Genomic DNA, 53,973 nt, shown 5'->3' on the forward strand with positions numbered 1-53,973 from the left:
CTTTTCTTTCCCTTATCTGGTATACTATTATATGCTCTTTGTAAGAAACGAAAACATTTAAAATCATTATCTTTGCTCGTAAAAAACAAATTGATATTGTATGAAATCATTCGGTTCTCTTTTTTTCCTTCTTATAAGCATATTGTTTCCTATGAAATCTTATAGTCAAGAAATTCCTTTATCTCTCGAAGACCTTATTCCGGGAGGTAAAACGTACAGCAAGTATCGTGCCGAAATGCCTCGTCGGGTAAGTTGGGCTGGTGATAAACTTACCTACGTTAAGGGGGATTCTATCATGATAGCACCTAATACGGAAAAGGAAACAGCTCAGGTTTTACTTACAGTTAAGGATATTAATGCCAATAGTGGTTTGGGCGAAGGAGAGAGCGTTAAGAGTTTAACTTACGTTCAGTTTGTTTCTGCAACGTCAAACAATTTGATGATCGTTTCTCCCGAAAAGATCTATTTGTACGATTTTGTAAATAAGAAGTTGGCAGGAACTTTTTCTTCTACAGAAAAAATGGAGAATCACGACCTGTCAGATAAAAGTAACAATTTGGCATACACGATAGAGAATAATCTTTTTGTACAAACTCCTGACGGGAAAAAGTATGATGTCACAACCGATACTGACAAGGGTATTGTAAACGGACAATCTGTCCATAGAAATGAGTTCGGAATAAATAAAGGCACTTTTTGGTCTCCTAAAGGGAATCTTCTGGCTTTTTACCGTATGGACGAAACAATGGTGACAGATTATCCTTTGGTTGATGTTTCGACTCGTATTGCTCAACTGAAAAATATAAAATATCCGATGGCAGGAATGAAAAGCCATCATGTCACAGTCGGCGTTTTTAACCCTGCAACTAAGGAAACAGTATTCCTTAAAACAGGTACACCGAAAGAAAAATATCTTACAAATATATCTTGGAGTCCCGATGAAAAGAGTGTTTATATAGCAGAAGTAAACAGAGGCCAGGATACATGTGTGCTAAGAAGCTACGACGCTTTGACCGGAAAACTGCAGACGACATTATTTACAGAGACTCATCCGAAATATGTAGAACCAGAAAATCCTGTTCTGTTTTTGAAAAATGATCCGAATAAATTTATTTGGCAAAGTGAACGTGATGGGCACAATCATTTGTATCTGTACGATACTAGCGGTAAGTTGCTAAAACAAATCACTACGGGAAATTGGGATGTCACTTCTGTTCTCGGGTTTGACGAAAAAGGAGAAACTATATTCTACGTATCCACCGAAGAAAGCCCGATAGAAAGGCATATTTATAAGCTTACTCTGAAAACAGGGAAGAGAGAAAAACTGTCGAAAGAAGAAGGTGTGCACAATGCCATGCTGAGTGCTTCGGGAAAATACGTATGTGATATTTATACTTCACAAAACAATCCTGGTAAAGCAGGCGTTACGGAGACTAAAACAAATAAAACCTATATCTTTCATACAGCTAAGAATCCTTACAAGAATCTGGAGTTGCCTGAAATTACGTTAGGTTCGTTGAAGGCCAATGATAATAGTACTGATTTGTATTATCGCATTGTTAAGCCTCTGAACTTTGATCCGAACAAAAAATACCCTGTAATAGTTTATGTCTATGGAGGTCCGCATTCGCAATTGGTAGATAACTCATGGCTGGGTCAGGCGAGGGGTTGGGATATATATATGGCCGAAAAGGGATATATTGTTTTTACAATCGATAACAGAGGTACAAGCTATAGAGGGATAGATTTTGAGAATATCACACATCGCAGACTTGGTGTTATAGAGACTCAGGATCAGATGACAGGTGTTGAATACTTGAAATCTTTGCCTTATGTAGATACTGACAGGATAGGCGTTCATGGATGGAGTTTCGGTGGTTTTATGACTCTCAATCTGATGCTTCGTCATCCCGAGACTTTCAAGGTAGGTGTAGCCGGAGGCCCTGTTACCGACTGGAAATATTACGAAGTGATGTACGGCGAACGATATATGGATAGTCCACAGGTAAATCCTGAAGGATATAAAGAAACAAGTATGGTAGCACGTGCGGGAGATCTGAAAGGACGCTTGATGCTTATACATGGAGATGAAGACCCGACAGTAGTGATGCAGCAAAGCCTGCAATTCCTAAATTCTGCAATAAAGAAAGGAACACATCCCGACTTCTTCATCTATCCGGGGCATGGTCACAATATGATAGGGCGTGATAGAGTGCATCTGCATGAGCATATAACTCGCTATTTTGATGATTTCTTGAAATAACTGATAAGTAAATGACAATAACCAGAACTGATTCGTCCAATAAAGATTTTATCGAGCTTATACCATATCTCGATGCGGAACTAGACGTAATGGATAGGGAGGCTCATACGATATGCAGTCAGTATAACGGTGTGGAAGCTATAAAAAATGTCGTTCTTGCTTATTCGGAAGGAATAGTTGTCGGGTGCGGAGCAATCAAAAAGTACTCGGAAGATACGATGGAAGTAAAACGAATGTTTGTAAGACCCGAGTGTCGCGGCAAAAGGATTGCTTCAAATGTCTTGAAAGAATTAGAAGCTTGGGCTTTAGAGTTGGGGTATTCTACATGCATTCTCGAAACCAGTTGTAAGCTCTCCGATGCGATAAGACTTTATGAGAAAAGCGGCTATATGCAAATACCTAATTATGATCAATATGAAAATGTTGATACTAGTCGATGTTTTTGCAAAAAGCTGAAATAAATACCTCGAATAGAAATTGACTCGAACAGATACATTTCATTCTAATAATTATCTATTAATAGAAGTGTGGATATGAGGGGAGTCTCTTGAAAGGTTATTTGTAATTTTGATAAAAAAGGTAACAAATGAAATCAACGAAAAAGGTGTTACTTTTGTCACTTTTTAGTATTTAATAAATTTAGAATAAGGTACATGTACAAAATAAGTAAACAGTTCTCTTTTTCGGCCTCACATATTCTTAAGGGACTCCCTCAGGAGCATCCTTGTTCCCGATTACACGGGCATAACTATGTTATTACCGTGCATTTGAAGTCAAAGGAATTGAATCAAGTAGGCTTTATAAAAGATTATAGAGAACTAGACAGTGTAAAGAAATATATTGACGAGAAACTCGACCATAGACACTTAAATGATGTTTTGTCCTTTAATCCTACGGCAGAAAATATTGCCCGATATCTGTATGATATATTTGTGGCGGATATTCCTGAGTTGTATGCTGTAGAAGTTTCTGAAACACCAAAAACGACCGCAATATATGAAGCTGATAGTAAATGAGATATTCTACTCCTTGCAGGGAGAAGGGGGGCGTAGCGGAGAGGCTTCTATATTTATAAGGCTTACAAAGTGTAATCTCGCTTGCAGCTTTTGTGATACAGACTTTGCCGACGGCGATGTGATGACTATAGATGAAATACTGGAAGAGATAAAACAGTATCCTTGTAAGTGGATTATATGGACAGGAGGAGAACCGACGATCCAACTTAAGGATGAATATCTTGCTGTTTTCAGGAAGCACGGCTATAAACAAGCAATAGAGACAAATGGTACGCGCCTTGTGCCATCGTTGATTGATTATATTACATGTAGTCCCAAGCAAGACTATGAAACGATAAAAAGCAGGATTCCTGTAGTAAACGAAATAAGAATTCCTGTTAAAGTAGGTGATACAATTCCCGATGCTTCCATTTTTCCAAAGGCGGACAATTATTTTTTAAGTCCGATTTTTGATGGAGACAAAATCAACTTGGAGAATGTAGACTATTGCGTAGAACAAATAAAGTTGAACTCACAGTGGAAGCTGAGCTTACAAGTTCATAAGCTTATACATATCGAATAATGGAGAAGTTTGAACTCGATATACTAGGCTGTGGCTCGGCTACTCCAACTACTCTGCATAATCCTTCATCGCAAGTGTTGAATATAAGGGATAAGCTCTTTATGATAGACTGCGGGGAGGGTACACAGTTGCAGTTTAGGAGAAGCAAACTGCGTTTTGGAAGACTGAATAGTATTTTTATATCCCATCTGCATGGCGACCATTGTTTTGGCCTTATCGGGCTGATCTCTACACTGGGGCTGCTTGGGCGTACGGGTGACATTACGATATATTCCGTAGCGGGACTGGAAGAAATATTGCGCCCCGAAATTGACTTCTTCTGTAAGGATAATCCTTTCCAGGTGAAGATAGAAACTTTCGACCCTAAAAAGAGTGAGCTAATATATGATGATCGTTCTGTTTCGGTGACTACAATTCCCCTGAAGCATCGTGTTCCATGTGCCGGATTCCTTTTTCGGGAGAAGCAAAAGGAGGCGCACTTGATTCCCGAGATGATAAAATTCCATAATATCCCCATTCGGGAATTAGCTAATATAAAGAAGGGTGCTGATTTTATAACAGAAGAGGGTAAGGTTATTCCTAACTCGCATCTGACAATTCCTTCCGAGCCTGCACGTTCTTATGCTTATTGTTCAGATACAGCTTACAATGAAAAGATAGTGCCTATTATAGAGGGTGTAGACTTGCTTTATCATGAGGCTACCTTTGTAGACGAAGATGCTGCAAGAGCCAAGACAACAGGTCACTCTACTGCTTCTCAGGCTGCACAGATAGCAAAGTTAGCAAATGTAAAAAAAATGATGATTGGTCATTTCTCGGCACGATATCCTGATAATCAGATTTTGCTGGATGAAGCAAGGAAAGTTTTTCCGAATACAATTCTTGCTAACGAAGGGTTACGTGAAAAATTGTAAAAACAAGGTTTTTTTTATTCTATTTTATTCTTTTATAAGCTTTAATATCTATATTTGTGTTTATTAGGAGTATGATTAATGGCAGGAATTAGAAAAATATTATTCATTGCGTTGTTTGCAGGGCTCTCTTTATCAGCCAATTCGGCTAGGGTAGGGTTTCCTTCAGACCCATTTCGTACTGCCGGTGAACAGCAAGATAATACGATGACTTTGGAGGTTGTGATCAATGGTATCTCTAAAGTTACAATGGAAAATATTCCAACGACCGGCTATCTTGAAGTTTATAGTATATTGGGTGTAAAGGTAAGAAGCATAAACCTTAGGACATATCTGGGTGTGTGCAATATCGAACTTCCTAAAGGTATATATATATTAAAAGCCGGAAAGGTCGCCCAAAAAGTAATAGTGAAATAAGTTTTGGCTTATTATATTTATTTAGTGAAGGCAGTAAGATTTCTTACTGTTTTTTTTATTTTAATAAAATGACAAATAGGGTGTTAGCCTTTTTATGTCAGCTTCTGTAAACTCTTCGAGTAAAGACAATCGGTCCAAAGATTCTATTTTGCCTTTTCGTTCTCGTATATCTATAATGATTTTGGCTCGTTTGTATTTGATATATGGGTGTTTATTCAATTCTTCAAAAGAGGCTGTGTTGACTTTTATCTTTTTAGTATTGGGCGTGATTTTCAGATATGGTATGATTTTGTTAAATAGATCATCATCCATCCCCCATACTTCCTTCAACTGATTCAAGTTGTTGTATCCACCCAGTAGATTGCGGTATTTTACTATCCTGTTGGAAAAAGCACTCCCTATGCCGGGTATCTTCTTTAGATCAGTAGTGTCGGAACTATTTATCTCTATTGTTTCACCGGTTTTTAACTTCTCCTGATGAGCGTATTCAGTGTAATGTGTGCTGTCTTTCTGTATATGATTTTCTTGTGGATAGGAGTTTGTTGAATCCCTGTCTTTTAGTTTTTCTATAAATGCTTCAAATTCTCTTTCTGATTCGGGACAGATGGTTTTATCATTCTCTTTCTGAATGGAAACGAGAATGTATATTCCACCAGAGATAACGATAAGGATTAGTAATAATATGATTGCTATCCTATCTCCTTTATGGATGTATAAATAATCCTTCCAACTCATGTATTATCTACCGCTGAGGCTTTCTATCAGGGTATTTATGTTTGAGGTAAACAGGCTTACTGATATTGCCATTACGATGACTCCAAAGAATTTACGCAGCACATATACTCCTCCTAATCCCAGCAGCTTTTCTACTACTTTCAGATACCTAAGTACAAGAAATACAATTATCATGTTAAGAAATAAGGCAATAATTATATTCGATACATCATAATCTGCACGCATGGATAGCAGTACAGTAAACGTTCCCGGACCGGCTATTAAAGGAAACACAATCGGAACAAGAGTCTTTGATCCTCCCGGTGCATCATTCTTGAATATTTCGACCCCAAATATCATTTCTATCGAGATGATAAATATGACCAATGCTCCTGCAACGGCAAAGGATGAAACTTCTACATTGAACATGTTGAGCACCCATTTGCCCACAAATAAGAAAGCTGTCATTATTATAAAAGAATAGATTGCAGCTTGCAGCGGGTTTATGTCTCTGCCTTCTCCTTTGAACCCAAGAAATATAGGAATTGATCCGGATACATCGATTAGTACGAAAAGCACAACGAATGCGCTCAGTATTTGTGTTATGTCAATATTAAAGTCCATAGTATTTGCTTTTTTAGGATTACACAAAGGTAAATAATTTTTGATGCATCAAAAAAGTTAAAGAGAAAATAGTATGCAGGCTAAATATGTTTTATAATAAGTGATTAATAAAAAACTTTTGTAAGTTTGTAAAAATATAATATTTGTATGAATAACCACGGATTTGTAAGGGTGGCAGCAGCTTCTCCGGCTTTGAAGGTTGCAGACTGCGATTACAACACTGACGAAATCATAAAACTCATAAATAAGGCTGAAGAAGATAACATTTCGGCAATAGTTTTTCCTGAACTATCCATTACGGCATATACTTGCGGAGACCTCTTTCTACAAAGTTTGTTGCTTGAAGAAGCCTTGAAATCGCTCAATCGTATCTGTGATGCTACGGGTAATCTGTCTATTGTGGCGTTGGTCGGTTTGCCTATTGCTGTATCCAATCGACTTTATAATATGGCGGTAGTAGTTAGTGGCGGACGAGTTATGGGTGCTGTTCCTAAAACGTTTTTGCCCAACTACAATGAGTTTTACGAAAAACGATGGTTTTCATCATCCGAAGAATTAAAAGAAAAAACAATTACCTTATGTAACCGTTCTGTTCCTGTGGGAGTTGATCTTGTTTTTAAAACGGAATTGTTTAATTTCTCAATTGATGTTTGTGAAGATTTATGGACTCCGATACCGCCATCAAGTATTTCTTGTCTCAATGGCGCAGAGGTGGTTTTTAATCTTTCGGCGAGTAACGAAACTACAGGTAAACATCTTTATAGAAAATCTCTCGTTAGCCAACAATCGGCACGTTGCATTTCCGGATATGTATATGCTGCCTCGGGTAACGGGGAGTCTACTACCGATATAATTTTTGCCGGGAGTAGTATGATTGCAGAGAATGGTTCGATTTTGACTGAAGGAGAACGTTTCTCTTTTGATAGTAAAGTTACTGTTGCAGATATAGATATTGATCGGTTACGCATTGATCGGTTGAAGAACAAATCATTTTCCTTGTCCGAATATACAGCTATAAAAGGTATTGAGTTTAGAGACGTTTTTGTGTCTAAAAACCTTATATCAAAATCTATTTCAGATAAATTGGGTAAGGATAAAAAAGCGGACATAAAAAAATACGCACTCAGGCGATTTGTATCTCCTACACCTTTTGTCCCAACAAATGATGGGACGTTGAATGAACGTTGCGACGAAATATTCTCAATACAAGTTAGCGGCCTAGCCAAAAGGATGCTGCATACCTCTATTCAAAAGGCAGTAATTGGTGTTTCGGGCGGTCTTGATTCTACATTGGCATTGCTTGTTTTAGCTAAGACATTTGACAAACTGAATATATCCCGAGAGAATATAATCGGTATCACAATGCCGGGCTTTGGTACTACCGATCGTACTTATACGAATGCAATTAAGTTGATGCAGTCGTTAGGAACAACTATTAAAGAAATATCTATAAAAGATGCCGTAATTCAGCATTTCAAGGATATTGAACATGATGTAAATACCCATGACATAACTTACGAAAACTCTCAGGCTCGCGAGCGAACCCAAATCCTGATGGATTATGCGAATAAAGTAAATGGGCTTGTGATAGGAACGGGAGACCTCTCGGAATTGGCATTAGGTTGGTGCACCTATAACGGAGATCATATGTCGATGTATGCAGTGAATACCGGCATTCCGAAGACACTTGTTCGCACCCTAGTAGGATGGATTGCTGATACACATATGGATGAGTCGTCTAAAGCTATACTTCTTGATGTAATGGATACACCTGTTAGTCCCGAACTGCTTCCTATGGATGAAAACGGAGAGATCTTGCAAAAGACAGAAGATGTGGTAGGGCCATATATCTTGCATGACTTCTTTTTATATTACGTGTTGAGATTTGGGTTTCCTCCTTCAAAAATATATTTTCTAGCTAAGCATGCCTTTGCAGAGCAATATACTAATCAGGAGATATTGAAATGGCTTAGAACCTTCTTTTGGCGGTTTTTCTCTCAGCAGTTTAAGCGTTCGTGTCTGCCTGATGGGCCGAAGGTAGGGTCAGTAAACTTGTCTCCACGGGGTGACTGGCGGATGCCAAGTGATGCCTCTGTAGCTTTGTGGATAAAGGAATTAGAAACGTTACAACCATAGTTTATTATATTTAAAGACAACTTTTACTTTACAAAAAGATATTTATATTATTTGAATTATTGAAAAGGTTAATATGAACTTTTTCATATAATGGAAGATTCATAATCATACAACAAGTACACATTTGGTAAAGCTGAGAATGTAGATATAAAATTACAGTATATTTAATCCTTAGTACCTAAACACCTCTCGATCTTTGTGAACGAAACTTTATAATCAGAAAAACTATATGACTACAACAAGACTTTTTTCAACGATCTTTCTATTGCTTTATTTTACTTCTTTGTTTGCTCAGGATGAACCCCCTTTCCGATTTGGAATAAGAGGTGGAGGTAATTTATATAGTGGAGTACTAAGTGTCGCTCCGGAAATCAGCAAAAAATTACATGCCGGTTATCAGATTGCATTGACCGCTGAATATGAGTTTAGAGACAACGTTTATCTGCAAACAGAAGTCGGCCTTACAACAAAGGGCGTAGTATACAAAGGTTCCGAAGTTTTGGAAGGGGGAGTAAGGCAGTGGACGCAAAACTTCACACTCAGATATGTAGAGGTGCCTTTTTTAATTGCTTATAAACCTGAAATAGAGGAAAATATTAGTCTGTATTTTCATGGCGGACCTTATTTCGCCTACGGCATAGGAGGTAAAACAAGGCTAAAGATAACTCATAAGCAAGCCGAAGGTGAAGATGTTGATACTAGCCAAGATTCATTTGGAGAAAATGGATTTAAAAAATTAGATATTGGCATAAGGTTTGGTTCAGGACTTGAATTTGAGAAATATACTATAGGATTTGATTTTGAATATGGTCTCACAAATATTAGTCGTAAAGACACTAAATTGAGCTCTCTTCTCAATGATAGAGGATTTAAAAATAAGGGAGTATGTTTATCGTTAGGGTATAAATTCTAAAAAAGAAGTGTAAAGAATATAAATTTGAAAGAAGAAAAAACGATAAATTGAAATTATATTAATTCTTACAAAAAGTCTCTTATTCTTTCTTTTGCCATTGTTTTTTTAACATAGTTCTATTACCTTTGGAGAGAGTAATCCGGATTTTGTTTATCGTTGATAAACAAATGGATAAAGATATTCTAATGAAAAGATAAGAATATAAAGAAATAAATATACTTAGGAAAATGAACGGCTTTGGCGTTTATATGTTATAAACATGGAAATTAAAAATTAAATCAAATGAAGAGTACTCTAGTTAATACCAATTTCCATTTTAATGGGCAAACAAATGTCTATCATGGAAAAGTAAGGGATGTATATTCTGTAGGTAACGACCTATTAGTGATGATTGCAACAGACCGTATTTCGGCTTTTGATGTTGTGTTACCAAAAGGTATCCCATACAAAGGACAAGTGCTGAATCAAATTGCTGCCAAATTTCTGGATGCTACAGCCGATATTGTTCCTAACTGGAAATTGGCAACACCTGACCCTATGGTAACAACAGGGTTGCGTTGCGAGCCGTACAAAGTAGAAATGGTAATTCGTGGTTATCTCACCGGTAGCGCTTGGCGTGAATATAAAGCAGGAGCAAGAACTCTTTGTGGAGTGTCACTTCCTGAGGGGATGAAAGAGAATCAAAAATTTCCTACCCCGATCATTACTCCTACAACAAAGGCAGATGAAGGCCATGATGAAAATATATCTAAAGAAGAGATAATTGCACAAGGATTAGTAAGTAGAGAAGAATACGAGCAACTTGAAAAATATACTTACGCACTCTTCCAACGCGGTACAGAAATGGCTGCGCAAAAAAAACTGATTCTTGTAGATACAAAATATGAATTCGGTAAAAAAGATGGAAAGATTTACTTGATAGATGAAATTCATACACCAGACTCTTCTCGCTATTTTTACGCTGATACTTATCAAGATCTGTTTGAAAAGGGAGAAGAACAACGACAACTATCTAAAGAATTTGTTCGCAAATGGTTAATGGATAACGGATTCCAAGGTAAAGAAGGACAGACTGTTCCGGAGATGACAGAGGAATATTGCAATAGTGTATCGGAACGTTATATCGAACTATACGAGAAGATAGTTGGAGAACCGTTTATAAAAGCCGATGTAAGCAATGTTTCGGAACGTATCGAAGAAAACATTAGCAGATATCTAAAAAAGAGAGGATAGAAACGGATGCCAAATCTCTATATTATAGCTGGCTGTAATGGTGCGGGAAAAACAACCGCATCATACGCCATGTTTCCTGAAATGCTCGATTGTAAAGAGTTTATCAACGCCGATGAAATAGCCAAAGGATTGTCTCCATTTCAGCCGGAGAAAGTCGCTATTGAAGCCGGTCGTATCATGCTTATGCGCATGAACGAAATGATGCGTCTTCAGGAAGACTTTGCTATAGAGACAACATTGGCGACCAAGTCGTACGTCAACTTTATCAGACGCGCGCAAGCCGAGGGTTATTTTGTAACACTTATATATTTTTGGCTCGAATCGCCAGAATTAGCGATAAAAAGAGTAGAGCAGCGCGTGCGTTTTGGAGGGCATCATGTTCCTGATGATGTTGTGGTAAGACGTTACTTTGCAGGAATGCGAAACTTATTTTCGCTATTTATTCCTATCTCTGATTATTGGCTTTTGGTTGATAACTCAACCGATCCATTCAGAATTATTGCAGAGGGGAACAGAACTAAAATACAGGAAATTCAAGATGAAGATACTTTCTTCTATCTCAAGAATGCTTGATCTTCAACTGAAGTCTACTTCAATTATATTCCATAAAAGATAATGAGCTATAAAGCCGAAAAAGTAGTGCCTTATTCCTCTACTGAGAATAAGGGAGCACAGGTAGAACGGATGTTCGACTCCATCGCGGAAAACTATGATACCCTAAACCATACAATGTCGATGGGCATAGATATAGGCTGGCGTAAGAAGGGCTTGTCTATGCTTAAAAAGAATAACCCTCAACATATACTGGATATTGCTACCGGTACAGGAGACCTTGCCATACAGGCTTATGATATATTATCACCTCAGCATATTCTCGGAATCGACATATCTGAAGGCATGATGAATGTTGGGCGTCAAAAAGTAGCGAAAGCGGGGTTATCTGATAAAATAAGTTTCGAGAAGCAAGACTGTATGGCTTTGAGTATTGAAGATAATTCGTTTGATGCGGCAATTGTAGCTTTTGGTGTTCGTAACTTCGAAGATTTAGACAAAGGGTTGAAAGAGATTCTACGAGTTCTTAAGCCAGGAGGTCAGTTGATGATTCTAGAACTTAGTACTCCCCAACATTTTCCCATGAAGCAAGCATATTGGTTGTATTCTAGATTATTTATACCTACAGTTGGGCGATTGATCTCAAAAGATAAAACAGCCTACTCTTATTTGCCAAAATCTATTGAAGCTTTTATTCAGGGAAAAGATATGACAGAGACCCTATTGAAAAATGGTTTCCGAAAAGTAATATACAAGACTTATACGCTTGGTGTTTGCTCTATGTATCTGGCTGAAAAATAATTTCTCTTTTATAAAAAGGCAAGACTCCATTCATCAAATATTTTAACGGAGTTTGTACCATGCTTTTCTAGGCCTTTTCTTATTTTGTCTATTGACTTTTCTACTCCCAGATTTGTCTTTGAATAAAAACAATCGGCAAAACAAATAATTTTCTCCTCAATGCTCATTGGTTGCATATTGCGGTGGGGTAAAGGCAGGTTCTCTGCTTTTATTTCTTCGAGAGAAATGCCCACGCCTGTATGTCTTTCACAAACCAATGCATGACGGTGATATCCTTGGGCATCTAATAACTCACGTCCCAAGTATCCATGACACACATACGGAGCTATTCCATTACACTCGATAGAAGGAGCGTTGGTAAGGAAAATTCCTATATCATGAAGCATGGCGGCTTCTTTTATAAATTGAAGATCAGCATTTAATTCTGGGTGCTTCTTTGCGATCTCCAGGGCTTTGTTCATTACCTCTTTGCTGTGTCTGATCAGTATCTTATATAAATCAGAATCTTTCTTATAATATTTTTCTATAATAGCGATCACGTCCATGACATATAAATATTTATTGAGTACGAATTGTGTAAATTTGTAACATGTCTTATATTCAATATTAGAAACAGTCAATATCAAAAAAAGTTTTGTAATTTAGTAACAATAAAAATAGCCTCATGTTAATTGAGGATATATATAAAATGAGATTAGTAAACAAACCTCGAATAGGATTGTTTACATGCTGAGAATAAACAATAAAACAACATAGTTATGTCAGATAGTGGCAATAATGAATGTCCTCTTTGTGGTAAAGATACACAAGATGGTGAAATATTCTGTCGTGACTGTCAGGAAATTGCACAAAATTCTTACCCCTCAGGTTTGCTGTCGGCAGATGAAGAGGCAGTAATATCCGCTGAGCTTGATGAAGAAGCCAATCAAGGCGAAGTAAATAATTTAGACAATGCTTTAGATAAAGATGAAACTTCACCTTCGACAGAGGCGGAGGATAAGAATACATTTTTCCGTAAAAATAAGAAGCTGTTAATATTCTTCTTTGCGGGGCTCATTATCTTCATGATAGTTGGGGTGATAGGTGGCTACTTGCGTCAACAGAATTTGAATACGTTGGCAACTGAAACTGCATATTGGAACAAGTGTATTGAAGAAAATACGCCTTTGGGATATTCTAAATACTTGGTGAAATACCCCGAAGGGAAATACAGTGAGGAGGCTTATCAAAAGATTGTAGAACTACGTGACAATGAACGAAAAACTTGGGAAAAGCTCAGAAGATCAAATGATATAGATGCCTTGTTTGCTTTCCTCAAAGATCATCCTGAAACGCCTTATCTAAAAGATATTCGGCATGCTATCGATTCGTTAAGTTGGATTGCAGCTCAAGCTCAAAATTCAGCAGATGTCTATTTGGCTTATCTAGAGAATTCAAAACTGGGACGGATTGATGGAGAGTACATTGCCTTAGCTCAGGAACGTTATGACTATCTTAGCCAGCTGAAAATGCTCGAAGGCAAAGAGCTGGATGAAGTGAAGAAAACCTTGACGGATTTCTTTAGTGCCATGTCTACTGTTAGTAGTAAAGGAATGCAAAAATTATCAGTAGATACCTTAAGCCAATTCTATAGCTCTAAAAACTTATTGAGCAAGCATATCGCAGATTCATTGACAGTAGGGCGTAAAGCTGATAAAATACGCAGTGTGCTTTACACTCCTGTTACAGACTCTATAGAAGCTATTCTTGACAACAAAGGCGTTTGTTTTATTACATTGCCTGTGAAGAAGGAAGTAACTTATTCAGATAGGAAAAAGAAGAAAGATCTTAGTCAGTCTACTCTCAGCATAGAGCTTAATAATAAGAAATTGCAGGCTATCTATAAAAAGTCTAAAGCTACAAAATAAAGATAGCATTCCATTTTTTCTTAATTATCAATTGAAATACTGCTGATATTCTGCTGGGAGTTCTTTTATCTTTTTGATCTCAATGTCTTTATAGAATACTTCTCCGGCTTCGCTCTGTAATTGTATTTTGCCTTCTACTAATGGCTTTGTTTCTCCATTGTTCAGGTAGCGAAGATTGGATAATGCCATTACTACATTGCCGTTTACAATATGTAAGCTTTTGCTTTCGTAGCATATAAGCTCTATGTCGTTCCAATCATCTTTAGGTCTCTCTATTGTGCCTTTTGCTGCGCAGTAGTAGCCGTTAGGAGAGTTAACCCCGATCGGGATCAAAGAGGCTGTATTGTCGAATACGACTCTCGATGAATCTTTTCGGGCACGGACATCCATTTGAGTTTGACCTATGCACCAGTAGTCTCCACTACTGCCCTCAGTTCCGGTTTCTATTAGTTGAAATTCATGACTTGTCATCCATGTTCTCCAATAGTCGGCACCACACTCTCCGATGGAATGGTATAATATTCCCGAGTCTAAAGACTTATTGAGTCTTGGCTCCCACTTCTGATTTCCCCATTTCATCTTTAGTCGGAGATGATAATTTCTATAACTTTCCTTTGTGAAAACACATCCGTAAACTTCTCCGCTTACCTTTAGTATTGGTTTGTCACCGTCCTGTATTACCGTGAATACATTTTTATAATTGTTGTTATATCCTATCGGTTTGATTGTGTCTCCGTTTGGATCTAATGGAACACTGCCGTTGTAGTTGTCTTTCATCTCATAACTCAGATACATATCCCATTTCGACAAATCTTTATCAAGCAAAGATGTCCATCCGGTCTCTTTTTGTTCTTTAGATCCGCATGAGATAAATAGAGCGACTAACAATAAATAGCTTAATTTTGATAATATGTTTTTCATAAATAAAAATGATAATGTATTGAATGATTGACTGTTCAAATATATGCAATTAATTTGTTAGTTTTTTGAAAGTCCTATATATTCTGCTCAACAGATTCTAACAAGAAAGCAAAAGGTGACAAAAGTGACACTTTTTAGACCCTTATCTATTGCCACTTTCTGAATTTGTTCTGCTCTCTTTATCCTTGCTTGTCATATATAGGAACGAAGCACTTCTTCTATTATAAGATAATTTATTTACATAAAAGTACGTTGTAATCTTATATTCAACAAAAAGAGTGAGCTTTAGTCTTTTTATTATACTTCCATTTTCAATATTTTCCTAAATTTGCAATACGTAACAAATTGAATGAAAAGAATGAATAATAGAATTACATCTTTATTTGGTATAAAATATCCGATTATATCAGGAGGTATGGTTTGGTGTAGTGGTTGGCGTTTGGCTTCGGCAGTCAGTAATGCCGGAGGACTTGGGCTTATAGGAGCCGGGTCTATGCATCCCGAAACATTGCGCGAGCATATACAAAAATGTAAGGCAGCTACAGATAAACCTTTTGGTGTGAATGTGCCATTAATGTATCCTGAGATAGAAGCGATTATGGATATTATTATATCCGAAGGGGTGAAGATTGTATTTACATCGGCAGGTAATCCTAAGCTTTGGACTAAAAAGCTTCAAGATAATGGAATAAAAGTGGCACATGTTATTTCCAGTTCTAAATTCGCATTAAAATGTGAAGAGGCAGGAGTGGATGTTGTAGTAGCCGAAGGGTTCGAAGCCGGAGGGCATAACGGACGTGAAGAGACTACTACAATGGTGCTGATTCCGCAAGTAAGGAAAAGCATATCGATCCCTCTTATTGCAGCCGGAGGGATAGGTACGGGGAGTGCTATGTTAGCTGCTTTCGCATTAGGGGCGGAAGGGATTCAGATGGGTACTCGGTTTGCTCTTACACAGGAGAGTTCGGCTTCTAAGGAGTTTAAAGAATTGTGTATAAATCTTAAAGAAGGGGATACTATTCTCTCATTGAAAAAACTTAGTCCTACCCGACTAATAAAGAATGATTTTTACAATACAGTTCAGGAAGCAGAAGACAGGGGGGCAACAGTAGAAGAAATGCGTGGAATCTTAGGACGTGGACGTGCTAAGAAAGGAATTTTTGAAGGAGACCTTTCGGAAGGCGAACTCGAGATAGGACAAGTCAGCTCACTGATTGAAGACCTTCCTACAGCCGGAGATGTAGTAAATAGTATAATTGAAGAATATAATGCGAAAGTTGAAAGTATGATTTCGCAAGACATGAAATTTTGATAATAAAAAATAGGAATTGATACGGAGGTTTTCATAAAATTGGAAGCCTTCGTTTCGGTTCGTTTAGTACTTCTTAAACAGGAGAGCTACAGAATATAAACAGATACGAAGATAGCCTGATCTTATTTTTATAATAAGATTAATTATATATAATACCTAAATCTCAACTGATAAAAACATGAGAAAATTCTGTTGTATATATGTACTGATAGTTCTTTGTCTCTTTTCGGCCTGTAAAAAGAAAGAACAGAAGACTCCCTATGATTTTGAGCAGATCAAACAAAAGAAGGAACTAACCATTATTACGCTCAACACCTCTACATCTTACTTTATATACAAAGAAGAGCCTATGGGGTATGACTATGACCTCGCTCAGGATTTTTGCGACCACTATGGGCTGACATTGAAAGTAAAGGTAGCGGAGAATACCAACAAGCTTGTGGAGATGCTGAATAATGGTGAAGGCGACCTCATCGCCTATGCTGTACCTATACAGACGGGACTTAAAGATTCTATCCTATATTGCGGACTGCAACAAATAACTCATCAGGTATTAATTCAACAGGCAAATAAGGGAGATACTATAATAAAAGATGTAACAGGCTTGATTGGCAAAGAGGTCTATGTGGAAGACAACACAAAATATTATCAACGCTTGCTGAATCTGAATTCCGAACTGGGAGGAGGTATCAACATTCATCCTGTAAATGAGGATACGATTACCAGTGAAGACCTCATCGAAATGGTATCTCAAGGAAAGATAAAATATACAATCTGTGATGAATATATTGCCAAGTTGAACAAAACATATTATCGGAATATAGATATATCGCTTCAGATCAGTTTCGACCAACGCTCATCATGGGCTGTGCGGAAAGATTCTCCCCAGTTGGCAAAAGCATTAAATGAATGGTTCCAGGAGAATGGGAATACTCCTGTTTATAAAGGAATTACTAAAAAGTATTTCGAGCTGAGTAAGCAGACTTTCGAGGGTGAGTATGAAATCCCGAAGAATTTACCTAAGGGCGCAATTTCCATTTACGACGAACTGTTTAAAAAGCATGCTAAAGGAACAAAGTACGATTGGCGTTTTTTGGCAGCGATATGCTATCATGAGTCTCGTTTTCAAAATAATCTTACTTCATGGGCGGGAGCTGCCGGAATAATGGGATTGATGCCACGCACAGCAGCGTCTCTTGGTCTGAAAAGTGAAGACCGGATGAATCCCGATTTAAGTATAGGTGCTGCCGTAGAGCTACTCGACAGGCTAGACAAGATATTTGGTAAAGTAAGTAGCATAGAGGAGCGGGAAAAGTTCTTGCTTGCGGCTTATAATGGAGGAAATGGGCATATAAATGATGCGCAGGCTCTGGCTCAAAAATATGGCGCTAACCCTTATATATGGGAAGGGAATGTGAAAAAATATTTGGAGTTGAAAGGAAATCCCGAATATTATAACGACCCTGTATGTAAAAGTGGATACTTCAGAGCCGGACAAACGACACGTTATGTGAATGATGTATTGAGAACAATGGAACGTTTCAAAAGGATAAGTCCAAAATAATAAAATCAGAAAAGGGTATTTGCTATAAGCTGTACCCTTTTAGTTTTTCAGTGATTTTTACTGCTTCTACAGCTTCTTTTACATCGTGCACACGTAAGATGTCAGCCCCGTTCTGTAGGGCGAAAGTGTTTAGTATGGATGTGCCATTAAGGCTTTCTTCGGCTGTTGAGTCTATTAAATTGTAGATCATTTTCTTTCTTGAAATACCAACAAGTAAAGGAAGCTCAAAAATAGAGAAGCCTTTCAATGAAGCCATCAACTCATAATTCTGGTCGATGGTTTTACTGAATCCAAAACCCGGATCTATTATAATATCGTTTACGCCTTTGAGGTGTAGCTCGGCTATTTTTTTAGAGAAGTAGTAAAAAATATCTTGAATCAGATTGTCGTAATCTGTCAATTGGCTCATTGTTTGAGGTGTGTCTCGCATGTGCATAAGTATATAAGGGACATTGAGCGAAGCAACGGTGTCGAACATATTTTTGTCCATTTCACCTCCCGATATATCATTTATAATATCAACGCCATGTTCTTCTACACAAAAACGAGCGACGTCGCTATAGAATGTGTCAACCGAGAGAATAGCGTCGGGGAATTCCTTATTTATAATATTCAGTGCCGGTTTTAGGCGTTCTATCTCCTCTTTTGATGACAATAATGTAGACGAAGGGCGTGTAGACTGTGCTCCTATATCCACAATTTTGCCTCCTTGTGTTAATATTTCTGCTACACGGGCAACAATTTCTTGTTCACCCTGCTTGCGGCTCTCTGCAAAAAATGAATCAGGAGTAATATTCAATATCCCCATCACAAAAGGTTGCGACAGTTCTAGCAATTCTCCTTTTATATTAATTGTTTTCATGCAATTCTCCCTTTTACTAAGAAGTAACAAAAGTAAGAGATTTTCTGCGATTATTGCTATCTTACTTTTTCGATATTTGAAGCCGAGTCTTCAATAAAATAAAGAGGTTATATTTCTTGTGATGTTCAACGTGAGCGAGATGTCTCTTAAAACTCTCTCAATCCCGACACTTTATAGCGGCTCAGTGTTTCTAATTTTACGTTCTTGCCTACTACCACTCCATTGTCATAGAGGGCTTGTTCCACGGCTTTAAAAGCTATTTCGGGGTGATTATTATCTTGGCTGAGGTGGCAAAGCCAGATATTTTGAAGATTTTCGCTGTATATACTTGCAATAAACTGGGCAGATAAACGGTTGCTAAGATGCCCCATTCCATTGCCTATACGTTGTTTCAGATAGTAAGGATATTTACCCGCCTGAAGCATATATTCGTCGTAGTTGGCCTCAATTACCAGGTGATTTGCCTTCGCGGCATATTCTTTTATTGTATCGGTAATTCGTCCGATATCTGTTACTAATACAAACGTCTGCTCGTCGAACTCAATGTGATAACCTACGTTTTCTATACTGTCATGAGGAACGTCAAAGGCGGTTATTTGAAATTCCCTGATAGAAAATGCTTGTTCTTTTTCTATAATCTTTCTTGAGTGCACCAAGCTTGCTCGTACAGCTCTGTTTCTTAATATACCGTTATGTACGGTTTCCGTTGCATAAACAGGGATGTTGTATTTGTCACCCAGGCATCCCACTGTTTTGATGTGATCGGCATGATCGTGGGTTACCAATACGGCTATGATTTTATCGAATGAGACACCGTATTCGCGAAGGGCTTTTTGTATCGAACGTATCCCTATGCCGGCATCGATGAGTACACCATATTCACTCGTTCCCAGATAGTAGCAATTACCACTGCTACCACTACCCAGGCTGAAAAATTTATATTTATATTGAGGGAATAGGCTGTACTGCATAATGAATGCAAAGTTATATAGTCCTCCCTATAAAAAAGACTTATATTAGGTTAAAAAATAGATGTAAAGAAAAAAATATCTTTTATTTATTTTAATACCCGAAGGTCTAGCAGGGTCTTATTTCTTCAGGAAGCATGTTTTAAGTACAATGCTCGATCCGTCTATCTTACAATCTACTTCAGTGGGTTCTTCTGTAAGGCGGATACTTTTTACCTTCGTACCTCTTTTTATTACCATCGATGACCCTTTTACTTTCAGATCTTTGATTACTGTAACCGCATCTCCGTCTTGTAGCTCTGCGCCGTTGCTGTCTCGTGGTGTCATATCGTCTGATTCTGCTTTTGCTTCGCCTGTCCATTCATGAAAACAGTCGGGACAAATGAACATAGTACCATCAAAATATGTATTTTCCATGCTGCATGCAGGGCAATTTGGAGTATCTCCCATTTCGTGCTAATTTTTATAGTGTTAAAAAAATGAATTATACTCTTTTTCGGTAAGAAATATAGAATATAATATATTTACTAATTATTTGAAATAAGGTGCAAAGATAAGGTAAATAGCAAGTGCATCCAAATAAGGAGTAGAAACGGGGGATGATTGGCAAGGATAAGGGATTTATTGATATTGCTTAATGAATGTTTAGTGATAATAAAATATATTATCCGAACAATACAGTTAACAAAATAATAGGTTAAATTTGTTACTTAAAGAAAAATCAACGACCTGTTTTGTGTAGATCAGAATATAATTTAGATAATATATATTGAGCCGGTAAAACGGCAGAAAAATTAAAATATACAATGGAGAACCAATTAAAAGAGATCGTTTATTCTCGTGATACAATTGAATTTGTAACAGTCGCAGTACAATATTGTGGCTATTTTGAAAGCTTTGAAGATGTAAACGAAGCGGAGTTGATAGATAAGCTTACAAAGCTTCTTCCACTGCTTTACTTAAAAGCTTCTCTTGTACCCGAGACAGATATCATAAATGAAGACGAGGAACCTGAGATAACAGTAACGGAGGGAGATTATAGCTATATTTCTTCAAAGCTATATGATGTATTTCAGAATAATGATGCGTATCTTGAAGTTTTTCTTCAGGATATGAAATATAGCGACACTCCTATTACTGCCAGTATAAGCGAAGATCTCTCGGATATCTATCAGGATTTGAAGAACTTCATTACGGTTTTTGAAAGAGGTGTTACAGACAATATGAATGATGCGCTATATTTCTGTATAGAGAATTTTAAGTCATATTGGGGGCAGAAGCTGGTAAATGTTTTGAGAGCTTTGCACTCACTCAAATATACGATAGTAAATGATAACCTTGATGAAGATCTCGAATCTGCTGATACAAATGAATTATGGTAAACACTATATCCAAAGCTGAATTGTCTACTTATGCACAGGAAGTTTTTCCGGGTAGAATAATCGTAATACAAGAAGAAACCGAGGCGAAGAAAGCATGTGACTATCTTAGCAAATGTGAGGCTATCGGATTTGACACAGAGACCCGCCCTGCTTTTCGTAAGGGAGTGACGCATCAGATAGCACTTATGCAGTTGTCTACAATCGATACCTGTTTCTTATTCCGGCTCAATCTCATCGGGTTTCCTGCTTGTCTGGCAGAACTTCTTGTCAATCCTGTCGTTAAGAAGATCGGGCTGTCGCTGAAAGATGATTTTTCGGCGATACACAAGCGGATGAGTTTGGCTCCGGCTAACTTCGTCGAATTACAGTCTTTTGTTAAAGATTACGGGATAGAAGACAATGGCTTACAGCGTATTTATGGCATACTTTTTGAAAAGAGAATATCAAAAGGGCAACGCCTGTCAAACTGGGAAGTAGATGTCCTTTCTGACTCACAGAAAATGTATGCTGCACTTGATGCATGGGCTTGTCTGAGGATATATAACGAACTTAAAAACAAAGAAAAAATAAATTCGGTCAGGAGTTGATATTCTGATGCTTCTGACTCATAATTCAAAAATATATGGCATTTATAGATTATTACAGCATTTTAGGTGTATCTAAAACTGCCAGTGGCGATGATATAAAAAAGGCTTACCGAAAGTTAGCCCGTAAATATCACCCTGACATAAATCCTAATGATGAGGAAGCAAAGAAGAAGTTTCAGCAGATAAACGAGGCGAATGAAGTTCTGTCCGACCCCGAAAAACGTAAAAAGTATGACGAGTACGGAGAGAACTGGAAGCATGCCGAAGAATTTGAAAAAGCACGTCAGCAACAAGCTCAGAATGGAGGTTTTGCTGATTATAGCAGCTTTGGTGGCGACTTTGGCGGAAGAACATATAGCTTTAGCGGTGAAGACGAAGGAGGGTTTTCTGACTTTTTTGAGTCTCTGTTCGGTGGTAGGGGCGCATCCAGAGGTTCTCGGACAAGCGCATTTAGGGGGCAAGATTATACTACGGAACTTCATTTAAGTTTGCGTGATGCCTCTGAAACCCATAAACAGACTTTGACTCTTAATGGAAAAAATTTACGGATAACAATTCCGGCAGGGGTAGCAGACGGACAAGTAATAAAGCTGGCAGGACAAGGAGCTCCCGGTAGAAATGGAGGTCCTAACGGCGATCTGTATATTACGTTCGTGATACAAGAAGATCCGAAATTCAAAAGAGTGGGGAATGACTTGTATACGAATGCAGATCTAAGCTTGTACACAGCTGTGCTTGGAGGAGAGGAAACGGTAGACACTTTTACAGGAAAAGTAAAATTGAAAGTTGCCGCCGGAACTCAGAATGGAACAAAAGTTCGTCTAAAAGGGAAAGGTTTTCCTGTATATAAAAAGGATGGACATTTTGGAGATCTGATTATTACCTATACGGTGAAAATCCCGACCAATCTGAATGCAGAACAGAGGGAACTGTTCGAAAAGTTAGCAAAGTCTTAATTTAAAGCGCCACAGTTATGAATTCAGAACTGATTATTATACACGAATATTGTATTCAAAACCAAGTAGAGCCCGATTTTATTGTGCAGCTTGAAAATGAAGGACTGATACAGATAAGTATTGTTGATAACGAGCGGTATATACATATTTCGCAGTTGAGACACTTAGATCAGTATGTACGTTGGTACTACGACCTGTCAATTAATGTGGCGGGGATTGATGTTATTCAAAACCTTTTGGATAAGATAGATACGATGCAGGACGAAATTTTACGACTAAAAGAACAATTGCGTTTGATAGATTAATATTTATGAAGAAACTTTTATTTCTTTTTTCAGCCATAGTGGTTACTTTTCCTATGTTTTCACAAAATGAGGTTTTGAGAAACAAGATTCAAAAAATAATTCAGGGTAAAGATGCTACAGTTGGTGTTGCTATTATTGTAGATGGAAAAGACACGTTGACTATCAATAATAATTTTCGTTATCCAACCCAAAGTGTATACAAGTTTCATTTAGCATTGGCTGTATTAGATTATTTAAATAAGAATAATCTCACTCTGGATCATCAGTTGTATGTAAAGAAGGGAGACTTACTCCCCAATACTCACAGCCCGTTAAGGGACGATTATCCGCAGGGAGAGATGTATCTCTCTGTTGCTGATATTATCAGATATACAGTATCTAAGAGCGATAATAATGGATGCGATATCCTGTTTCGCTTGGTAGGAGGTACAGCTGTAGTGGATAGATATATAAGAGGTCTTGGCCTTTCTGAGTTTGCCATTGCTGCCACAGAAGAAGAAATGCACGGACCTTGGGAAGTACAGTATACTAACTGGTCTACCCCCTATACTGCTGCACAAGCTTTAGAAATATTTAGAACACACGATATTTTACCCCAGCCTTTCCACGATTTCTTATGGGATGCGCTGGCTGGGACTACTACAGGTGGAAATAAAATAAAAGCATTGCTTCCCGAAGGGACATTCGTCGCACACAAAACAGGGAGCTCGTTTCGTAATGCCGAAGGGTTGAAGGCCGCGGAAAACGATATTGCAATCATACAATTGCCTGATGGTCGATATTATTCTTTGGTTGTATTTGTTGCTGACTCTATGGAAAGCAATGATGTGAACTGCGGTATAATTGCTCAAATCTCAAAAGCAGTGTATGATTCTCTTCTAGAACAGAAATAGCCGGATTTTACCAAATCGATTTTGATGAATATACCTCCAGATTTTTGACCTCGATATTGTTCCCCCAGAAGTGGAACCTTTCTGTATTATTGCTATCGGGTTTGCGTTCCATCGAATATGAGAATATTCCTCCCTCGATAAATACTTCTACAGATGTGCGATCGATATAAATATCAGCTGAAAGTTCCATACTCGTCATGTCTTGTGGCGAATAGAACATTCCGTTCAGCATGTTTCCATTTATATCATAATTTATCAAGCGCTGACCAAATAGGTTGAGCCCTGCATCTGTGGCGTGTGATAGCTTAATTGTTGTTTTGATGCGCAGGCAATCTGAGTTGTAGAACTCTTTCATCTTGTTGTTGGCGTCATCCGATTTCAGATTGCTCCATTTTTGAATAGGGGTAAATAATTGTTCTGTCTCTTTTATCGGATTGTTTATCAACCTTACGCCGTCTTTCGTGGTTTTTAGAGTTAGCTCGGTAGGGAGTAGCATCATTCCATTGAATGGCATATCGGGTTGATTTATACGCCCCCATCCTATTTGTATGCGTCTGCCATCACTGTCGGGGATGTTTGTAAATGTTTGTGCAGCATAAATTGATCCCGAAGTATAATAATATTTGCCAGCTTCAGGCGTGAATCTCTTTCCGTCAAAAGAGCCTAGCATATATGTTCCTGAAGCTCCATACATTACCCATTTGGTATTGTTTTTGTTCCCGTCTATCGATAACTCAAATAGTTCGGGGCATTCCCAAAATCCTGTAACGTGGCTCTCATAATTCCAATCTTTCAGATTTTTAGACGTGTATATTGAGTGCCCGTCTCTTTCATTCAGTACCATTACCCAATGTTTTGACGGAGCATACCAAAAAACTTTCGGGTCGCGTGTATCTTTGCTATTCCATTTGTCTTTTGAGTCTATAAGCGGGTTTTTGTCATATTTTGTCCATGTACGCCCTTTGTCGAGACTGTAAGCCATGCATTGTACTTGCTTTTCAGAGCTATCTGCTGTATAAAAGGCTATCATCGCAGGATTGTCTTTCTTGTTATATCCCGCTGTATTATCATAATCAATGATTGTTGAGCCGGAGAACATTGTGCCCAAATGATCGGGATATAGTGCTTCGGGTAATTCTTGCCAATGTATCAGGTCTTTGCTTACGGCATGTCCCCAATGCATGTTTTCCCATTCACGTTCGTAAGGATTATGTTGATAGAAAAGATGGTATTCACCATCGTAGTATATCAATCCATTGGGATCGTTTATCCACCCTCGTTGAGTAGTGAAGTGAAATTGCGGACGGTTCTTTTCTTTATATAGGTTTTCATGCCCTTCTATTCTGTCATCCTGATAGATTTTGCTTAATCCTGATGGATCACCTTCATAGCTGATGTTTATAGTCTTACCCTTATAAGCACTCACATCGCAAAATACCCAATAATCTGGATTGGCAGATAGGCGTATTACGAATGATCTGTCCTCTTTTCCATCTACATTAAAACTCATTCTTTTTCTTTCTGCTTTCTGCGAAACAGGTAGGTTCAAGTATTGCTTCGTTATCTTTATCGGAATGTTTCCGGCAGATAAAGAAAAACAAAATAGAAGTGAAACGTGTAGGAATAATAAATTTTTAATGGGCATTTTCATGGTATATCCGATCGTTTATGTTTTCTTCTTTTTTACCAAAATAGTTTCAGTGAGAAGTTCTTGCAGCCTTTCGGGTGATATATTCGTTTGTATTTTCCCTTCGCTTACAAAGGATATTTTACCCCTTTCTTCTGATATGACAATCGCTTTGGCGTCCGTTTCTTGCGATATGCCGAGGGCTGCCCGGTGTCTTAATCCGAGAGATTTGGGTATCTCCTGATTCTGGGAAATAGGAAGGATACATCCGGCTGCTTTAATTTTGTTTCCTGAGATAATTAAAGCCCCGTCGTGTAAAGGCGTGTTTTTAAAGAATATATTTTCTATCAAACGGGTACTGATCTCGGCATCTAAGACTTCGCCTGTTTCTTCATATTGTCCTAACTTAATCTCCTGTTCGATAACAATAAGTGCCCCTGTATATGTTTTGGCCATATTCATACATGCTAAAACAAGAGAGGTAATAACAGGCTCTGAGAGGCCTCCACGTTCTTTTGAACTGAAGAACCGAGCAAAGAAACGGAATGTGCGATTGGAGCCGAGCGTCATCAAAAAACGTCGGATTTCATCTTGGAAGATAATGATGAGTACGATGAGTCCAATATCGACAAATTTGTCGAGGATAGCACCCATAAGGCGCATTTCCAGAACTTTAGATACAAGTATCCATAAGATCATGAAAGCCAATACACCATTGAATATGGCTCCTGTGCCCGATTTGGAGACAATCCTATATAATTGGTACATTACTGTAGCTACCAATAGTATATCAATTATATCTTTTATTCCAAAGTTTTCGAGCATATATGCGATACTATATTACTAAAATTCAAAGATAAGTTATTTCTTCGATAGATAATTCAGAAAAGACATCAGTCTTCTTAAAAAATCTTTTATTCCAACATCAGATTCATAACAGGCTGATGGTCTTCAAAGAATCGTTGCTGCTTTTCGTCAAGCTCATGAACCTTGTATCCAAACAAGAGCCTGCACAGCAATCGTACGTCTGTTTCTATATCAAAAGAGTCTTCCGATTCTAATATCAACTCTACATTTCCGCAGTCTATTGAATATATTTGAGGAGTATCTTCCTGCGAATAATCCGTTACTTTTATTCTGAATTTCTTAGATAGATTGTCTTTTGCATATAGGTCTAAAAGAGTCCACGCCTCTATCACACGTGCCATGCCGGGTAGATTCTTCTTTTCGGGGTATCCGTCCAGTTTGTACTCCTTGGCTATAGCTTCAAAGTCATTTCTGTTTTTTTGCACACAAAAGTCTCTGAATCTGAATAATTGATCGAACGTTTGATAAGCCATATCGATATTATCGGAATATGTATCTAGTATTTCTTTGATAGGAATAATATTTTCTCCCTTATCAAATACTTGTTCATATTCGTATTTCTTATAAAAGTCATACAGCCATTCTTCCGCAGGAATCAGTATTGCAAGAGGGATATTTCTTTCGGCAAGTACTTTATGCGCTTCATGTAGTAACTGTGCCATGTAGCCTTTTTTTCTGTGTTCGGGCAATGTGCATAGTCCTGCCATGTATGCAAAAGGAATTTCCTGCCGGTAGAAGTTTATTGTATACGGCAACATTTGAAGGCTTGCAACCGCTTCTCCTTCTTCAAAATATATAAGTGTATTCTCATGCTTGTATTTGTATGTGAAAAGGATATCGAGAAACTCGTCCGTATCCTCGAAGCATATTTTCCACATACTACGTACTAATTCTGCTGTTTGCTCATTGGCGAATTGTATCATGAGAACGATAATATAATGTTACACAAATGGAATAAGAATTCCTTCTTCTAATAATATATCAGGGTAATATGACATTTTTGCTTTACGAAGGTTTGTTATGCCCATGTCTTCCTCTCTGTTGATATATTTGTATTCAGACGCTTCATGCTCTATAAACTGCTGGTTGATAATTGTATATGCGCCATTTACTTCACTGAAGGCTTTTTCTACATGTACAACGAAAGTATCAGCTGTAAGTTGCTCTCCTATCGTAAATGCCACAATCTTTCCATTAACACGGATCGCACCTCCACGAAGTTGCAGATATTCGAAGTTTTCGAGCATAATTTTGGTTGCGATATAATCGTATCGTTGAGAGAAATCCGCTTTTGAGGTATTTACTTCTTCCCATTCATCGAGCATATATGCACACTCTTCCAGCTCTTTTTTGGAGGTCAGAGGAAAATATTCCCAGTCGGGGTTGTCTGCCTTAAATCGGTTGATGTGATTGCGCTTGCTTTGCAGTTTTTTGCCCGAAAGGTTAATTAACTTCTCAGACAAATAGATATACTCATCATTGTTGCGATCGGGCAGGTATCTGAACTCTCCCGGAATTTCGTTGCGTATTTTTTCCCACATTTCAGACGAGATGCCTTTCATCTGGAATGGTATTTTGTTTATTTTCGCATCTTCTTCTATTAATTTGAATGCATCTATAAGTGGCATTTTTCCGATGGGCATCATATAATATGTCTGTCCGTCGGAATCCTGGAACCGAAGAAATATTGTACGGTGTTCTATTGCGTACACCGTTTTGAATTTTGCATTCCATGCGTAAAGGTTTGTAAAACAAAAGTCGCAGGCACGGTATTCGTTTCCTGCAAAAGCGGCATCTATTACTTTTTTATCAGAAAATGTAATCTGCTTAAAGTTGATCATAAATTAGGAACGTATTAAAAATCCTATAAACAAAACTACTATAAATATTGTTTAGAAACACAAGTCCGGATTATTTATATTATATAACATTTGTTTATAAAATAAAATATCACGAAATTTGTGACTTATAAAGAATCATTCTATATAAGAAAACTATCGAAAGATGTCTAAAACGAAGAAAGTGCTGGCTGTAGCCGAAACTTCATATATTATTCGTAAAGGTCTGGTTTATGTTTTATCTCAGCTAAATAGCGTCGGTAAAGTTGTAGAATTGAGAGAAATGGAAGATATAAATTATCAGATAAATATACTCAAACCGGATGCTGTTCTTATCAACCCCATGTTGTTGGGGCATACATCAAGGCATGATATCCGGCAGCAGCTCAATTTGGATAAACAGACAGCAATAATAGCTTTGGTTTATAATCTTATTGATGAGCAGTTTTATCGTTCCTATGACGCAGTTATACGTATAAATGATTCCGAATCGAAAATTGAAGAAACTTTACTTAAATGTCTTGAGAAGGAAACGGGAGGACAGTCAGACACCGAAGAGTTGAGTGATAGAGAGAAAGAAATTTTGATAAGTGTTGTAAAGGGCATGAGTAATAAAGAAATAGCCGATCATCATAGTATCTCTATTCATACGGCGATTACGCACCGCAGAAATATTACACGCAAATTGAAAGTTCATAGTATTTCTGGATTGACTATATATGCAATAATTAATAAATTAGTGGATATTTCGGAAATAAAATATCAAGACGAATAAACTTGTACACAATGCAGAATGTAACAATCATATTTAATAAGAAAATGAAAATGTCGGAGCTTATAGATGCCGACTACCACTTATTATTATTGCTCAATCGGTTAAATATTTCGCTTGGGTTCGGCGAAAAAAGTGTTGAGGCAGTTTGTAAAGAAAATGATTTCGATACAGATTGTTTCCTATTCCTTGCAAACTATCAATCAAATAAATGTATAACCAATATACAAGAGGTGTTCAGTAAATTGCCTCTTGCTCCGTTTCTCAGATACCTTAAAAATTCACACAGTTACTTTCTGGAAAGAAGGCTTCCGAATATTCGCCGTAAGCTTGAATTGGTTTTCCCCGAAACAGACAAAGCATTACAAACCGTTGTTCTTGATTTCTTCGACAATTATACCAAAGAAGTATTGGAGCATATGAGGTATGAGGATGATGTTGTTTTTCCTTATGTCTACTCTTTGATTGATAAAGATGCCAATAAGCAATACTCTATCAATATATTTGAAGAACGGCATAATGATATTGAGGGAAAAATAAATGACCTGAAACAGATATTGTTAAAGTACGTTCCGGGTACGACAGACCAGATGTTGATGGTAAATGTTCTTACCGAATTGTATATGTCCGAAGAGGAGCTCGAAGCGCATACCTTTATAGAAGACAATCTGGTTATTCCACGTGTAAAAGAAATAGAGAAAGAGCGCAAAAAGAAGTAATTACTCTTTCTTAAACCAACTACCCAAATCTTTTAAGTTGAATACTTTCCTCAATTTGAAGAAGGCATACAGTACGGAGGCGCATAATGTGATCCCTCCCAAATATTTGTATTGCGGGATATATATCACAATAAAGAATGTAATGCAAATCAGTATTAGATTAATCAGGATCATTGAAATGATCGTATTAGTCCATTTGAAATCTGAGAGCTTCCGTCCGATAATGTATACAAGAGGCAGATACACAATATAGGCAGCCAAATATGCGATTCCTGTTGCATCTAATCCATACAGCGGGTAGAGTATATATGCGGAGAGAAGATATACGCTATAATATGCGGCTTCTGACATAAAAAACACAAGTCCTTTATTTTTCACGAGCATAATAAAGGCTATTGGCCAGCTTAGTACTTTGAAGAATGAGCCTGTTACTTGCCAGCATAAGAGTGTATTCGCCCCCGAAAACTTTCCGGAATAGAGTACTGATAAAGCGAAGTCGGAGAACAGCATCATGCCTATAACAATAGGAGAAGCAATAATCAGTACGATATAGCTCTGTTCATTTATGAGTGCTTTCATTTTATCCTTTTCGCTCGCTATTGCCGAAAGACGAGGATAAAAGTCTGATCCCATTGATCTGAGTATGAGTGCAAGATATACATTTGTTATTGTCCATGCCGATTGAAATAGTCCGGCCGCTTCAATATCATCGGTTCGTGTGATGTATGCTCTGATGAGAAACATACTCACAGTACTTACAAGTCCTGCCGATACAATATAAATTCCAAGTTTTAGAGAGTTTAATCCTTCGTGGAAAGCTTCTTTATTTGAGATGTTAGCTTTCTCTATACTTTGTTTCTTGTAATAAAATTCAACACAGAGAAAAGATATTCCTCCCGATACGATAAAAGCAGGGATAATACCTTCCAGCCCGAACATAAAATATATAGGAATGGTGATAATTAAGCCTATTAAGCTACCCCATACAGCAGATTTTGCCATCTCGGGAATTTTACGCATCCCCTGTAATATGGTTGATTTGCCTGTTGTAAGTATTGCCAGAAATACGCAAATAGCCAAACCTGCAATTGGTAGAGTATATTTGTTGCTGTCGAATGCCCAAAGGCTAATCGGATAGCATAAGATGAGGCAAATGACAGAGCCTATGATTGCCGACCATTTGAACCAAATATTAAGGCGTGATATCACTCTATTGAAAGTTTTTGGGTCTTCTTTGGCTTCGGTTTCGGCTATGTCTTTTACTCCCGCAGTATCCAGTCCGAGGCTGAATCCCGATCGCATCATGTCTATGATAGACTGGTAGATGCCGATAATACCTATCCCCGTGGGGCCTAACAATATGGCAATAATCTTGGTTCGGATGATACCAATGAGAATAATCAATGCCTGAGATCCGCCAAAAATGGAGGTAGACTTTATTATCTGTTGATATGAAGATTTCGTGCTCAATGTTATGCTTTAAGGTTTGGTCTTTATTTCGAAGCTGTTTTTAATCGTCTCAAAGCTTTTGTTCAGACTATCTTTCGTGTCGCTTTGTATTATGATTAGATAGCTCATATTTCCTGCTTTAAGAGCGAACGTGTTTCCGTAAGATTTTTTAGAATCTCTAACGATCGTAAATTCAGAAGATAATGCATCATATTTGCCAAATTTGGATGGAATGATTTTCTCTGCTGAGTATTCAAACTTTGTTCTGTCTACATTTTTTTGATGCGTTTCTATTACTTCCTTTAAGTCTGTGCTTTTTTCTGTAAATGTTATAAATATAATGTTATTTCCTTCTTTTCCTTTTATAGAATATGATTCTCCGGGTAATTCGTTTGTTTCCACAGTCCAGCCATGTGGGTATTCGAAAAGTACCCCTTCATAAAAAAGTTTCTTTTCAACATTGCCGCTAATGCATGAAAGAAAACAAGTAATTAACCCTATGTTTAGCGCAAGAAAGAGAGCGGATCTGTTCATGTTACTTTTGATGAATGATTATGCAAATCTATTATTTTTTTACTGTTTTGCGCTAAATATCAATATCAAACGAAGATAAAATACATCGTTAATGTATTGTGGTTCTTAAATAATGTTCGGATTTCTGAGCTTTAAATATTAGTTGCATAGACAACATGTATTTGATAATCAATAAGATAATGTTCATTTTTAACATGGTTTCTTTTGAAACTAATAGATTCCTTATATCTTTGTGCCCAATTTTAATTAATTATATCAAATGAATATGAAGAAGACATTGGCTATTGCTGTTTTAGCCCTGTGTAGTACCTCGCATGTCTTTGCAGGAGGTATTCTTACCAATACGAATCAGAGTGCGCATTTCATCAGAATGGTTGCTCGTGACGCATCTGTGCAAATAGACGCCGCTTATACAAATCCTGCGGGGCTTGTAAAACTTAACGATGGTTTCCATTTTTCTTTTTCCAATCAGAGTGCTTTTCAAACAAGAACGATAACTTCCACTTTTGCTCCATTTGCAGGGTTTGGTGGCGATGCTACAAAAAGTTTTAAGGGAACAGCTTCAGCTCCGATCATTCCTAGTATTCAGGCTGCATACAAAAAAGGTAAATGGGTGCTTTCTGGAAATATTGCAGTGACAGGTGGCGGCGGTAAGGCTACATTTAATGATGGGTTGCCTTCTTTTGAATCAACTATATCAATGTTGCCCGGTTTACTTGCTGCGAGCGGAATCACCACAAATAACTATTCGGTAGATGCATATATGCGTGGTTCATCATTTATATATGGTGCTCAGATCGGAGGAAGTTATGCTATCAATAATATGTTTTCAGTATATGGCGGTTTTCGTCTTAATATAGTAAATAACAGGTACGAGGGACATTTGAGAAATATATCTTTTAACCCTCAACACCCGATGTTAAATCCTACAGGAGGCATGATGTCTGCTCAGACCTTTTTTAATGACGCTGCTTCGTTGGCGAAGGGAACTGCAGCAAATCTGAATCCTTTTATCGAAAGTGGAGCCGGTGCATACACTGTGGGGCAACTGATTACTGCAGGAAAGCTGTCGCAAGCGATGGCCGACCAACTAAGGGCTGGATTGAATATTGGCAATGCCGAGCAGTTTAATCAAATGCAGATACAGCAGGTTCAGGCTGGATATGTAATTGCAGGGCAGGCGTATGAAAATAATGCAAAAGCTGTAGCTGATAAAAATCTTGATTCATCACAATCCGGATGGGGTATATCTCCTATTCTTGGGTTCAACTTCAGCTATAATAACTTGAATGTCGGTATGAAATATGAGTTTCGTACAGCTCTCAACGTAGAGAATAAAACCAAAGTTGATGATACAGGCTTGTTTAAAGATGGAGTAAATACTCCTCACGATATTCCTGCTCTATTCACAGTGGGCGCTTCTTATCAGATTACCCCGAAACTATTGGCAAGTGTTGGTTATCACCACTTTTTCGACTCAGATGCTAAAATGGCAGACGATAAACAAAAGCATATAAACGGAGGTACAAATGAATATTTATTTGGAGCCGAATATAAAATAGACGACATGTTCTTGGTAAGTGCCGGAGGGCAAATCACCCGCTATGGTGTAAAAGATGAGTATCAGAGAGATTTAAGTTTCTCTATCAATTCATATTCTATAGGTTTAGGTGGTGCTGTAAATGTTGCCAAAAACGTTCTTATAAATGTAGGTTACTTCTGGACAACATATTCGGACTGGACAAAAGATAATCCAAAATATGTTGCAATACCAAATACCAACCCTCAGGCTTATCTTGCTGGAAAAGACGTATTCTCACGTACCAACAAGGTATTTGCTGCGGGAGTGGACTTTTCATTCTAACAGAAGCGTTTTATAAAAACTACGGAATTTTAGTGGCAAGATGGAATATTCAAGTTCCATCTTGCTTTTTTTGTTCAATTTTCTTTTCAAATATTTGTGTAATTAGCTGATTATGTCTACATTTGCAACCCGAATAATGCATGAAAAGGGCTTGTTCTGATGGCAATGTGTTGATTGTCATTCGAATAGTGTTCGTTTCTTGTGTTATTTGCTAATTAAATGTATAATTAAAAACTGAATTTAAAAAGTTCTAAAGATTAAAACAACATGCCTACAATTCAACAATTAGTAAGAAAAGGACGGGCGGTTTTGGTTGAAAAGAGTAAGTCTCGTGCATTGGATGCATGTCCTCAACGTAGAGGTGTTTGTATCCGTGTATATACAACAACTCCTAAGAAACCTAACTCAGCGATGCGTAAGGTAGCACGTGTGCGTTTAACAAATTCAAAAGAGGTGAATGCTTATATACCTGGAGAAGGTCACAATTTGCAGGAGCACTCAATTGTACTTGTTAGAGGTGGTCGTGTGAAAGACCTTCCGGGTGTTCGTTACCACATTGTACGTGGAACATTGGATACTGCAGGAGTAAATGGTCGTACACAACGCCGCTCTAAATACGGAGCAAAACGTCCTAAACCGGGAGCACCAGCGGCAGCTGCAGCTAAGGGTAAGAAAAAATAATTACCTGAGGCAATCCCTTTAACCGAGATTTTTAATTAAGTATTAAAACGGTTTAAGTTTATTGGATAGGCTATATATAGGTTGAGTAAATAGTTCGGCGGAACTTTTGAAGGCATCTAAAATTGGCAACCAAAAACAAAAACAAAATTTTTCAGTAAAAAAATGAGAAAAGCAAAACCAAAGAAAAGACAGATCCTACCGGATCCTGTTTTCGGTGATGTAAAGGTTACAAAGTTTGTTAACCACTTAATGTATGATGGTAAAAAATCTACTGCATTCGATATCTTCTATACTGCATTGGAGATCGTGAAGAAGAAATTACCAAACGACGAAAAAACTGCTCTCGAGATATGGAAAGCAGCTCTAGATAACGTAACTCCTCAAGTAGAAGTGAAGTCACGCCGTGTAGGTGGTGCAACATTTCAGGTTCCTACCGAAATTCGCCCAGACCGCAAAGAATCTATCTGTATGAAAAATCTTATCCTTTATGCTCGCAAGAGAGGTGGTAAGACTATGGCAGACAAATTAGGCGCAGAAATCTCAGATGCATACAACAATCAAGGAGGCGCATTCAAAAGAAAAGAAGATATGCATAGAATGGCTGAAGCTAACCGTGCATTCGCTCATTTCAGATTCTAACAAAAAGGAAGAGTTAAAAAACAATGGCAAAGGTTAATGACAGTTTAAAGAATACAAGAAATATAGGCATCATGGCGCACATCGATGCCGGTAAAACCACTACTTCTGAACGTATCCTGTTCTATACCGGTCTTACACATAAGATTGGAGAGGTACATGATGGCGCTGCCACTATGGACTGGATGGAGCAAGAGCAAGAAAGGGGTATTACTATTACATCTGCCGCTACCACAGCAAGCTGGAAGTATGACAATGAAATGTTTAAGATCAACTTGATCGATACTCCCGGACACGTTGACTTTACAGTAGAGGTAGAGCGTTCACTCCGTATTCTTGATGGGGCAATTGCTGCTTACGATGCAGTAAGTGGTGTTGAACCTCAGTCGGAAACAGTATGGCGTCAGGCTGACAAATACGATGTTCCTCGTATGTGTTATGTAAATAAAATGGACCGTTCGGGAGCAGATTTCTTTGAAGTGGTACGCCAAATAAAAGAAATGTTGAATGGTAACCCATGTCCGGTTCAGATTCCAATTGGAGCAGAAGAACACTTCAGAGGAATCATCGACCTTATCAAAATGAAGGCGATGTACTGGCATGATGAAACAATGGGTGCAGACTATGAGTTGGACGAAATTCCTTCCGAATATCTAGCTGAAGCTCAAGAGTGGAGAGAAAAAATGCTTGAAAAAGCTGCAGAATGTGATGAAACGTTGATGGAGAAATTCTTTGATGATCCGTCTTCAATCACAGAAGAAGAAATTATCGCAGCATTACGCATCGGTACTCTTTCTATGCAGATCAATCCAATGTTGTGTGGTTCTTCTTTCAAGAACAAAGGAGTTCAACCGTTATTGGATGCTGTATGTAAATTCTTGCCTAGCCCAATAGATACTGTAGCTATCGAAGGAACAGATCCAAGAACAGGTGCTACTATCGTTCGCCACCCAAGCCCAAGTGAGCCGATGGCTGCTTTGGCATTCAAAATCGCAACAGACCCATTCGTAGGACGTTTGTGTTTCTTCCGTGTTTACTCGGGAGAATTAGCAGCCGGATCGTATGTTTATAACAGCCGCTCTGAAAAGAAAGAACGTATCTCACGTTTGTTCCAGATGCACTCTAACAAGCAAAATCCGAAAGACGTAATTGGTTGTGGTGATATAGGTGCAGGTGTAGGATTTAAAGATATTCGTACAGGTGATACACTATGTGACGAAAACAATCCGATCGTACTTGAATCTATGGACTTCCCAGAACCGGTTATTGGTATCGCTGTTGAGCCGATCACTCAGAAAGATGTGGATAAATTGGCTACAGGATTAGGTAAGCTTGCTGAAGAAGATCCAACATTCCGTGTTCATACCGATCAGGATTCAGGTCAGACTATTATCGAAGGTATGGGTGAGCTTCACCTTGAAATTATCATCGACCGTCTGAAACGTGAGTTTAAGGTTGAATGTAATCAAGGTCGTCCTCAGGTATCATATAAAGAAGCAATTACTCAAACTGTTGATCTTCGCGAGGTTTACAAAAAACAAACCGGGGGTCGTGGTAAGTTTGCCGATATTATTGTTAAAGTTGGTCCAACAGATCCTGGATTTGAAGGAGAACTTCAATTTATCGATGAGGTGAAAGGTGGTAACGTTCCTAAGGAATTTATCCCTTCAGTTCAGAAAGGATTTGCTGCTGCAATGAAAAATGGTGTACTTGCAGGATATGCGCTAGATAAACTGAAAGTTGTTCTTATTGATGGTTCTTACCATACAGTGGACTCTGACCAGTTGTCATTCGAACTTTGTGCTAAGCTTGCTTTCAGAAATGCATGTGAGAAAGCCGGACCTACATTGCAAGAACCTATCATGAAACTGGAAGTAGTAACTCCGGAAGAAAGCATGGGTGATGTGATTTCTGACCTTAACAAACGTCGTGGTCAGGTAGAAGGTATGGAGTCTAGTCGTTCAGGTGCACGTATCGTGAAAGCTAAAGTGCCTTTGGCAGAAATGTTTGGATATGTGACTTCTTTGAGAACAATCACTTCGGGTAGAGCAACGTCAGCAATGACATTCTCTCATTACGAAGAAGTTTCGCCATCTATCGCACGTCAGGTATTAACTGAGGTTAAAGGTCGCGTTGATTTGATCAAATAACAAAAGAGACTGCAATTAGTAAATGACTCTTAATTGCAGTCTTTAATATTTTTATATAGAATTTATTTTAATAATTAACTAAAAACAAACGATGAGTCAGAAAATTAGAATTAAACTGAAATCGTACGATTACACATTGGTAGACAAGTCTGCTGAGAAAATCGTGAAAACAGTGAAAGCAACAGGTGCAGTAGTAAGCGGTCCAATTCCGTTGCCAACTCACAAACGTATTTTTACTGTAAACCGTTCAACTTTCGTAAACAAGAAATCTCGTGAGCAGTTCGAACTATCTTCTTATAAAAGATTGATCGATATCTACAGCTCAACAGCAAAAACTGTAGATGCACTCATGAAGCTGGAATTGCCAAGTGGTGTAGAAGTAGAAATCAAAGTTTGATGAAAATTTATATTAGTTTAAATAAATAATTTAGAGAAATGCCAGGATTATTAGGAAAGAAAATCGGAATGACATCCGTATTCAGTGCCGAGGGAAAAAATATTCCATGCACTGTTGTCGAAGTGGGTCCTTGTGTTGTTACTCAGGTTAAAACATCTGAAAAAGATGGTTACGAGGCTGTACAGGTAGGCTTTGTTGAAAAGAAAGACAAACATACCAGCAAGCCCGAAATCGGACATTTCAAGAAAGCCGGGGTTGCACCTCAAAGACACTTGGCCGAGTTCAAGTATGAAGAGAAATACAATCTAGGAGACGTTATTACAGTAGACGGAATGTTCTCAATGGACGACCCTTTTATTGACGTAACTGGAGTGTCGAAAGGTAAAGGTTTCCAAGGGGTTGTTAAACGCCATGGTTTCCGTGGGGTAGGTGAAGCTACTCTAGGACAGCATAACCGTCTTCGTGCTCCGGGTTCTATCGGAGCTTGTTCGTACCCTGCAAAGGTGTTTAAAGGAACAAGAATGGGTGGTCAGATGGGTAACAAACAAGTTACTGTTCAAAACCTTGTGATTATTAAAATAATTCCGGAACATAATCTTTTGTTAATAAAAGGTTCAGTACCGGGAAGTAAAGGTTCAATCGTTAGAATAGAAAGATAATGGAACTGAGTGTATTAGATAAAAACGGTAAAGAAACCGGTAAAAAAGTAGCGTTGAACGATGCTATTTATGCAATTGAGCCTAACGATCATGTTCTTTGGTTGGACGTGAAGCTATATCTTGCGAATCAACGTCAAGGTACTCACAAGACTAAAGAAAGAAGTGAGATGTCGGGAAGTACACGTAAGTTGATCCGTCAGAAAGGTGGAGGTGGTGCTCGCCGTGGTGATATCAATTCACCTGTATTGGTTGGTGGAGCACGTGTATTTGGTCCAAAACCAAGAGACTATGGCTTCAAATTGAACAAAAAAGTAAGAGTACTTGCACGTAAATCTGCCCTTGCTGCTAAAGCAAAAGAAAATCAAATATTGGTAGTTGAAGACTTGTCTTTCGACTCTCCAAAAACTAAGGATTTTGTAGCATTGGCTAAAAATTTGCAAGTGGCTGATAAAAAGATACTTCTAGTTTTGCCAGACCAAAATAAAAATGTATATTTGTCGGCTCGTAATTTAGAAAGAGTAAAAGTTGTAAAAGCTTCTGATTTAAATACTTACTCAATACTTAACTGTACAAGTCTAGTATTGGCTGAGTCTTCGGTTGCTATTATAGATAATCTTTTATTAAAAGCATAAGGAGAGAATACTATGGGAATTTTGATAAAACCAATTTTAACAGAAAAGCAAACCGCGATTTCAGAAAAGTTTCCGAATCGTTACGGTTTTCGTGTTGCTCCAGGTGCAAACAAAGTGGAGATTAAGAACGCAGTAGAAGAGCTTTATGGCGTAACAGTTAAGTCTGTAAATACAATTAACTACTCCGGAAAGCTAAAAAGCCGTTACACAAAAGCTGGTGTGATAAAAGGTAAAACTCCTGCATTCAAGAAAGCAATAATCACCCTGAAAGAAGGTGAAAGTATAGACTTTTTTAGTAATATCTAAATAAAAAATGGCAGTACGTAAATTAAAGCCCACAACACCGGGGCAGAGACACAAAATTATTGGTACATTCCAAGAAATCACTGCAAGTGTACCAGAAAAATCCCTTGTAGTCGGTAAAAAAGCGTCTGGTGGCCGTAACAATACCGGTAAGATGACTATGCGTTATCTCGGCGGCGGTCATAAGAGAAAATTCAGGCTCATAGACTTCAAGAGAACGAAAGACGGAATTCCAGCCACTGTAAAAACAATCGAATATGATCCGAACCGTTCGGCTCGTATCGCTTTGTTGTATTATGTAGACGGAGCTAAAACTTATATCTTAGCACCAGAAGGTTTGGAAGTAGGTCAAACAGTGGTATCCGGAGCTGATGCTGCTCCTGAGGTTGGTAATGCATTGCCTTTGGCAAAAATTCCAATCGGTACAGTTGTTCATAATATCGAACTTCGTCCTGGTCAGGGAGCTAAAATGGTTCGTTCGGCAGGTGCTTTTGCTCAGTTAACTTCTCGCGAAGGAAACTACGCAATCATAAGAATGCCTTCAGGCGAAACACGTAAGATCCTTGCAACATGCAAAGCTACTATCGGTAGCGTAGGAAACTCAGATCACGGACTAGAGAAATCAGGTAAAGCCGGTCGTTCTCGTTGGCTTGGCCGCCGTCCTCACAACCGAGGTGTAGTAATGAACCCTGTCGATCACCCAATGGGTGGTGGTGAAGGTCGTGCTTCAGGAGGTCACCCACGTTCACGTAAAGGATTGTACGCTAAGGGTCTCAAAACTAGAGCTCCTAAGAAACATTCTTCTAAGTACATAATCGAAAGAAGAAAAAAATAATAACCTGATTAATCAATAGAAAATTATGAGTCGTTCGTTAAAAAAAGGCCCGTATATTAATGTTAAGCTTGAGAAAAAAGTCTTGGCCATGAATGAGTCAGGTAAGAAAGCTGTGGTTAAGACATGGGCAAGAGCTTCAATGATATCCCCCGACTTTGTAGGCCATACTATTGCTGTTCACAACGGAAATAAATTTATTCCTGTATATGTGACAGAAAATATGGTAGGACACAAGTTAGGAGAATTCTCTCTTACACGTACATTCCGTGGACACGGAGGTAATAAGAAAAAATAATTGGAGCAGAAGCCAGTAAATTAATAAAAAGTAAACATTAAAATGGGTAAAAGAAAACATATAGTAGCTGAAGCAAGAAAAGAAGCTAAAAAGACTATTGCTTTCGCCAAGCTGAATGATGTTCCTACTTCTCCACGCAAAATGCGCCTTGTTGTCGACATGATACGTGGAATGGAAGCATTTAGGGCTCTTGGTGTATTGAAATACTCAAATAAAGAAGCTGCTGCAAGAATAGAAAAATTGTTACGCTCTGCTATCGCCAACTGGGAAGCAAAAAATGAGCGTAAAGCAGAAAGTGGAGAGTTGTATGTATCATTGGTAAACGTAGATGGTGGAGCCATGCTGAAAAGAATGCGTCCAGCTCCGCAGGGAAGAGGTTACAGAATACGTAAACGTTCAAATCATGTGACCCTTCACGTAGATACACTTAATAAAGAAAATCAAAATTAATTAGCAGATGGGACAAAAAGTTAATCCAATAGCAAATCGTTTAGGTATCATCCGTGGATGGGATTCTAATTGGTATGGAGGCAAAAGATATGGAAATACTTTGTTGGAAGACAGCAAAATCCGTAAATATCTGAATGCCCGTCTGGCTAAAGCTAGTGTATCTCGCATCGTTATCGAAAGAACTTTGAAACTTGTAACTATCACAGTTTGTACAGCTCGTCCGGGTATCATCATCGGTAAAGGCGGACAAGAAGTAGACAAGCTGAAAGAAGAGTTGAAGAAGATTACAGATAAAGATATCCAAATCAACATTTTTGAAATCAAAAAACCAGAGTTGGACGCAGTTATCGTTGCCAACAATGTAGCCCGTCAGGTAGAAGGTAAAATCGCTTACCGTCGTGCTATCAAAATGGCAATTGCTTCAACAATGAGAATGGGTGCAGAAGGTATCAAAATTCAAATATCAGGTCGTCTGAATGGCGCAGAAATGGCTCGTTCCGAAATGTACAAAGAAGGACGTACACCACTTCATACATTCCGTGCCGATATTGATTATGCACATGCCGAAGCACTAACAAAAGTTGGTTTGATTGGTATTAAAGTATGGATTTGCCGTGGAGAAGTTTACGGTAAGAAAGACCTTGCTCCTTCATTCACAGCTGCCAAAGATGGTGGACACTCTGGTAACAGAGGTGGAGATAACCGTCGCAACGACAGAGGTGACCAAGGAAAAGGTTTCAAGAGAAATAAGAGAAAGTAATTAAAAAACGTTTGAAGTAAAATGTTACAACCGAAGAAAACAAAATTCAGAAGACAGCAAAAAGGTCGTATGAAAGGCATTGCTCAAAGAGGGCATGAATTGGCTTTCGGTTCATTTGGCATCAAAACCCTGGAAAACAAATGGATCACAGGACGCCAAATCGAAGCGGCTCGTATTGCAGTAACTCGTTACATGCAGCGTCAAGGACAAGTTTGGGTTAGAATTTTCCCTGACAAACCTATCACAAAGAAACCTGCCGAAGTACGTATGGGTAAAGGTAAGGGATCGCCGGAAGGTTTCGTTGCACCCGTTACACCAGGAAGAATCATATTCGAAATCGAAGGTGTATCTTATGATGTGGCAAAAGAAGCATTGCGCCTAGCAGCACAAAAGCTTCCTGTGACTACAAAATTTGTAGTTCGCAGAGATTATGACTTAACTCAAAACGCTTAAGAAGTATGAAAATTGCAGAAGTAAGAGAGCTTTCGGACAAAGAATTGAATGAAAGACTAGATGCTGAAAAAACAGCGTTAGACCAAATGGTGTTAAACCACAGTGTATCTCCATTGGACAATCCGACTAAGATTAAAGAAAAACGTCGCGATATCGCACGTTTCCTTACAGAGTTGCGCCAAAGAGAACTAAAAAAATAATTAAGAGCTGATGGAAACGAGAAATTTAAGAAAAGAAAGATTCGGGGTCGTTTTCAGTAACAAGATGGATAAAACCATCACTGTGGCTGTAAAATGGAAAGAAAAACACCCTATTTATGGAAAATTCGTTAACAAAACGAAGAAATATCACGCTCACGACGAAAAGAACGAGTGCAACATTGGCGACACAGTACGTATTATGGAAACTCGTCCGTTGAGTAAAACAAAGAGATGGAGATTAATAGAAATAATCGAAAGGGCTAAATAATTATGATACAACAAGAATCAAGACTAGTAGTTACTGATAACAGTGGAGCTAGAGAATGCTTATGTATCCGCGTATTAGGCGGTACAAGAAGACGTTATGCGTCTGTAGGGGATGTGATTGTGGTTGCTATCAAGAATGTAATCCCTTCGAGTGATATTAAGAAAGGTGCTGTAACAAAAGCAATGATCGTACGTACAAAAAAAGAGATCCGTCGTCCCGATGGTTCTTACATACGTTTCGACGATAATGCTTGTGTATTGCTAAACGCAGCAGGTGATATCAGAGGAAGCCGTATTTTCGGACCGGTTGCCCGCGAACTTCGCGCAACAAACATGAAAATCGTTTCATTGGCACCAGAGGTACTATAATTCAAAAAACTAAAAAGCAATGAGTAAATTACATATCAAAAAAGGCGATATAGTTTATGTGAATACTGGTGTCGATAAAGGAAAAACCGGTCGTGTGTTGAGAGTCTTTGTAGAAAAACAACGCGCTATCGTAGAAGGCCTTAACATGGTATCGAAACATACTAAGCCTAATGCTAAAAGTCCTCAAGGAGGAATTGAAAAGAAAGAAGCTGCTATCCATATCTCTAACCTGAACGTAGTAGACCCTAAAACAGGAAAACCTACACGTGTGGGCCGTAAAGAAGTAGATGGTAAGCTAGTACGTTACGCTAAAAAATCAGGGGAGGAAATTAAATAATGAGCAATACAACAACTCTTAAGACTGAATATAAAGACCGTATTGTTGCTTCTTTGATGACAGAATTCGGTTATAAGTCAACAATGCAGGTGCCTGTGTTGAAGAAAATAGTTATCAACCAAGGTCTTGGTCTTGCAGTTGCAGATAAGAAAATTATCGAAACAGCAGTTAACGAAATCTCAACTATCACAGGTCAAAAAGCTGTTGCGACATACTCTAAAAAGGATATCTCTAACTTTAAGTTGCGTCGTAAGATGCCGATTGGTGTAATGGTAACATTGCGTAACGAAAAGATGTATGAATTCCTTGAAAGACTTGTACGTGTAGCACTTCCTCGTATTCGTGACTTTAAAGGTATCGAAAGTAAGCTTGACGGACGTGGAAACTATACACTAGGTATCGAAGAGCAAATTATCTTCCCGGAAATTAATATCGACAACATTAGCCGTATTTTGGGAATGAATATTACCTTTGTAACTTCTGCAAAAACAGATGAAGAAGGTTATGCTTTACTTAGAGAGTTCGGATTACCATTTAAAAACGCAAAAAAAGAATTGATATAAGATGGCAAAAGAATCAATGAAAGCTCGCGAGGTAAAAAGAGCTAAACTGGTTGCTAAATTTGCAGCTAAAAGAGCGCAGTTGAAAGCCGATGGCGATTACGAAGCGTTACAAGCTCTACCTAAGAATGCTTCACCTGTACGTCTGCACAATCGTTGCAGCCTTACAGGTCGTCCAAAAGGGTATATTCGCCAGTTTGGAATTTCCCGTATCCAATTTAGGGAAATGGCTTCTAAGGGGTTAATACCGGGAGTTAAAAAAGCAAGTTGGTAAGAAATTATTTTAGTATAGAATTAAATATTGTTCCGGTTGCGGAATTAATTTAAATCAATTTAAACATGACAGATCCAATAGCAGATTATTTGACGCGTGTTAGAAACGCTATCATGGCTGGACACAGAGTTGTAGAAATTCCGGCGTCAAATTTGAAGAGAGAAATTACAAAAATTCTCATGGAAAAGGGCTACATCCTTAATTATAAGTTTGTAGACGAGGGTCCTCAAGGTTCAATTAAGATTGCCTTGAAGTATGATCCGGTAAATAAAGTAAACGCGATTAAGAAATTAATCCGCGTATCGTCTCCAGGTCTACGTAAATACGTAGGGTATAAAGAAATGCCTCGTGTCCTTAACGGACTCGGTATAGCTGTAGTATCTACCTCTAAAGGAGTGATGACAGACAAGGAAGCTCGCGAACTGAAAGTTGGTGGCGAAGTAATGTGTTATGTTTATTAATTAAGAGGGAGGATAGAAAGTTATGTCAAGAATAGGAAAATTACCCGTAAATCTTCCGGCCGGAGTAACAGTTACTGTTGGCAAGGATAACGTAATTACAGTAAAAGGACCTAAAGGGGAACTATCGCAAGAAATTAATTCTGATATCAAAGTCTCTGTTGAAGACGGATTGTTGTCTGTGACACGTCCTTCTGATGATAGAATTCATCGTGCGTTACATGGTCTTTACAGATCATTGATTAACAACATGGTTATTGGCGTTTCTGAAGGATATCGCAAAGAGTTGGAATTAGTAGGGGTTGGTTATCGTGCATCGAATGCAGATCAGCTTTTGGAATTATCTTTAGGATTTACACACAACATCCACATGATGTTGCCTCCTGAAGTGAAACTGGAAACTAAATCGGAGAGAAACAAAAACCCTCTAATTATACTAGAATCTTGTGATAAACAGCTGATTGGTCAGATTTGTGCAAAAATCCGCTCATTCCGTAAACCGGAACCTTACAAAGGTAAAGGTATACGCTTTGTTGGTGAGGTTATTCGTCGCAAGTCAGGTAAGGCCGCAGGTAAATAATTCATAAACTGTAGTAATCATGGTAACAAAGACAGAAAGAAGAAATAAAATAAAGATGCGTGTACGTGGCAAGATCCACGGAACAAGCGAACGTCCACGCCTGACTGTATTCAGAAGCAACAAGCAAATTTATGCGCAAGTTATCGACGATTTGACAGGTAAAACTTTGGCGGCAGCATCTTCTCTGAAAATATCAGAGAAAGCTCCTAAAAAAGAAATAGCTGCTAAAGTTGGTGAACTTATCGCTAAAAGTGCTCAAGAAGCTGGTATTACAACTGTGGTATTCGACCGTAACGGTTACCTGTATCATGGTAGAATTAAAGAATTGGCAGATGCTGCCCGTAACGGTGGACTTAAATTTTAATAGAAATGGCAGGAGTTAACAATAGAGTAAAATCGACAAACGACATCGAGCTAAAAGATAGACTAGTAGCTATCAACCGTGTTACTAAAGTAACAAAGGGAGGTCGTACATTCAGCTTTGCCGCTATCGTAGTTGTAGGTAATGAAGATGGTATCGTAGGCTGGGGCCTAGGTAAAGCGGGTGAAGTAACTACAGCCATTGCTAAAGGAGTTGAAGCTGCAAAGAAAAACCTTATCAAAGTTCCAATTCTTAAAGGAACAGTTCCTCACGAGCAAATCGCTCGTTTCGGTGGATCTGAAGTTATGCTTCGTCCTGCTGCTCCCGGTACCGGGGTTAAGGCAGGGGGTGCGATGCGTGCCGTACTTGAGAGTGTAGGAGTAACAGATGTATTGGCTAAGTCGAAAGGTTCGTCTAACCCTCACAACCTTGTGAAGGCTACTATCGAAGCTTTGGGCGAATTGAGAGATGCTTACACTGTAGCTCAGAATAGAGGTATTTCTATGGAAAAAGTGTTTAAAGGTTAATTTGCAAAGAAAAAACTATTATGGCAAAAATTAAAATTAAACAAGTAAAGAGCAGAATCAAATGTCCTAAAGACCAAAAGATGACATTAGACGCTTTGGGTCTTAGAAAGTTGAATCGTGTTGTAGAGCATGAAGACACACCGTCTATCAGAGGTATGATCAACAAGGTGAGCCATCTGGTTTCTGTTGTCGAGTAATTTAGTTTAGTAAGATAAAAAAATATAAAATATGAGTTTATCAAATATGAGACCTGCTGAAGGATCAACTAAAACCGGAAAGAGAATCGGACGTGGTACCGGATCTGGTTTAGGTGGTACTTCCACAAGAGGTCATAAAGGAGCTAAGTCCAGATCAGGTTATTCCAGAAAGTTTGGATTCGAAGGAGGTCAGATGCCGATTCAACGTCGTTTGCCTAAATTCGGTTTCAAAAACATTAACCGTGTTGAATACAAAGCTATCAACCTGGATGTTTTACAACGTTTAGCTGATGCTAAGAAACTTACTAAGATCGATGTTCAAACATTGATCGAAGCCGGTTTCCTATCAGGTAATCAATTAGTAAAGATACTTGGAAACGGAGCCCTTACAGCTAAAGTTGATGTAGAAGCACATGCCTTCTCTAAGTCAGCAGAAGCAGCTATTGAGGCTATAGGTGGAACAGTAACAAAACTGAAGTAAGATGGGATTGGTAAAAACACTGGAAAATATATGGAAGATTGAGGACCTTAGAAAAAGGCTCCTCATCACCTTCTTTTTCGTAGTGATCTATCGCTTCGGAGTTCACATCATCCTTCCCGGAGTAGATCCTCAGCAGCTTGCAAACTTGCATTCGATGACTGCCGGAGGTTTGCTCGGAATATTGGATATGTTCTCGGGAGGTGCATTTGCCAATGCGTCGATCTTTGCATTAGGTATCATGCCTTATATCTCGGCATCAATCGTTATCCAATTGTTGGGTATCGCGATACCATATTTCCAAAAGTTGCAGAGAGAAGGCGAAAGCGGACGTACCAAGATGAACCAATATACACGTTATCTGACAGTGGCAATCCTTGTATTCCAAGGACCTGCATACCTGTTGGGAGCGTTAGGACCTGCAGCCCCTTCTTCATGGGATTTTCTTATTCCTTCTACAATTATTCTTGCGGGAGGTAGTATGTTTGTTCTATGGTTAGGAGAGCGTATCACAGATAAAGGTATAGGTAATGGTGTTTCTTTCATTATCCTTGTGGGTATCATATCACGTCTTCCTCATGCGCTGATCGGTGAATTTACTTCCCGATTGAGCAACCCTGCGGGAGGATTGGTTATGTTTTTGGCAGAAATAGTATTTTTGTTACTGGTTGTTTGCGGAGCAATATTACTGGTACAAGGTACTCGCCGTATACCGGTTCAATATGCTAAGAGAGTAGTGGGTAACAAACAATATGGCGGAGCTCGTCAGTATATTCCACTTAAGGTAAATGCAGCGAACGTAATGCCTATCATCTTTGCTCAGGCAATAATGATGGTGCCTGTTATGTTTGCAGGATTCTCTACCGATAAAACAGGTTTTCTAGGGTCTTTTACCGATCATACAAGTGTAGTATACAATGTTGTACTTGCCGTACTTATTATTGCTTTCACATGGTTCTATACTGCTGTTACCATCAATCCGGTGCAGATGGCAGATGAACTGAAGCGCAACAATGGTTTCATTCCGGGTATCAAACCGGGCAAAAAGACAGCAGACTATATCGACTCGATAATGTCCCGTATAACATTCCCGGGATCATTATTCTTGGCATTGGTTGCTATCATGCCTGCATTTGCAAGTACTTTTGGAGTAAGCCGTGAGTTTTCTCAATTCTTTGGGGGAACATCGTTGCTGATTCTTGTGGGAGTTGTTTTGGATACACTGCAACAAATTGAGAGCCACCTATTGATGAGACATTACGATGGCTTATTGAAATCTGGTAGAATCAAAGGACGTTCGGGTTCGATCGCAGCTTATTAAGGAGGTTTATAAATGATATTCCTGAAAACAGACGAAGAAATTGAATTGATGCGTGAAGCTAACCGCCTGGTGGGTATGACCCTGGGCGAGGTAGCTAAACATATTAAGCCGGGGGTAACTCCTGCTCAGTTAGATAAAATTGCTAAAGAATTTATATACGATCACGGAGCAATCCCTTCTTTCTTAGGATACAAGGGTGCTCCGGGAACCGTAGATTTTCCGGGTGCTATATGTGCTTCGGTAAACGATCAGGTGGTACACGGTTTCCCTACTGATTATATTCTTAAAGATGGAGATGTGATCTCTGTTGATTGCGGTACTGAGAAGAACGGATTTTGTGGCGATTCGGCCTATACATTTTGTGTAGGAGAAGTTGCGGAAGATGTGAAAGCTTTGTTGCGGACAACAAAAGAATCTCTTTATATGGGTATAGAAAAAGCGGTAGAAGGTAATCGTATAGGAGATATCGGTGAGGCTGTGCAGACATATTGCGAGAAACGTGGCTATTCGGTCGTTCGCGAACTGGTTGGACATGGTATAGGTCGTAAGATGCACGAAGCACCCGAGGTTCCTAACTATGGTAAACGAGGTACAGGCCCTTTGTTGAAAAAAGGTATGTGCATCGCCATAGAACCGATGATTAATATGGGAAGCAAGAATGTCGTTTTCGAAAATGATGGGTGGACTATAAGAACTCGTGACCGTAAACCTTCGGCTCACTTTGAGCATACAGTCGCTATTCGTCAGGGGAAAGCAGACATATTATCTACATTTGAATTTGTAGAAGCTGTTTTAGGAAGTAACGCAATTTAAAAAACCTTTTATTTATTTATGGCTAAACAATCGGCAATAGAACAAGACGGAGTTATAGTTGAAGCACTATCAAACGCTATGTTTCGTGTAGAACTCGAAAACGGTCACGAAATCACAGCACATATCTCAGGAAAGATGCGTATGCATTACATTAAAATACTTCCAGGAGATAAGGTACGTGTAGAGATGTCTCCTTATGATTTAACAAAAGGACGGATTTCATTCAGATACAAATAAAAAAAACATAAGATATGAAAGTAAGAGCATCAATTAAGAAGCGTACTGCTGACTGCAAGATTGTCAGAAGAAAAGGTCGCTTATACGTGATAAACAAAAAAAATCCTAAGTTCAAACAACGTCAGGGATAATTTATTAATTTTGCAAATTAATCTAAAAAATATATGGCAATAAGAATAGTTGGGGTCGATTTACCACAAAATAAGAGAGGCGAGATTGCCTTGACATACATTTATGGTATCGGACGTAGCTCTGCTAACAAAATCCTTGCTGAAGCAGGTATTGATAAAGATATCAAGGTAAAAGACTGGAACGATGATCAGGCCGGAGCTGTGCGTGAAATCATCGCTGCTCAGTTTAAAGTAGAAGGAGACTTGCGTTCGGAAGTACAGCTAAACATCAAGCGATTGATGGATATAGGTTGTTACAGAGGTATCCGTCATCGTATCGGTTTACCATTGAGAGGTCAAAGTACTAAGAACAATGCCCGTACACGTAAGGGTAGAAAGAAAACTGTTGCTAACAAGAAAAAAGCTACAAAATAATTAATTTGATATGGCAAAAAAAACAGTCGCAGCGAAAAAGAGAAATGTTAAGGTGGATGCAATTGGCCAGGCTCATGTGCATTCTTCTTTCAACAATATCATTATATCGCTTACAAACAATGATGGGCAGGTTATCAGCTGGTCATCGGCAGGGAAGATGGGTTTCAGAAGCTCAAAAAAGAACACTCCTTACGCAGCTCAGATGGCAGCACAGGATTGTGCTAAAGTAGCATTTGACCTTGGACTAAGAAAGGTGAAAGTATACGTAAAAGGACCGGGCAACGGACGTGAGTCTGCTATCCGTACTATCCATGCAGCAGGAATCGAAGTAACAGAAATCGTTGACGTTACTCCACTTCCTCACAACGGATGTCGTCCTCCAAAACACAGAAGAGTTTAATCAAATTTAAAAATTGGATCTTAAATTGTGATTTGATTACAAAAACCCTCTCTGTAGTCGCGGCTGCACAATTTTAGCTTCATTTCATTATTAATTAGAAAGAAAATGGCAAGATATACTGGACCAAAATCAAAAATCGCCCGTAAATTCGGAGAGCCAATATTCGGACCTGATAAAGTTCTCTCAAAAAAGAACTATCCTCCGGGACAACATGGTAACGGAAGAAAAAAGAAATCGTCCGAGTACGGTATTCAATTACGTGAAAAGCAAAAAGCAAAATATACATACGGAGTACTTGAAAGACAGTTCCGTAATATGTTTGACAGAGCTCTTGCTTCACGTGGAATCACAGGGGAAGTATTACTTCAGATGTTAGAATCAAGATTAGATAATGTTGTATTCCGTCTAGGAATAGCTCCGACAAGAGCAGCAGCACGTCAGCTTGTTTCTCACCGTCATATTGTAGTAGACGGATCTGTGGTAAATATTCCTTCATATTCACTAAAACCAGGCCAATTGGTAGGTGTTCGCGAAAAATCAAAATCACTTGAAGTAGTAGGCGAAGCACTATCTGGTTTTAACCATAGCAAATACCCTTGGATCGAGTGGGATCAAGCTACGATGACAGGAAAATTCTTACATCTTCCTGAAAGAGCGGATATCCCTGAAAACATTAAAGAACAGTTGATCGTAGAGTTGTATTCTAAAAATTAATTAAATTCATGGCTATATTAGCATTTCAAAAACCGGATAAAGTATTGATGTTAGAAGCGGATGATTTCTTCGGAAAATTCGAATTTCGTCCGTTAGAACCCGGGTATGGTATTACCGTGGGTAATGCTTTACGCCGTATTCTGCTTTCATCTCTTGAAGGTTTTGCTATCACTTCTATAAAAATCGACGGTGTCGAACATGAATTTGCAACCGTACCGGGTGTTATAGAAGATGTAACGAATATAATATTGAACTTGAAACAAGTTCGATTCAAGCAAATCGTAGAAGAGATTGAAACAGAAAAGGTAAGTATTACTGTCTCAGGTACCGAAGTATTCAAAGCTGGAGATATAGGGAAGCATCTGTCAGGATTTGAAGTATTAAACCCTGATCTTGTAATTTGTCACCTAGACAAAAGTGCAAGCTTCCAAATAGAATTGAATATTAACAAAGGCCGTGGGTATGTACCTGCTGATGAAAATCGTAGTCTGTCCGACGATGTTAATGTTATAGCTATCGATTCTATTTATACTCCCATCCGTAATGTAAAATATGCGATAGAAAACTATCGTGTAGAGCAGAAGACGGACTATGAGAAATTAGTAATAGAAATAGCAACCGACGGGTCTATTCATCCAAAAGATGCTTTGAAAGAAGCAGCTAAAATCCTTATCCATCACTTTATGTTGTTCTCTGACGAAAAGATTCTTCTTGAACAAAACGAAGTAGATGGTAACGAAGAGTTTGATGAAGAAATCCTGCACATGCGCCAGTTGCTTAAGACTAAGTTATCTGATATGAACCTTTCGGTTCGTGCACTTAACTGTCTGAAGTCAGCAGAAGTGGAAACACTTGGCGAATTGGTTCAGTTCAATAAGAATGACCTTCTTAAATTCAGAAACTTCGGTAAAAAATCGCTTACCGAGCTTGATGAGTTATTGGATAGCCTGAGCCTTTCATTCGGTATGGATATTTCTAAATATAAATTAGATAAAGATTAATAAGCGACATGAGACATAATAAAAAAATTAATCATTTAGGACGTAAAAGTGCACACAGAAATGCGATGTTATCCAATATGTGTACTTCTTTGTTACTTAGTCCTAATAAGCGCATCTTTACGACTGTAGCAAAGGCGAAAGCTTTGAGAAAAGTGGTTGAGCCTATTATTACTAAGTCAAAAGAAGATACAACTCAATCGAGACGTTTGGTTTTTCAGGAACTTCAGAGCAAAGCTGCTGTGACAGAACTGTTCCAAAATATCTCGCAGAAGATAGCCGACCGTCCGGGAGGTTATACACGTATCATCAAGACAGGTAATCGTTTAGGTGACAATGCTTCAATGTGTTTTATCGAATTAGTAGACTATAACGAAAACATGTTGAAAGAGAAGAAAGCTGCATCTAAAGGTAGAACTCGTCGTTCGAAGAAAAAAGAGGATGATGCTCCTGCTGTAGAAGCTAAAGAAACTGCAAAAAAAGCGAAAGCTGAAAAAGCAGAAAAGGTAGAAAAAGCTGAAGAAGTAGAAGCTTTGGAAGTTGCGCCAGAAACTTTGCCGGTAGTTGAAGAAACTGCTGCGCCAGAAGCTCCGGTTGCAGAAGAACCTAAAAAAGAAGAAGAGTAAGAAATTACTCTTTTATATAAAATAAAAAAAGTATCTGGAACCCCAGATACTTTTTTTATTTTTTAAATCGCAGTTTTTAATATGGGCATATTTTAAATTGCGATTTCTTTTTAATATAGTTTTTGTACACTGTGTTTTGTATGAAGGCTGAGAAGTCTCTAAAAAAATATATTATAAAGATGCATTTCTTTTAAAAACGTTGCATAGAAATGCTGCAAAAAATAAAATATTTTTCATTTAATTATATAACTAATTGTTGTATAGGTTTTTTGTGGTGTATTTATTTTTTTATTTTATTGTGAATTTTGTGGAAAGACTAGCTCCGGTATCGTCTACTACAGTCAAAGTATGCTCTCCTTTTTCAGGAATATATTCTTTTTTGTGAAAGATTTCAGTTTCTCCTATATATTGCCCATCAAGATGCCAGAACACACGGCTCTGAGGATTTCTGTGAGCCAGTTCAAATACAAGTTGTCCGGGAGAGCCATCCAGCTGTTTAGGTAGTGAAATGAGGGCATTAGGGAAAGGATAAATAAACTCCATGGGTTTCACATCCGAATCTTTGATGCATTCGGGAGAATAAGGAGGTAGAGAACGATAAGAAGGGTGCTGCTCTTTGTAGTACCATTCCCACGATGGAGGTAGAATGAACCATGATGTATGTATAATACCTCTACTGCCTGCGCAGTTTTCGTAAACCTGATAACGCATATCCTCCGATAGGTGTACAAGTTTATGATATGGGCATGGCTTTGCTTCCAGCCCTTTTTTACAAATCCACATCGTATCTATTTCTGTTTCCGGGCAATTCATGCTTTTCAAGAATCCGCTTTCGTGGCATATCTCTGCTCTTACAAGATCTCGATCAGGTCTTTCGAACCAACGGCTTTGCGGTAATGAGCTGAATATGTCGAACATCACCATGCCCGCAGTACGAGCACCTGTTAGCCCGGGACGTCCTTCTCCGTCAGAATTTCCAACCCAGACGCCAACTACATATTTGGGATTTACGCCTACAGCCCATCCGTCGCGAAATCCAAAGCTGGTTCCCGTTTTCCATGCTATTTTTTGTATAGATGGTATCGACCGCCAGTCTATTTCTTCGGGGCGGTTCAGGTTTGTCAGTGCGTCGAATGTTTGCCAGATTGCTCCTGCCGAAAATAACGGATTCCCGATACGATCGCCTTTCTCTCCATTATTTTTATTCAGTATATAAGAGGGTTGACCCATTTCATAATATCTGCCGTCTTCGTTATAAAAGTTTAATTGCTGCGCCATACTGAGGTACATAGAGCTTATATCCCATAGTTTCCCTTCAGCACCACCTAATATAAGAGACAGACCATAGTTGTCGGCAGAACGGTTGAGTGTAGTCATTCCCGCTTTTTTTAGCAGGTTATAGAATTTGGGTATGCTATAGTTGCGTAGAGATACGACAAACGGGACGTTCAGAGAGCGTGCAAGGGCCTCGGAGGCATAAACGGCCCCATCGTATTGCAAGCTGAAGTTCTTGGGCGCAAACCCTCCTATATTGATCGGTATGTCGGGTAGGAGTTGATTGGGGAGTAATTCTCCCTCTTGCAACATAGCACAATAGAGAAAAGGCTTGAGTATACTGCCTGTACTGCGAGGCGCTTGTATAATGTCTACCTGATTGGCGGAGATATCCTTCTCGAAGTCAACGTTCCCGCAATAGGCGACAACCTCATTCTTTTCTACATCGAAAACTATTGCTGCTATATTTTTAATTCCATTTTGGGCAAATTCTGCATTCCAACGGTTAAGAATAGCTTCTGTCTGCTCCTGTTGGTATTTATCTATGGTCGTTGTTATATGTTTACCTCCATCCTCTTTGTATATGCGGGTAACCAGGTGCGGCGTTATCTGTGGCAGGGCATAAGGCTGAAAGGGTAAGGGTTCGCCCACTGCCAGTTCGTAGTCTATTTTCTCTATAATACCTCGCTGATGAAGTGTTTCCAGTAACTTGTTTC

General features: G+C 38.5%; 69 protein-coding genes (1 of these 69 only partly in view). 55 read left to right on the forward strand and 14 right to left on the reverse strand.

Annotated elements, in window-relative coordinates:
- The first annotated feature begins 100 nt into the window (after window positions 1–100).
- From E4T88_RS10915 to E4T88_RS10940, 6 genes are all read left to right on the forward strand, one after another.
- Window positions 101–2,263 (forward strand): S9 family peptidase, encoded by a 2,163-nt coding sequence (locus tag E4T88_RS10915; protein ID WP_135105475.1) that lies wholly within the window; start codon window positions 101–103, stop codon window positions 2,261–2,263.
- A gap of 11 nt (window positions 2,264–2,274) precedes the next feature.
- A complete protein-coding gene (locus tag E4T88_RS10920) occupies window positions 2,275–2,724 on the forward strand; it encodes a GNAT family N-acetyltransferase (RefSeq protein ID WP_135105476.1) in 450 nt (149 codons plus the stop codon).
- Between the two features lie 192 nt (window positions 2,725–2,916).
- Complete coding sequence (gene queD / locus E4T88_RS10925; protein ID WP_135105477.1) at window positions 2,917–3,279, forward strand: 6-carboxytetrahydropterin synthase QueD; 363 nt, start codon at window positions 2,917–2,919, stop codon at window positions 3,277–3,279.
- The gene (locus E4T88_RS10930) at window positions 3,260–3,841 is read left to right on the forward strand and encodes a 7-carboxy-7-deazaguanine synthase QueE (RefSeq protein ID WP_135105478.1); all 582 of its coding nucleotides are present in this window, start codon (window positions 3,260–3,262) and stop codon (window positions 3,839–3,841) included. The genes queD and E4T88_RS10930 overlap by 20 nt, the downstream gene beginning before the upstream one ends.
- Window positions 3,841–4,755 carry a ribonuclease Z gene (locus tag E4T88_RS10935; RefSeq protein WP_135105479.1) on the forward strand — a complete coding sequence of 305 codons (915 nt, stop codon included), beginning with the start codon at window positions 3,841–3,843 and terminating at the stop codon, window positions 4,753–4,755. Before E4T88_RS10930 ends, E4T88_RS10935 begins: the two co-directional genes overlap by 1 nt.
- A gap of 78 nt (window positions 4,756–4,833) precedes the next feature.
- On the forward strand, window positions 4,834–5,169 hold the full coding sequence (locus E4T88_RS10940) for a T9SS type A sorting domain-containing protein (protein WP_135105480.1): 336 nt from the start codon (window positions 4,834–4,836) through the stop codon (window positions 5,167–5,169).
- Window positions 5,170–5,229: 60 nt separating this feature from the next.
- Here the strand turns inward: E4T88_RS10940 and E4T88_RS10945 are convergent, their stop codons facing one another.
- Both E4T88_RS10945 and E4T88_RS10950 read right to left on the reverse strand, forming a co-directional pair.
- Window positions 5,230–5,904: a ComEA family DNA-binding protein gene (locus E4T88_RS10945; protein ID WP_135105481.1), complete on the reverse strand. Its 675-nt coding sequence runs from the start codon at window positions 5,902–5,904 to the stop codon at window positions 5,230–5,232.
- A gap of 3 nt (window positions 5,905–5,907) precedes the next feature.
- On the reverse strand, window positions 5,908–6,507 hold the full coding sequence (locus E4T88_RS10950) for a MarC family protein (protein WP_135105482.1): 600 nt from the start codon (window positions 6,505–6,507) through the stop codon (window positions 5,908–5,910).
- 147 nt (window positions 6,508–6,654) lie between these two features.
- Between E4T88_RS10950 and E4T88_RS10955 the strand changes: the two genes are divergently transcribed.
- From E4T88_RS10955 to ubiE, 5 genes are all read left to right on the forward strand, one after another.
- Window positions 6,655–8,643: an NAD(+) synthase gene (locus E4T88_RS10955; RefSeq protein WP_135105483.1), complete on the forward strand. Its 1,989-nt coding sequence runs from the start codon at window positions 6,655–6,657 to the stop codon at window positions 8,641–8,643.
- 229 nt (window positions 8,644–8,872) lie between these two features.
- Window positions 8,873–9,556 carry a porin family protein gene (locus tag E4T88_RS10960; RefSeq protein WP_135105484.1) on the forward strand — a complete coding sequence of 228 codons (684 nt, stop codon included), beginning with the start codon at window positions 8,873–8,875 and terminating at the stop codon, window positions 9,554–9,556.
- A 282-nt stretch (window positions 9,557–9,838) separates the two neighbouring features.
- Window positions 9,839–10,789 carry a phosphoribosylaminoimidazolesuccinocarboxamide synthase gene (locus tag E4T88_RS10965; RefSeq protein ID WP_135105485.1) on the forward strand — a complete coding sequence of 317 codons (951 nt, stop codon included), beginning with the start codon at window positions 9,839–9,841 and terminating at the stop codon, window positions 10,787–10,789.
- A gap of 6 nt (window positions 10,790–10,795) precedes the next feature.
- Window positions 10,796–11,362, forward strand: a complete 567-nt coding sequence (locus E4T88_RS10970) for an ATPase (RefSeq protein ID WP_006841758.1) — start codon at window positions 10,796–10,798, stop codon at window positions 11,360–11,362.
- A gap of 42 nt (window positions 11,363–11,404) precedes the next feature.
- Window positions 11,405–12,142 carry a bifunctional demethylmenaquinone methyltransferase/2-methoxy-6-polyprenyl-1,4-benzoquinol methylase UbiE gene (gene ubiE, locus E4T88_RS10975; RefSeq protein ID WP_135105486.1) on the forward strand — a complete coding sequence of 246 codons (738 nt, stop codon included), beginning with the start codon at window positions 11,405–11,407 and terminating at the stop codon, window positions 12,140–12,142.
- A gap of 8 nt (window positions 12,143–12,150) precedes the next feature.
- Here the strand turns inward: ubiE and E4T88_RS10980 are convergent, their stop codons facing one another.
- Window positions 12,151–12,687, reverse strand: coding sequence for an HD domain-containing protein (locus E4T88_RS10980; RefSeq protein WP_135105487.1), 537 nt, complete (start codon window positions 12,685–12,687; stop codon window positions 12,151–12,153).
- Window positions 12,688–12,900: 213 nt separating this feature from the next.
- Between E4T88_RS10980 and E4T88_RS10985 the strand changes: the two genes are divergently transcribed.
- Window positions 12,901–14,049: a hypothetical protein gene (locus E4T88_RS10985; RefSeq protein WP_135105488.1), complete on the forward strand. Its 1,149-nt coding sequence runs from the start codon at window positions 12,901–12,903 to the stop codon at window positions 14,047–14,049.
- Between the two features lie 27 nt (window positions 14,050–14,076).
- On the opposite strand, the gene E4T88_RS10990 is transcribed toward E4T88_RS10985, so the two are convergent.
- Entirely contained in the window at window positions 14,077–14,970 is an 894-nt protein-coding gene (locus tag E4T88_RS10990) for a 3-keto-disaccharide hydrolase (protein WP_135105489.1), read from the reverse strand.
- Between the two features lie 358 nt (window positions 14,971–15,328).
- On the opposite strand from E4T88_RS10990, the gene E4T88_RS10995 reads away from it, so the two are divergent.
- Complete coding sequence (locus tag E4T88_RS10995) at window positions 15,329–16,282, forward strand: NAD(P)H-dependent flavin oxidoreductase (RefSeq protein WP_221411801.1); 954 nt, start codon at window positions 15,329–15,331, stop codon at window positions 16,280–16,282.
- A gap of 178 nt (window positions 16,283–16,460) precedes the next feature.
- Entirely contained in the window at window positions 16,461–17,846 is a 1,386-nt protein-coding gene (locus E4T88_RS11000; protein WP_135105491.1) for an MltF family protein, read from the forward strand.
- Between the two features lie 22 nt (window positions 17,847–17,868).
- Here the strand turns inward: E4T88_RS11000 and folP are convergent, their stop codons facing one another.
- The 3 genes from folP to E4T88_RS11015 form a co-directional block, all read right to left on the reverse strand.
- Window positions 17,869–18,708, reverse strand: a complete 840-nt coding sequence (gene folP, locus E4T88_RS11005) for a dihydropteroate synthase (RefSeq protein ID WP_135105492.1) — start codon at window positions 18,706–18,708, stop codon at window positions 17,869–17,871.
- Window positions 18,709–18,854: 146 nt separating this feature from the next.
- Entirely contained in the window at window positions 18,855–19,679 is an 825-nt protein-coding gene (locus E4T88_RS11010; protein ID WP_135105493.1) for an MBL fold metallo-hydrolase, read from the reverse strand.
- Between the two features lie 117 nt (window positions 19,680–19,796).
- Window positions 19,797–20,126, reverse strand: a complete 330-nt coding sequence (locus E4T88_RS11015) for a zinc ribbon domain-containing protein YjdM (protein WP_135105494.1) — start codon at window positions 20,124–20,126, stop codon at window positions 19,797–19,799.
- A 356-nt stretch (window positions 20,127–20,482) separates the two neighbouring features.
- Between E4T88_RS11015 and E4T88_RS11020 the strand changes: the two genes are divergently transcribed.
- The 5 genes from E4T88_RS11020 to bla are packed head-to-tail and all read left to right on the forward strand — an operon-like array spanning window position 20,483 to window position 23,799.
- Window positions 20,483–21,058: a DUF5063 domain-containing protein gene (locus E4T88_RS11020; protein ID WP_135105495.1), complete on the forward strand. Its 576-nt coding sequence runs from the start codon at window positions 20,483–20,485 to the stop codon at window positions 21,056–21,058.
- A complete protein-coding gene (locus E4T88_RS11025) occupies window positions 21,052–21,645 on the forward strand; it encodes a 3'-5' exonuclease (protein WP_135105496.1) in 594 nt (197 codons plus the stop codon). Before E4T88_RS11020 ends, E4T88_RS11025 begins: the two co-directional genes overlap by 7 nt.
- Window positions 21,646–21,680: 35 nt before the next feature.
- Window positions 21,681–22,601: a DnaJ C-terminal domain-containing protein gene (locus tag E4T88_RS11030; protein ID WP_135105497.1), complete on the forward strand. Its 921-nt coding sequence runs from the start codon at window positions 21,681–21,683 to the stop codon at window positions 22,599–22,601.
- Window positions 22,602–22,618: 17 nt separating this feature from the next.
- Window positions 22,619–22,906, forward strand: coding sequence for a chaperone modulator CbpM (locus E4T88_RS11035; protein ID WP_135105498.1), 288 nt, complete (start codon window positions 22,619–22,621; stop codon window positions 22,904–22,906).
- A gap of 5 nt (window positions 22,907–22,911) precedes the next feature.
- Complete coding sequence (bla, locus tag E4T88_RS11040) at window positions 22,912–23,799, forward strand: class A beta-lactamase, subclass A2 (RefSeq protein ID WP_228093886.1); 888 nt, start codon at window positions 22,912–22,914, stop codon at window positions 23,797–23,799.
- 7 nt (window positions 23,800–23,806) lie between these two features.
- Here bla and E4T88_RS11045 read toward each other — a convergent pair whose 3' ends face one another.
- From E4T88_RS11045 to E4T88_RS11060, 4 genes are all read right to left on the reverse strand, one after another.
- On the reverse strand, window positions 23,807–25,444 hold the full coding sequence (locus E4T88_RS11045) for a glycoside hydrolase family 32 protein (RefSeq protein ID WP_228093900.1): 1,638 nt from the start codon (window positions 25,442–25,444) through the stop codon (window positions 23,807–23,809).
- Between the two features lie 21 nt (window positions 25,445–25,465).
- Window positions 25,466–26,251, reverse strand: coding sequence for a diadenylate cyclase CdaA (cdaA, locus tag E4T88_RS11050; RefSeq protein ID WP_006841774.1), 786 nt, complete (start codon window positions 26,249–26,251; stop codon window positions 25,466–25,468).
- An 89-nt stretch (window positions 26,252–26,340) separates the two neighbouring features.
- Window positions 26,341–27,216, reverse strand: coding sequence for a GNAT family N-acetyltransferase (locus E4T88_RS11055; protein ID WP_135105501.1), 876 nt, complete (start codon window positions 27,214–27,216; stop codon window positions 26,341–26,343).
- Between the two features lie 18 nt (window positions 27,217–27,234).
- Window positions 27,235–28,134, reverse strand: coding sequence for a DUF2156 domain-containing protein (locus tag E4T88_RS11060; protein ID WP_135105502.1), 900 nt, complete (start codon window positions 28,132–28,134; stop codon window positions 27,235–27,237).
- 163 nt (window positions 28,135–28,297) lie between these two features.
- Between E4T88_RS11060 and E4T88_RS11065 the strand changes: the two genes are divergently transcribed.
- Together E4T88_RS11065 and E4T88_RS11070 are read left to right on the forward strand one after the other, a co-directional pair.
- Window positions 28,298–28,906, forward strand: coding sequence for a response regulator transcription factor (locus E4T88_RS11065; RefSeq protein ID WP_135105503.1), 609 nt, complete (start codon window positions 28,298–28,300; stop codon window positions 28,904–28,906).
- Window positions 28,907–28,917: 11 nt separating this feature from the next.
- Window positions 28,918–29,622: a hemerythrin domain-containing protein gene (locus tag E4T88_RS11070; protein WP_006841778.1), complete on the forward strand. Its 705-nt coding sequence runs from the start codon at window positions 28,918–28,920 to the stop codon at window positions 29,620–29,622.
- On the opposite strand, the gene E4T88_RS11075 is transcribed toward E4T88_RS11070, so the two are convergent.
- Window positions 29,623–31,092, reverse strand: a complete 1,470-nt coding sequence (locus E4T88_RS11075) for an oligosaccharide flippase family protein (protein ID WP_135105504.1) — start codon at window positions 31,090–31,092, stop codon at window positions 29,623–29,625.
- A 9-nt stretch (window positions 31,093–31,101) separates the two neighbouring features.
- The gene (locus tag E4T88_RS11080) at window positions 31,102–31,605 is read right to left on the reverse strand and encodes a hypothetical protein (RefSeq protein ID WP_135105505.1); all 504 of its coding nucleotides are present in this window, start codon (window positions 31,603–31,605) and stop codon (window positions 31,102–31,104) included.
- A 265-nt stretch (window positions 31,606–31,870) separates the two neighbouring features.
- On the opposite strand from E4T88_RS11080, the gene E4T88_RS11085 reads away from it, so the two are divergent.
- From E4T88_RS11085 to rplQ, 34 genes are all read left to right on the forward strand, one after another.
- A complete protein-coding gene (locus tag E4T88_RS11085; RefSeq protein WP_438358876.1) occupies window positions 31,871–33,469 on the forward strand; it encodes an aromatic hydrocarbon degradation protein in 1,599 nt (532 codons plus the stop codon).
- Between the two features lie 267 nt (window positions 33,470–33,736).
- Complete coding sequence (gene rpsL, locus E4T88_RS11090) at window positions 33,737–34,150, forward strand: 30S ribosomal protein S12 (RefSeq protein WP_006841782.1); 414 nt, start codon at window positions 33,737–33,739, stop codon at window positions 34,148–34,150.
- Window positions 34,151–34,312: 162 nt separating this feature from the next.
- On the forward strand, window positions 34,313–34,789 hold the full coding sequence (gene rpsG, locus E4T88_RS11095; RefSeq protein ID WP_006841783.1) for a 30S ribosomal protein S7: 477 nt from the start codon (window positions 34,313–34,315) through the stop codon (window positions 34,787–34,789).
- Between the two features lie 23 nt (window positions 34,790–34,812).
- On the forward strand, window positions 34,813–36,936 hold the full coding sequence (gene fusA / locus E4T88_RS11100; protein WP_135105507.1) for an elongation factor G: 2,124 nt from the start codon (window positions 34,813–34,815) through the stop codon (window positions 36,934–36,936).
- A gap of 91 nt (window positions 36,937–37,027) precedes the next feature.
- Window positions 37,028–37,333 carry a 30S ribosomal protein S10 gene (gene rpsJ / locus E4T88_RS11105; protein WP_006841785.1) on the forward strand — a complete coding sequence of 102 codons (306 nt, stop codon included), beginning with the start codon at window positions 37,028–37,030 and terminating at the stop codon, window positions 37,331–37,333.
- 38 nt (window positions 37,334–37,371) lie between these two features.
- Window positions 37,372–37,992: a 50S ribosomal protein L3 gene (rplC, locus tag E4T88_RS11110; protein ID WP_135105508.1), complete on the forward strand. Its 621-nt coding sequence runs from the start codon at window positions 37,372–37,374 to the stop codon at window positions 37,990–37,992.
- Complete coding sequence (gene rplD / locus E4T88_RS11115; protein WP_135105509.1) at window positions 37,992–38,624, forward strand: 50S ribosomal protein L4; 633 nt, start codon at window positions 37,992–37,994, stop codon at window positions 38,622–38,624. Before rplC ends, rplD begins: the two co-directional genes overlap by 1 nt.
- Before the next feature lie 12 nt (window positions 38,625–38,636).
- Entirely contained in the window at window positions 38,637–38,930 is a 294-nt protein-coding gene (rplW, locus tag E4T88_RS11120) for a 50S ribosomal protein L23 (RefSeq protein WP_135105510.1), read from the forward strand.
- A 7-nt stretch (window positions 38,931–38,937) separates the two neighbouring features.
- Entirely contained in the window at window positions 38,938–39,762 is an 825-nt protein-coding gene (gene rplB, locus E4T88_RS11125) for a 50S ribosomal protein L2 (RefSeq protein ID WP_135105511.1), read from the forward strand.
- Between the two features lie 25 nt (window positions 39,763–39,787).
- Entirely contained in the window at window positions 39,788–40,057 is a 270-nt protein-coding gene (rpsS, locus tag E4T88_RS11130) for a 30S ribosomal protein S19 (RefSeq protein ID WP_006800257.1), read from the forward strand.
- Window positions 40,058–40,099: 42 nt separating this feature from the next.
- Entirely contained in the window at window positions 40,100–40,507 is a 408-nt protein-coding gene (rplV, locus tag E4T88_RS11135; RefSeq protein WP_006841790.1) for a 50S ribosomal protein L22, read from the forward strand.
- Window positions 40,508–40,514: 7 nt separating this feature from the next.
- The gene (gene rpsC, locus E4T88_RS11140) at window positions 40,515–41,267 is read left to right on the forward strand and encodes a 30S ribosomal protein S3 (RefSeq protein WP_006841791.1); all 753 of its coding nucleotides are present in this window, start codon (window positions 40,515–40,517) and stop codon (window positions 41,265–41,267) included.
- A gap of 21 nt (window positions 41,268–41,288) precedes the next feature.
- Window positions 41,289–41,720, forward strand: coding sequence for a 50S ribosomal protein L16 (gene rplP, locus E4T88_RS11145; RefSeq protein WP_006841792.1), 432 nt, complete (start codon window positions 41,289–41,291; stop codon window positions 41,718–41,720).
- Window positions 41,721–41,725: 5 nt separating this feature from the next.
- Window positions 41,726–41,920 (forward strand): 50S ribosomal protein L29, encoded by a 195-nt coding sequence (gene rpmC / locus E4T88_RS11150; protein ID WP_135105512.1) that lies wholly within the window; start codon window positions 41,726–41,728, stop codon window positions 41,918–41,920.
- A gap of 10 nt (window positions 41,921–41,930) precedes the next feature.
- A complete protein-coding gene (gene rpsQ / locus E4T88_RS11155; RefSeq protein WP_006800252.1) occupies window positions 41,931–42,188 on the forward strand; it encodes a 30S ribosomal protein S17 in 258 nt (85 codons plus the stop codon).
- Window positions 42,189–42,190: 2 nt separating this feature from the next.
- A complete protein-coding gene (gene rplN / locus E4T88_RS11160; RefSeq protein WP_135105513.1) occupies window positions 42,191–42,556 on the forward strand; it encodes a 50S ribosomal protein L14 in 366 nt (121 codons plus the stop codon).
- A 19-nt stretch (window positions 42,557–42,575) separates the two neighbouring features.
- A complete protein-coding gene (gene rplX, locus E4T88_RS11165) occupies window positions 42,576–42,893 on the forward strand; it encodes a 50S ribosomal protein L24 (RefSeq protein ID WP_006841795.1) in 318 nt (105 codons plus the stop codon).
- A complete protein-coding gene (rplE, locus tag E4T88_RS11170) occupies window positions 42,893–43,456 on the forward strand; it encodes a 50S ribosomal protein L5 (protein ID WP_006841796.1) in 564 nt (187 codons plus the stop codon). Before rplX ends, rplE begins: the two co-directional genes overlap by 1 nt.
- A 1-nt stretch (window position 43,457) precedes the next feature.
- A complete protein-coding gene (gene rpsN, locus E4T88_RS11175; protein WP_135105514.1) occupies window positions 43,458–43,727 on the forward strand; it encodes a 30S ribosomal protein S14 in 270 nt (89 codons plus the stop codon).
- Window positions 43,728–43,792: 65 nt separating this feature from the next.
- The gene (gene rpsH, locus E4T88_RS11180) at window positions 43,793–44,188 is read left to right on the forward strand and encodes a 30S ribosomal protein S8 (protein WP_135105515.1); all 396 of its coding nucleotides are present in this window, start codon (window positions 43,793–43,795) and stop codon (window positions 44,186–44,188) included.
- Window positions 44,189–44,210: 22 nt separating this feature from the next.
- On the forward strand, window positions 44,211–44,765 hold the full coding sequence (rplF, locus tag E4T88_RS11185; RefSeq protein WP_135105516.1) for a 50S ribosomal protein L6: 555 nt from the start codon (window positions 44,211–44,213) through the stop codon (window positions 44,763–44,765).
- A 19-nt stretch (window positions 44,766–44,784) separates the two neighbouring features.
- A complete protein-coding gene (gene rplR / locus E4T88_RS11190; RefSeq protein ID WP_135105517.1) occupies window positions 44,785–45,129 on the forward strand; it encodes a 50S ribosomal protein L18 in 345 nt (114 codons plus the stop codon).
- A gap of 5 nt (window positions 45,130–45,134) precedes the next feature.
- A complete protein-coding gene (gene rpsE / locus E4T88_RS11195; protein ID WP_006841801.1) occupies window positions 45,135–45,653 on the forward strand; it encodes a 30S ribosomal protein S5 in 519 nt (172 codons plus the stop codon).
- A 20-nt stretch (window positions 45,654–45,673) separates the two neighbouring features.
- The gene (gene rpmD, locus E4T88_RS11200; protein ID WP_135105518.1) at window positions 45,674–45,850 is read left to right on the forward strand and encodes a 50S ribosomal protein L30; all 177 of its coding nucleotides are present in this window, start codon (window positions 45,674–45,676) and stop codon (window positions 45,848–45,850) included.
- A 31-nt stretch (window positions 45,851–45,881) separates the two neighbouring features.
- Window positions 45,882–46,331, forward strand: coding sequence for a 50S ribosomal protein L15 (rplO, locus tag E4T88_RS11205; RefSeq protein ID WP_135105519.1), 450 nt, complete (start codon window positions 45,882–45,884; stop codon window positions 46,329–46,331).
- A 1-nt stretch (window position 46,332) separates the two neighbouring features.
- On the forward strand, window positions 46,333–47,649 hold the full coding sequence (gene secY, locus E4T88_RS11210; RefSeq protein ID WP_135105520.1) for a preprotein translocase subunit SecY: 1,317 nt from the start codon (window positions 46,333–46,335) through the stop codon (window positions 47,647–47,649).
- A gap of 12 nt (window positions 47,650–47,661) precedes the next feature.
- Window positions 47,662–48,462: a type I methionyl aminopeptidase gene (map, locus tag E4T88_RS11215; protein WP_135105521.1), complete on the forward strand. Its 801-nt coding sequence runs from the start codon at window positions 47,662–47,664 to the stop codon at window positions 48,460–48,462.
- Between the two features lie 18 nt (window positions 48,463–48,480).
- A complete protein-coding gene (gene infA / locus E4T88_RS11220; protein ID WP_006841806.1) occupies window positions 48,481–48,699 on the forward strand; it encodes a translation initiation factor IF-1 in 219 nt (72 codons plus the stop codon).
- Between the two features lie 14 nt (window positions 48,700–48,713).
- A complete protein-coding gene (gene ykgO / locus E4T88_RS11225) occupies window positions 48,714–48,830 on the forward strand; it encodes a type B 50S ribosomal protein L36 (protein ID WP_006841807.1) in 117 nt (38 codons plus the stop codon).
- 33 nt (window positions 48,831–48,863) lie between these two features.
- Window positions 48,864–49,244, forward strand: a complete 381-nt coding sequence (gene rpsM, locus E4T88_RS11230; RefSeq protein ID WP_135105522.1) for a 30S ribosomal protein S13 — start codon at window positions 48,864–48,866, stop codon at window positions 49,242–49,244.
- 10 nt (window positions 49,245–49,254) lie between these two features.
- A complete protein-coding gene (gene rpsK, locus E4T88_RS11235) occupies window positions 49,255–49,644 on the forward strand; it encodes a 30S ribosomal protein S11 (RefSeq protein ID WP_006841809.1) in 390 nt (129 codons plus the stop codon).
- 105 nt (window positions 49,645–49,749) lie between these two features.
- Window positions 49,750–50,358, forward strand: coding sequence for a 30S ribosomal protein S4 (rpsD, locus tag E4T88_RS11240; protein WP_006841810.1), 609 nt, complete (start codon window positions 49,750–49,752; stop codon window positions 50,356–50,358).
- 8 nt (window positions 50,359–50,366) lie between these two features.
- Window positions 50,367–51,359: a DNA-directed RNA polymerase subunit alpha gene (locus E4T88_RS11245; RefSeq protein WP_006841811.1), complete on the forward strand. Its 993-nt coding sequence runs from the start codon at window positions 50,367–50,369 to the stop codon at window positions 51,357–51,359.
- 8 nt (window positions 51,360–51,367) lie between these two features.
- Window positions 51,368–51,982, forward strand: a complete 615-nt coding sequence (rplQ, locus tag E4T88_RS11250; RefSeq protein ID WP_135105523.1) for a 50S ribosomal protein L17 — start codon at window positions 51,368–51,370, stop codon at window positions 51,980–51,982.
- Window positions 51,983–52,270: 288 nt separating this feature from the next.
- Here rplQ and pbpC read toward each other — a convergent pair whose 3' ends face one another.
- Window positions 52,271–53,973, reverse strand: partial view of a penicillin-binding protein 1C gene (gene pbpC, locus E4T88_RS11255; protein WP_135105524.1) — the 3' portion only. 691 nt of this gene lie beyond the right edge of the window; 1,703 of the gene's 2,394 nt are visible here — the last part of the coding sequence; the start codon falls outside the window, past its right edge; it ends in the stop codon at window positions 52,271–52,273.

Source organism: Dysgonomonas mossii, assembly GCF_004569505.1.
GTDB lineage: Bacteria > Bacteroidota > Bacteroidia > Bacteroidales > Dysgonomonadaceae > Dysgonomonas.

What these genes read in the sequence shown, in the direction of transcription:
- E4T88_RS10915 (WP_135105475.1), top strand. Translation starts at nt 101, where the DNA reads ATGAAATCATTCGGTTCTCTTTTTTTCCTTCTTATAAGCATATTGTTT.
- E4T88_RS10920 (WP_135105476.1), top strand. Translation starts at nt 2,275, where the DNA reads ATGACAATAACCAGAACTGATTCGTCCAATAAAGATTTTATCGAGCTT.
- queD (WP_135105477.1), top strand. Translation starts at nt 2,917, where the DNA reads ATGTACAAAATAAGTAAACAGTTCTCTTTTTCGGCCTCACATATTCTT.
- E4T88_RS10930 (WP_135105478.1), top strand. Translation starts at nt 3,260, where the DNA reads ATGAAGCTGATAGTAAATGAGATATTCTACTCCTTGCAGGGAGAAGGG.
- E4T88_RS10935 (WP_135105479.1), top strand. Translation starts at nt 3,841, where the DNA reads ATGGAGAAGTTTGAACTCGATATACTAGGCTGTGGCTCGGCTACTCCA.
- E4T88_RS10940 (WP_135105480.1), top strand. Translation starts at nt 4,834, where the DNA reads ATGGCAGGAATTAGAAAAATATTATTCATTGCGTTGTTTGCAGGGCTC.
- E4T88_RS10945 (WP_135105481.1), bottom strand. Translation starts at nt 5,904, where the DNA reads ATGAGTTGGAAGGATTATTTATACATCCATAAAGGAGATAGGATAGCA.
- E4T88_RS10950 (WP_135105482.1), bottom strand. Translation starts at nt 6,507, where the DNA reads ATGGACTTTAATATTGACATAACACAAATACTGAGCGCATTCGTTGTG.
- E4T88_RS10955 (WP_135105483.1), top strand. Translation starts at nt 6,655, where the DNA reads ATGAATAACCACGGATTTGTAAGGGTGGCAGCAGCTTCTCCGGCTTTG.
- E4T88_RS10960 (WP_135105484.1), top strand. Translation starts at nt 8,873, where the DNA reads ATGACTACAACAAGACTTTTTTCAACGATCTTTCTATTGCTTTATTTT.
- E4T88_RS10965 (WP_135105485.1), top strand. Translation starts at nt 9,839, where the DNA reads ATGAAGAGTACTCTAGTTAATACCAATTTCCATTTTAATGGGCAAACA.
- E4T88_RS10970 (WP_006841758.1), top strand. Translation starts at nt 10,796, where the DNA reads ATGCCAAATCTCTATATTATAGCTGGCTGTAATGGTGCGGGAAAAACA.
- ubiE (WP_135105486.1), top strand. Translation starts at nt 11,405, where the DNA reads ATGAGCTATAAAGCCGAAAAAGTAGTGCCTTATTCCTCTACTGAGAAT.
- E4T88_RS10980 (WP_135105487.1), bottom strand. Translation starts at nt 12,687, where the DNA reads ATGGACGTGATCGCTATTATAGAAAAATATTATAAGAAAGATTCTGAT.
- E4T88_RS10985 (WP_135105488.1), top strand. Translation starts at nt 12,901, where the DNA reads ATGTCAGATAGTGGCAATAATGAATGTCCTCTTTGTGGTAAAGATACA.
- E4T88_RS10990 (WP_135105489.1), bottom strand. Translation starts at nt 14,970, where the DNA reads ATGAAAAACATATTATCAAAATTAAGCTATTTATTGTTAGTCGCTCTA.
- E4T88_RS10995 (WP_221411801.1), top strand. Translation starts at nt 15,329, where the DNA reads ATGAATAATAGAATTACATCTTTATTTGGTATAAAATATCCGATTATA.
- E4T88_RS11000 (WP_135105491.1), top strand. Translation starts at nt 16,461, where the DNA reads ATGAGAAAATTCTGTTGTATATATGTACTGATAGTTCTTTGTCTCTTT.
- folP (WP_135105492.1), bottom strand. Translation starts at nt 18,708, where the DNA reads ATGAAAACAATTAATATAAAAGGAGAATTGCTAGAACTGTCGCAACCT.
- E4T88_RS11010 (WP_135105493.1), bottom strand. Translation starts at nt 19,679, where the DNA reads ATGCAGTACAGCCTATTCCCTCAATATAAATATAAATTTTTCAGCCTG.
- E4T88_RS11015 (WP_135105494.1), bottom strand. Translation starts at nt 20,126, where the DNA reads ATGGGAGATACTCCAAATTGCCCTGCATGCAGCATGGAAAATACATAT.
- E4T88_RS11020 (WP_135105495.1), top strand. Translation starts at nt 20,483, where the DNA reads ATGGAGAACCAATTAAAAGAGATCGTTTATTCTCGTGATACAATTGAA.
- E4T88_RS11025 (WP_135105496.1), top strand. Translation starts at nt 21,052, where the DNA reads ATGGTAAACACTATATCCAAAGCTGAATTGTCTACTTATGCACAGGAA.
- E4T88_RS11030 (WP_135105497.1), top strand. Translation starts at nt 21,681, where the DNA reads ATGGCATTTATAGATTATTACAGCATTTTAGGTGTATCTAAAACTGCC.
- E4T88_RS11035 (WP_135105498.1), top strand. Translation starts at nt 22,619, where the DNA reads ATGAATTCAGAACTGATTATTATACACGAATATTGTATTCAAAACCAA.
- bla (WP_228093886.1), top strand. Translation starts at nt 22,912, where the DNA reads ATGAAGAAACTTTTATTTCTTTTTTCAGCCATAGTGGTTACTTTTCCT.
- E4T88_RS11045 (WP_228093900.1), bottom strand. Translation starts at nt 25,444, where the DNA reads ATGCCCATTAAAAATTTATTATTCCTACACGTTTCACTTCTATTTTGT.
- cdaA (WP_006841774.1), bottom strand. Translation starts at nt 26,251, where the DNA reads ATGCTCGAAAACTTTGGAATAAAAGATATAATTGATATACTATTGGTA.
- E4T88_RS11055 (WP_135105501.1), bottom strand. Translation starts at nt 27,216, where the DNA reads ATGATACAATTCGCCAATGAGCAAACAGCAGAATTAGTACGTAGTATG.
- E4T88_RS11060 (WP_135105502.1), bottom strand. Translation starts at nt 28,134, where the DNA reads ATGATCAACTTTAAGCAGATTACATTTTCTGATAAAAAAGTAATAGAT.
- E4T88_RS11065 (WP_135105503.1), top strand. Translation starts at nt 28,298, where the DNA reads ATGTCTAAAACGAAGAAAGTGCTGGCTGTAGCCGAAACTTCATATATT.
- E4T88_RS11070 (WP_006841778.1), top strand. Translation starts at nt 28,918, where the DNA reads ATGCAGAATGTAACAATCATATTTAATAAGAAAATGAAAATGTCGGAG.
- E4T88_RS11080 (WP_135105505.1), bottom strand. Translation starts at nt 31,605, where the DNA reads ATGAACAGATCCGCTCTCTTTCTTGCGCTAAACATAGGGTTAATTACT.
- E4T88_RS11085 (WP_438358876.1), top strand. Translation starts at nt 31,871, where the DNA reads ATGAAGAAGACATTGGCTATTGCTGTTTTAGCCCTGTGTAGTACCTCG.
- rpsL (WP_006841782.1), top strand. Translation starts at nt 33,737, where the DNA reads ATGCCTACAATTCAACAATTAGTAAGAAAAGGACGGGCGGTTTTGGTT.
- rpsG (WP_006841783.1), top strand. Translation starts at nt 34,313, where the DNA reads ATGAGAAAAGCAAAACCAAAGAAAAGACAGATCCTACCGGATCCTGTT.
- fusA (WP_135105507.1), top strand. Translation starts at nt 34,813, where the DNA reads ATGGCAAAGGTTAATGACAGTTTAAAGAATACAAGAAATATAGGCATC.
- rpsJ (WP_006841785.1), top strand. Translation starts at nt 37,028, where the DNA reads ATGAGTCAGAAAATTAGAATTAAACTGAAATCGTACGATTACACATTG.
- rplC (WP_135105508.1), top strand. Translation starts at nt 37,372, where the DNA reads ATGCCAGGATTATTAGGAAAGAAAATCGGAATGACATCCGTATTCAGT.
- rplD (WP_135105509.1), top strand. Translation starts at nt 37,992, where the DNA reads ATGGAACTGAGTGTATTAGATAAAAACGGTAAAGAAACCGGTAAAAAA.
- rplW (WP_135105510.1), top strand. Translation starts at nt 38,637, where the DNA reads ATGGGAATTTTGATAAAACCAATTTTAACAGAAAAGCAAACCGCGATT.
- rplB (WP_135105511.1), top strand. Translation starts at nt 38,938, where the DNA reads ATGGCAGTACGTAAATTAAAGCCCACAACACCGGGGCAGAGACACAAA.
- rpsS (WP_006800257.1), top strand. Translation starts at nt 39,788, where the DNA reads ATGAGTCGTTCGTTAAAAAAAGGCCCGTATATTAATGTTAAGCTTGAG.
- rplV (WP_006841790.1), top strand. Translation starts at nt 40,100, where the DNA reads ATGGGTAAAAGAAAACATATAGTAGCTGAAGCAAGAAAAGAAGCTAAA.
- rpsC (WP_006841791.1), top strand. Translation starts at nt 40,515, where the DNA reads ATGGGACAAAAAGTTAATCCAATAGCAAATCGTTTAGGTATCATCCGT.
- rplP (WP_006841792.1), top strand. Translation starts at nt 41,289, where the DNA reads ATGTTACAACCGAAGAAAACAAAATTCAGAAGACAGCAAAAAGGTCGT.
- rpmC (WP_135105512.1), top strand. Translation starts at nt 41,726, where the DNA reads ATGAAAATTGCAGAAGTAAGAGAGCTTTCGGACAAAGAATTGAATGAA.
- rpsQ (WP_006800252.1), top strand. Translation starts at nt 41,931, where the DNA reads ATGGAAACGAGAAATTTAAGAAAAGAAAGATTCGGGGTCGTTTTCAGT.
- rplN (WP_135105513.1), top strand. Translation starts at nt 42,191, where the DNA reads ATGATACAACAAGAATCAAGACTAGTAGTTACTGATAACAGTGGAGCT.
- rplX (WP_006841795.1), top strand. Translation starts at nt 42,576, where the DNA reads ATGAGTAAATTACATATCAAAAAAGGCGATATAGTTTATGTGAATACT.
- rplE (WP_006841796.1), top strand. Translation starts at nt 42,893, where the DNA reads ATGAGCAATACAACAACTCTTAAGACTGAATATAAAGACCGTATTGTT.
- rpsN (WP_135105514.1), top strand. Translation starts at nt 43,458, where the DNA reads ATGGCAAAAGAATCAATGAAAGCTCGCGAGGTAAAAAGAGCTAAACTG.
- rpsH (WP_135105515.1), top strand. Translation starts at nt 43,793, where the DNA reads ATGACAGATCCAATAGCAGATTATTTGACGCGTGTTAGAAACGCTATC.
- rplF (WP_135105516.1), top strand. Translation starts at nt 44,211, where the DNA reads ATGTCAAGAATAGGAAAATTACCCGTAAATCTTCCGGCCGGAGTAACA.
- rplR (WP_135105517.1), top strand. Translation starts at nt 44,785, where the DNA reads ATGGTAACAAAGACAGAAAGAAGAAATAAAATAAAGATGCGTGTACGT.
- rpsE (WP_006841801.1), top strand. Translation starts at nt 45,135, where the DNA reads ATGGCAGGAGTTAACAATAGAGTAAAATCGACAAACGACATCGAGCTA.
- rpmD (WP_135105518.1), top strand. Translation starts at nt 45,674, where the DNA reads ATGGCAAAAATTAAAATTAAACAAGTAAAGAGCAGAATCAAATGTCCT.
- rplO (WP_135105519.1), top strand. Translation starts at nt 45,882, where the DNA reads ATGAGTTTATCAAATATGAGACCTGCTGAAGGATCAACTAAAACCGGA.
- secY (WP_135105520.1), top strand. Translation starts at nt 46,333, where the DNA reads ATGGGATTGGTAAAAACACTGGAAAATATATGGAAGATTGAGGACCTT.
- map (WP_135105521.1), top strand. Translation starts at nt 47,662, where the DNA reads ATGATATTCCTGAAAACAGACGAAGAAATTGAATTGATGCGTGAAGCT.
- infA (WP_006841806.1), top strand. Translation starts at nt 48,481, where the DNA reads ATGGCTAAACAATCGGCAATAGAACAAGACGGAGTTATAGTTGAAGCA.
- ykgO (WP_006841807.1), top strand. Translation starts at nt 48,714, where the DNA reads ATGAAAGTAAGAGCATCAATTAAGAAGCGTACTGCTGACTGCAAGATT.
- rpsM (WP_135105522.1), top strand. Translation starts at nt 48,864, where the DNA reads ATGGCAATAAGAATAGTTGGGGTCGATTTACCACAAAATAAGAGAGGC.
- rpsK (WP_006841809.1), top strand. Translation starts at nt 49,255, where the DNA reads ATGGCAAAAAAAACAGTCGCAGCGAAAAAGAGAAATGTTAAGGTGGAT.
- rpsD (WP_006841810.1), top strand. Translation starts at nt 49,750, where the DNA reads ATGGCAAGATATACTGGACCAAAATCAAAAATCGCCCGTAAATTCGGA.
- E4T88_RS11245 (WP_006841811.1), top strand. Translation starts at nt 50,367, where the DNA reads ATGGCTATATTAGCATTTCAAAAACCGGATAAAGTATTGATGTTAGAA.
- rplQ (WP_135105523.1), top strand. Translation starts at nt 51,368, where the DNA reads ATGAGACATAATAAAAAAATTAATCATTTAGGACGTAAAAGTGCACAC.